Below are 54,380 nucleotides of genomic sequence, written 5' to 3' on the forward strand. Positions count from 1 at the left end.
GAAGGCCCAGCTCGCGCTGGCCGGCTCGGACATCAGCCGCGGCCAGCTGTACCTCGAGTTCGCCCGCACCCGGCTCGACGAGGCCCAGGCGGTCAAGGACCCGGCCGGCCTGAGCGCGGTCCTGGAGGACATGGACAACGAGACCCTCCAGGGCGTCCGGCTGCTGACCACCACGGCGGTGACCCGCAAGGACGCGGCGGCGCTCGACGCGATCGACACATTCGCCTCGACCCAGCACACCGCGGCCGAGAAGCTGCGCGCGTCGACCACCGGCGACGCCCGCACCCGGGCGACGAAGTCGGTGACCCTGCTGGAGGAGATCCAGCGCCGCTCGCAGGCGCTGCGCCCGCTGCTCAAGTGCGGCGCGAACGCCACGTCGGCCGCCGACAACATCGGCCCCGTCCCGAACGGCTCGGCCTGCAAGACCTCGGGCAACGGCCAGAAGAGCCAGCAGCCCGGCGCTCCCGCCCAGACCACCTCCGGCCAGACCGGTCCCGCGACCGGCGAGCGGCCCTCCCCCAGCACCGCCGGTTCCGCGACCGAGTCGGCGCCCGCCGCGTCGACCCCGAGCCCGGAGCCTTCCCCCAGCAAGTCGGAAAAATCAAGCCCCGGGCTTCTTGACTGGTTGTTCCACTAACTTGTCCGTTTGAACACTCCGCACGGACACGTCAGGGCCCGGTGTAATCCACCGGGCCCTGTTCGTATTCCGGACCGGTACCGTTGGTCCGTCGGATGAGACCGCCGGGGGACAGACACAGGGAGCAGAGGCATGCCTTTCCGACCTTCGGCGCTGCGACGCAAGCGGCCAGCGGGTCGCATCGTTGCGTCCGCGGCCGGCTGGGCGGCGGCCGAGGTGGAGGCGGCGCTGGAGGTGCCCGCCGACCCGGGCGCCGCGGCGTTCTTCGACGTCGACAACACGATGATGCAGGGCGCGTCGATCTACTACTTCGCCCGCGGCCTGGCCAAGCGCAAGTACTTCACCAGCACCGACCTACTACGGTTCGCCTATCAGCAGGCCCGCTTCCGCCTGCTGGCGTCCGAGCACGCCGGCACGGTCTCCAGCGCCAAGTCCACCGCCCTGGCGTTCATCGCCGGCTGGAAGGTCGAGGACATGGTGCGGCTCTGCGAGGAGATCTTCGACGAGCTGATGGCCGACCGCATCTGGTCCGGCACGCTCGCCCTCGCCCAGCTGCACCTCGACGCCGGCCAGCGGGTCTGGCTGGTGACCGCGGCCCCGGTCGAGCTGGGCCGGATCATCGCCGCCCGCCTGGGCCTCACCGGCGCGATCGGCACGGTGGCCGAGATCTCCGACGGCGTCTACACGGGCCGCCTGGTCGGCGACCTGATGCACGGCCCGGAGAAGGCCTCGGCGATCACCACGCTGGCCCTGACGGAGGGCCTGGACCTGAGCCGCTGCGCCGCGTACTCGGACTCGGTGAACGACACCCCCATGCTCTCGACGGTGGGCTACGCGGTGGCGGTCAACCCGGACCCGGCCCTGCGCCGCGAGGCCCGCAAGCGGGGGTGGGAGATCCGCGACTTCCGCACGGGCCGGAAGGCGGCGAGGATCGCGGTGCCGGCCGCGCTGGCTACGGGGATCGTGATCGGCGGTGTGGCCACGGCGACGGCGATGCGGAAGCGCCGCCGGCGTCCTCCGGCCCAGCCTGGTCCGACTCCGGAGAGCTGACCGGCCGCCTGCCGCCCGCCGCCGCCTGGGCGCTGCCGCCCGTCTTCCGCCGCTCGAGCGCCGCCGCTCCGCCCGCCTGCCGCCGGCGCCACCTGTCGCCCCCTACTGCCTGTCGCCGGCCGGCGCCCGCCGCCGTCCCCGGCCGCGGCCCGCCCACGGCACCCGGTCCGACCCACCAAGACGTTGGTCGATCTACCCTCAGTTCTGAAGATCAAGCTGAGGGCAGATCGACCAACGTCTGTGGAGGACGGCGCGGCGCCAGCCGCCGACGCGCGCAGCTTCGCAGCCAGACCGACAACACGATCTGCACCGAGCAACCGGCCGCCCGAACGAGCCAACACCGGGCACACGCACAGACGCCGGTCGATCTACCCTCACCGCCGAGATCAAACCGCGGGTAGATCGACCGACGTCCGTTGAGAGCCGGGTGGGGCTGGGGCATCCGACGGCGGCGGGGCAGGGCCGAGCGGGGCAAAGCAGGACGGGGCCGCGCGGGGCGGGGCAAAGCAGGACGGGGCCACGCGGGGCGGGGCAAAGCAGGACGCAGCCGGGTAGGCCAGGCGGGGCCGGGCCGGGCGGGGCCGGGCGGGGCCGGGCGGGGCCGGGCGGGGCCGGGCGGGGCCGGGCGGGGCGGGAGACGCCAGCCGCGGTCACGACGCTGCGGCCGCCGGCTGCGCGGAGCCGGCGCGGGTCAGGTGGAGAAGGCGTCCGGGCGGCGGTCCAGGAGCTTGTACAGCGTCTGCTGGATCGTCTCGCGGACCTGGTCGGACAGGTTGAAGATGACCATCGGGTCGTCGGCGGCGTCCACGTACTCGTCCGTGGGGATCGGCTCGCCGAACTCGATCAGCCACTTGCTCGGCAGCGGCACCAGGCCCAGCGGGCCGAGCCAGGGGAAGGTCGGGGTCACCGGGAAGTACGGGGCGCCGAGCAGGCGGGCCAGTGGGCGGATGTTGGCGATCATCGGGTAGATCTCCTCGGCGCCCACGATGGAGACCGGGACGATCGGGGTGCCCGTGCGCAGGGCCGCCGACACGAAGCCGCCGCGGCCGAAGCGTTGCAGCTTGTAGCGCTCGGCGAAGGGCTTGCCGATGCCCTTGAAGCCCTCCGGGAACACGCCCACGAGCTCGCCCTCCGACAGCAGGCGCTCGGCGTCGGGGTTGCAGGCCAGCGTCGCGCCCGACTTGCGGGCCAGCTCGGACACTACCGGCATGCGGAAGACCAGGTCGGCGCCCAGGAGGCGGAGGTGGCGGCGGGCCGGGGTCTCGTCGTGGACGGCCACCGAGACCATCAGCGCGTCGAGGGCCATCGTGCCGGAGTGGTTGGCCACGACGAGCGCGGCGCCCTCCTTCGGCAGGTGTTCGATGCCGAAGACCTCGGTGCGGAACCACTGCTTGTACAGCGGTCGCAGCATCGGCAGGAAGACGCCGTCGGTCAGGTGCCGGTCGAACCCGAACCCGTCGACCTCGTAGTCGCCGGTGAGCCGCTCACGCAGGAACGCGAGCGCGCCGGCGACCCGGTCGTCCCACTGGTCCGGGAGGGAAGGACCAGGGTCAGTCATTGCCAGCCTCCAACGCGGCACGGGCCGCACGGGTCCGGCGGAATCCGTCGAGCAGCGCCTGCTCGACGGAGCGAATCGTATCCGCGGGGAGGATCTCGCCCGCGCTGCGGCTGCGGACGAACTCCTCGAACGCCTCGGCGGTCGTGCGGGGGGTGAAGCGGAACGCCTTGATCAGGCGCGAGGTGTCGACGACCCGGCCGTGGACGAACAGGTCCAGCTGGTCCAGCGACACCCCGGCGCGGCCGAGGCCGGCCAGGGCGTTGAGCCCGGGCTCCAGCACCGGCATGGTGACGCGGCCCGCGCGCCGCACCGCCTGCGAGAGGGTCAGCGTGCCGGCCCCGGCCACGTTGAACGTGCCCGGATGCGACTCGACGACCGAGCGGTGCAGCACCTCGAACGCGTCGTCGACGTGCAGGAACTGCAGCCGGGGGTCGCGGCCGAAGACGGTCGGGACGACCGGCTGCGCGAAGTAGCGGGTCAGGCGCGTGTCGACCGACGAGCCGATGAACGGCGCGAACCGCAGCACCGTGGCCGGCACGTCCGGGCGACGCCGGCGGAAGCCGCGGACGTAGCCCTCGATGTCGAGCACGTCCTTGGCGAAGCCGCCGCGCGGGACCTCCCGCGGCTCGGTGTCCTCGGTGAAGATCGCGGGGTCGCGGAACGAGGCACCGTAGGCCGCCGTGGAGGAGCGCACCACCAGCTTGGTCAGCCGCGTCGCCTGCTGGCAGGCCGCGAGCAGCTGCATCGTGCCGATGACGTTGAGCTCCTTCATCGCCGCACGACCGCCCTGCTGGTCGGCCGCCGTGGCGACGGCGAGATGCGCGACCGCCTCCACGCGGGCGTCGACCATCACCCGCAGCACCCCGGGGGTGCGCAGGTCGACCTGATGGACCTCGACGCCGCCGAGCACGTCGGCCAGGTCACCGGACGGCGCCGCGCTGTCGATGCCGATCACCCGATAGATGCGGGGGTCGGCAGCGAGCCTGGCGGCCAGGTGCGCGCCGAGATAGCGGCCCACCCCGGTCACCAGAACGACCCGTGGTGCTGACGGCGTGGTCACGCGGCCCCGATCCAAAGGGAGATCCACGCGGGCCGCCCCTGGACTGGGCCGGGGCGGACCGGCGAGGCGCTACTACTTGCCGAGACGACGACGCTGGACGCGGGTCTTGCGCAGCAGCTTGCGGTGCTTCTTCTTTGCCATACGCTTGCGGCGCTTCTTGACCACCGAGCCCATGCGGGTTTCTCCTCGATACAGCGGAACGCGTGCCATCGCTGGCACGCAAAAGACATGGTTAGCGGCTCAAGGGTAGCCGCACCGCCGCTTGATCGGAAAACGACCCCGCTATGCCGTCTCACGAAACGCTTCGCGAAGGTATTGGTCGACCGCGTGCTCAGGCACCCGGAACGACCGACCGACGCGGACCGCGGTGAGGTCACCAGCGTGCACCAGGCGGTAGACAGTCATCTTGGACACCCGCATCAGGGTGGCCACCTCGGCCACGGTGAGGAACCTGACCTCGCCAAGCCGGCCTTCGGTGGTGTGTGGCGTACTCGACATCGCTACCTCCGACCAGCGTCTCGCCGTGCACCGCGGCACTCACAATCAGCGTGCTATCAGTACGGTAACGGTACTGCTGTGACTTGCGCCCTGGGTTCGTCGGAATCTTTCCTCGCCAACATCAACTGGCGGCATGGGCGCGGGCTACTCGGTCCGCAGCGCGACGACCGGGTCGAGGCGGCCCGCACGCTGGGCCGGGACGACGCCGAAGACGATCCCGACGGCGGCCGAGACGCCGAACGCGAGCGTGAGCGACCACCAGGTGATCGCCGCCGGCACCGGTGACAGAGCGGCCACGATCAGCGACGCCGTGATGCCGAGTGCCATCCCGGCAAAACCCCCCAAGGTGGTCAGCAGGACGGCCTCCAGCAGGAATTGCAGGCCGATGTCCCGCGGCCGGGCCCCGACCGCCTTGCGCAGCCCGATCTCCTTGGTCCGCTCGCGAACCGACACGAGCATGATGTTGGAGACCCCGACCCCGCCGACGAGCAGCGAGATTCCGGCGATCGCGGCCAGCACGCCGGTGAGCACGCCCAGGATGTCGCCCAGCACGCCCAGGATCTGTTCCTGCGTGACCGCGCTGAACTCGGTGCCGGGGTGCCGACGCGACAGCTCGGCGATGATCCGCGCGCCGAGGTCGTCGATCTCGTCGCGGTTCGGGGCCTTGATCGCGATGCCGTCGACGCGGTTGGTGCCGAGCAGCCGCTGGGCGGTCGTGATCGGCACGTGGACCTCGTTGTCGCGGTCGATGCCGAGGCTCTGGCCGAGCTGCTCGAACACGCCGATCACGCGGAACCGCACGCCGGCGATGGTGATCTGCTGGCCAACCGCGTCGCGGTCGGCGAACAGCGCGTGGGCCACGCTCCAGCCGAGCACGGCGACGCGCCGCTGGGTGTCGACGTCGGAGCGGCTGAGGTACGTGCCGCGGGCCAGGTGGCGCACGAACACCTGCGGCGTCGTCTCGATGACCCCGTTGATCGTGGCGAAGGTGTCGGCGGTCCCGGCGGCGACGGTCTCGCCGGACGCCACGGTGACGGCGACCCGGCTGCGGTCGCCGACGATCTTGGAGACGGCGTCGACGTCGGAGAGGTCCAGGCGGGACACGGACGGGGCCGAGCCGATGTTGACCTGCCCCGGCACGACGATGAGCAGGTTGGAGCCGAGGCCCTCCACCTGCTGCTCGATCTTCTGCTTGGTGCCGGTGCCGATCGCCACCAGTACCACCACCGCGGCGACCCCGATGATCACGCCGAGCATCGTCAGGACGCTCCGCAGGCGGTTCGCCCGAAGTGCGTCGATGGCGACCCGCCACGCCTCCGCCAGCCTCATGCGGCCTCCGATTCGCTCCGGCCACATGAGTTCACCCTGAGCCGATGGTGAGCGGTCCCTCCGCTGCGCTCCGGACCGCTCACGGGACGATCTCCCCGTCGCGCATCACGATCCGGCGGTCGGCGCGGGTGGCGACCTCGTTGTCGTGGGTGACGATCACCAGGGCCACGCCCTGCTCCTTGTTGAGGGCCTCCAGCAGGGCCAGTACCGCTTGGCCGTTCCTGGTGTCGAGGTTGCCGGTCGGCTCGTCGGCCAGCAGCACCTGCGGGTCGGTGACCAGGGCCCGGGCGATCGCCACCCGCTGCTGCTCGCCGCCGGACAGCTGGTTGGGCCGGTGGTCGAGGCGGTGGCCGAGCCCGACCCGCTCCAGCATCGCCCGGGCCTTCTTGCGCCGCTCGGCGGCCCGCGTCCCGCGGTAGACGAGCGGGAGGGCGACGTTCTCCACGGCACTGGTACGGGCGAGCAGGTGGAACGACTGGAAGACGAACCCGATCGTCTCGTTGCGCAGCCGGGCCAGCTCCTGCGGCCCGAGCCCGGCCACGTCCCGCCCGCCGATGAGCAGCCGGCCCGAGGTGGGCCGGTCGAGGCCGCCCAGCAGGTGCATGAGCGTCGACTTGCCGGAGCCCGACGGCCCGATGATCGCGACGTAGTCGCCGGCGTCGACGGTGAAGCTGACCCCGCGCAGCGCCGGCACGGTCACGCCGTCGAGCGCGTACTCCCGCGTGACGTCCTCGGCGACCAGCGCGGCGGTCATCGCGGCAGTTCCATGCCCTGCTTGACCTTGTCGGTGCCGCGGACAACCACCCGGTCGCCGTCGGAGAGCCCGCCGAGCACCTGGACCCGGTCCTGGCCCGACACGCCGACGGTGACCGGCGTCTGGACCGCCTTGCCGTCGCGGACCAGCCACACCACGTCCTTGCCGCCGACGTTGAACACCGCCGCCGCCGGGACCGTCACCGCGTCGCGGATCGAGCGCACCTGCAGGTGGGCGACCGCGTTCATGCCGGGCCGCGGGGTCGGGGCCACCCGGCCGTCGTCGTACTTCCCGGCGCCCAGCGTCAGCCGCGTGCGGTATGAGACGCCGCCCCGCGCCGAGGTGGTCGGCAGCACGTCGGCGGACTGCACGGTGGCCTCGTAGGTCGCGCCCGGGGCCGCGTCGAGCTCGACCCGCGCGGTCACCCCGGGCTGGACGAGCAGCACGTCGGTCTCGTCGATCTCGGCCAGCAGGCCGAGCTGCGAGACGTCGACGACCGTGAGGATCGCGGCACCGGCCGAGACCTGGCCGCCGACCGGGATCGCCGGGTCGATGCCCGGGCCGGCCTGCTGGGGCGCCCCGGTCGGCAGGGCACCGGAGGCGCCGGCGGCCGAGGCGCCGAGCAGCTCGGTGATCGACGGCGCCGAGCCGGCCGAGGTGCCGCCGAGCTGGACGATCCCGGCCACCGGGGCCTTCAGGGTGAGCGCGTCGACCGTCGAGCTGGCCAGGTCGTACGCGCTCTGCGCCTGCGCCCGCTGCGCCGCCGTGAGCGCGGACATCGCCTCGTTGACGCTCGCCAGCCCGCGCTGGACCGACGCGATCAGCGCCCGGGACGAGGCCGCCGCCTCCTGATACGTCTTCTCGGCGAGATCGATCTGGGTCAGCAGCACCTGCCGTACCGTCGGATCCCCCACCTTCTCGGCGGCCTTGCGGGCCTCATTGAACGCCTTCGCCGCGGCGTCATCGGTCTTCTTCTGTGTCGCCGAGAGGTTCTTGACGCCGCCGCCCCCTCCCCCGGCGCCCTTCAGCGCGTCGAGGGCCTCGCCGGCCGCCGCGAGCCGCTGCCGGGCCGCCGGCGAGTCGATCACCGCGAGCACCTGCCCGGCGGCCACGGTGTCGCCCGGCTTGACCGCGAGCGTGGCGAGCGTCCCGTCGGCGGCCGCCGTGAGCGTGGCGGCGGCGCGGGCGGTGATGGTCGCGGGGGCATCGACCACCTCGACGACGTCGGCCCGGCCCGCGCTGCCCAGCCCGATGTCGTCGTCCTCGCCGCCGCAGGAGGCGGCGGTCAGCGAGACGATGCTGAGCAGGCCGACGAAGACAGTGAGCTGGACGCGCGGGGGAACGCGATGCACGCTCGCAAGTCTAGATACGGCTCTTGATGTTCTTCACACAGTCGGCGGCGACGTTGTCCCAGCCGACGCCGAAGGCCGTCGATGCGGCCTCGTCGAGGGACACGCCCTGGCGCGCGGCGAGATCGAAGAACTGCAGCATGCGCTCCTCGCCGAACCGGTCGGCGAGCCGCTGCACCGACAGGTACGCGATGCCGTAGCGGCCGCTCACGTCGGCCGTCGACGTCCCTTCCGGCGGGTCGTCCATCGCGATCTCGTTGTTCTTCCAGTGGCCGCTGCGGACGAACGTGCGCACCTCGTTCATCGCGTCGAACGGCTTGCCGGTGCCCCGCACCCGCACGTACTCGGCGATGCCCTCCACGAGCCACCACGTGTGGTCGTAGGCGCGGTCGACGTGCGCGAGCGTCACGACGTGCGTGAACTCGTGGCGCAGCACGTCGAGGGTCTCCTTGGTGTCGACCCGGGCCGCGTTGAGCACGATCTCGGTGGCGTCGGCGGTGAGCGGCAGCGCGAAGCCGGCCACCCAGTTCTCCTGCTTCATGCCGTACCACGACGCCCACTCGTCCGGCCCGGCCAGGTAGACGACGTACCGCGACGGCGGCGGACCCCACTTGGCGTAGCGGTCGACCAGGGTGGCGGCCCGTTCCGCCGCGCTCAACGTCGACTGGAGGCGGCCGGCGTACTTCGGGGTCGTCGCCAGCACCACCCGGTCGCCGACGGCGGTGCGCAGCTCGCTGGCCTCCCACGGCCGCGGCCCGAGGTCCTGCGAGGTGCCGAAGTCGAGCAGCGTGACGGTCTTGCCGGCAACCTTCCACCGCGTGGCCGCCTGCAGGTTCATGCGCTCGCAGGTGGTGACGACGAAGCAGTACTGCACGAAGACCGTCGCCGTCGCGGTGCCGTCGGCCGCGGTGTCGACCTTGCCGACGAGCGACACATCCCAGACCTTGACCTGCAGCTGGCGCAGCGAGGCAAAGCGCTTCGAGAGGTGTTGACGCAGCTGCGGTACCGCCGGATCCACCGACGCGAGGAAACCGTCCTGGTCGCCGGCCAGCAGGCTCGTGCCCTGCTCCGACAGGGCCAGGCGGACCCGGCCCTCGAGCGTGGTCGGCGCGGGGCCCTTGGTGGCGCCAGGTGTGGCCTTCGGGCCGGTGCCGCCCGACCGGCCGGGCCCCCGCTCACCGCTGGTGACCGCGCCCTGGCCGACGAGCGTGGAAGCGCGGTCCTGCCGGGCGGTCTCGAACGCGATCGCGGCCGGCGGCGCGCCGAGCAGCACGGCCAGGGCGGCGATCAGCGCGATCCGGAGGACGCCGACCCGGGACGGCTGCGGCGGCCTCGGCGGCTGGGGCTGGGGCTGAAAGAAGAAGTCGGCGGGGCGCTGGTGCGGCAGCGGCGGGTGGCGCAGGTCTTGCGCGTATCCCGTCGCGTCCGGTCGCTCCCCTTCCATCACGCCGGACCGTACGCGACCCGGTCAAGTGATCGCGTCGCCCGTACGGACGAGAGGTGGCACTAGCCCTTCGACCGCAACGCCCTCGCGAAAAAGGCCAGGTTGGCCGGCCGCTCGGCGAGGCGCCGCATCATGTACGCATACCACTGCGTGCCGTAGGGGAGATAGACCCGGACGGTGTACCCCAGCTCGGCCAGCCGGCGCTGCTCGTCGGGGCGCACGCCGTACAGCATCTGGAACTCGAACTCGTCGGGCGTGCGGTCGAACCACTTGGCGCGGTCCTCGCCGATGGCCACCAGCCGGGGGTCGTGGGTGGCGATCATGGGGTAGCCGGTGCCGGACATCAGCACGTTGAGGCAGCGCACGTACGACTTGTCGACGTCGAGGCGGCGCTGGTAGGCGACCGACTCGGGCTCCTTGTAGGCGCCCTTGCACAGCCGCACCCGGGAGCCGCTGACCGCCAGCTCGCGGCAGTCGGCCTCGGTCCGCCGCAGGTACGACTGGACGACCGCGCCGGTGGTCGGGAAGTCGGCGCGCAGCCGGGCCAGCATCTCCAGCGTCGAGTCGGTGGTGGTGTGGTCCTCGGCGTCGAGGGTGACCGTGGTGCCCGCCTCGGTCGCCTTGGCGCAGATCGCGCGGGCGTGCTCGTAGGCGACCTTCTCGTCGAAGACCTGGCCGAGGGCCGACAGCTTCAGGCTGACCTCGGCCGCGGGGGTGAGCTCGGCGGCGTGCAGGGCGTCGAGCAGCTTGAGGTACTCGTCGCGGGTCGCTTCGGCCTGCTGGGGGTTGGTGGTGTCCTCACCCAGGAAGTCGATCGTGACCGCCAGCCCGTCGGCGACGAGGTCACGGGTGCATGCCAGGGCGTCGTCCACGTGGTCACCGGCGATGAAGCGACGCACGATGGACCGACTGACCGGGGCGGATTCAACGAGCCGCTCGACCCTGTTTGAGCGGGCGGCGGCGAGGATTGCCGATCTGAGCATGTGCCGAGCGTAAACAGATCACGCCGGCTCCGGTGACGCCTGGTCGCCAGTGTGGCATTTCTTGACTACCTTGGTCGGGTGGACTTCGACGCGTATGCGCGGACCGCCGTCGACATCGTCAACGCGCCGCTCGAAAGCATGCAAGATCTCTCCGCACTGTTCGGCGAGGACAGTTGGCAGACCGCCGAGGCGACCGAGCGCGACCTCGTCGCCCTGCGGCGCGCCCGCAAGCGGCTCCGGGAGGTGTTCGAGCACGGCTCCTCCGGCCGGGACGTCGCGGCCGTCGCCGAGCTCAACGCGCTCCTCGAGGCGTATCCGATGCAGCCGCGGATCTCCGGGCACGACACCCACGACTGGCACATGCACGTGACCGGCCGGGGCTCGTCGGTGAGCTCGGAGCTGCTGGCCGGCGCCGCGTGGGGCCTGGCCGTGTGGCTGTGCGAGCACGGCAGCGCCCGGTTCGGCGTGTGCGCCGACGAGCGCTGCGGCAACGTCTACCTGGACACGTCCTCGAACTGCTGCCGCCGGTTCTGCTCGGAGCGGTGCGCGACGCGTTCCCACGTCGCGGCCCACCGGGCCCGCAAGCGCGCCGCCGAGACGGGCGCCGCGCTGGCTCCGGCGCAGGTCGGCACGGGCGAGGCCGACCGGGCGGTCGTGTCCGCCTAAGAAGGCGAAACGGGCCACAGCGCTGCCCGGTTGGGCATATCTTGCGTGATGTGGTTCGCTTTACCGCCTCTGCGACCAGTCGGACAGGCGGGGTTGGGCGATGCGGGGACGCTTCGATCTTTGGCGCCCCCAGACACCGGGTAATGCCCCGGATCACAACGCCCTACGAAGGAGAAACAGCACCATGGCCCAGGGAACCGTGAAGTGGTTCAACGCTGAGAAGGGCTTCGGCTTCATCAGCGTGGACGGCGGAAACGACGTCTTCGTCCACTTCTCCGCGATTGTCTCGGAAGGCTACCGCAGCCTCGACGAGAACCAGCGCGTCGAATTCGAGATCAAGCAGGGCCCCAAGGGCCCCCAGGCCGAGTCCGTCCGCAAGATCTGACCCACCACGACTTGCCGCCCCCGGCGTCGCGTACGCGCCGGGGGCATTCGTCACGCCCCCGCGCGCCCCGACCGCGCGTCGATCTTGCAGTTGTGGTGCCCGGACACTCCGAGAATCGCCCGGTTTGTCAGGCACCACAACTGCAAGATCGACGCGCAGGGGGGCCGGGGTGGCGGCGGGCCGGCCGTTGCTCGCTCCCGGCGCGGCCCGTGTCGGCAGCGCCTGGGCGTGGCGCGACGCGTCACGCCACCGGGGACGGGGTGGCCAGGTGCTGGCGGGCGAACTGGAGCGACTCGGCCAGGTCGGCCTCGCGCTCGGCGCGGCTGCGCGCCTTCCGGGTGCCGACCTCGACCGCCACCGAGCCGGTGAAGCCGCGCGCGTCGAGGGACGCCAGCAGCTCGGCGCAGGGCTGGGTGCCGCGGCCGGGGACCAGGTGCTCGTCGCGGCCCTTGCCGGTGCCGTCGCCCAGGTGGACGTGGGCCAGGCTGCCGCGCATGGTGTCGGCGAGCTGGATGGCGTCGGTGCGCGATGCGGCGCAGTGGGACAGGTCGAGCGTGTAGGCGTCGAAGCCGATCAGCGTCGGATCCCAGCCCGGGGCATACGGGACGAACTCCCGGCCGACGCCCCGCAGCGGGAACATGTTCTCCACGGCGAAGCGGATCCCGGGGTACTCCCGACCGAGCCTCAGCAGGCCGGACTGGAACGTCCGGGCGTAGTCGCGCTGCCAGGCGAACGGCGGGTGGACCACGACGACGTCGGCGCCCAGCGTGTCGGCGAGCTGCGCGGCGCGGCGCAGGCGCTCCCAGGGATCGGGGCTCCACACCCGCTGGGTGACCATCAGACAAGGCGCGTGCACGGACCGCACCGGCACGCCGTAGTGCTTCGACAGCCCGAGAAGCGCCCCCGCGTCCTGGCTCACCGCGTCGGACCAGACCATGACCTCCACCCCGTCGTAGCCGACCGCGGCGGCCATCTCGAAGCCGGCGGCCGTGGGCTCGGGGAAGACGGAGGAGGTGGACAACAGGACCGGAACTTGACGACTCACAACACCAGGCTAGCCCGATCGGGGTAGCGTCTCTTGTCGATCAACTCGACTCCAGCACTTCCAGCCGGCGAAGAATCACTCCTTCGCGCAGCGCCCACGGGCAGATCTCGACCTCGTCGATGCCCAGGCTGCGCATGGTGACCTCGGCCACCACGGCGCCGGCCAGGATCTGGTGCGCGCGGCCGGGGCTGACGCCGTCGATCTCGGCCAGCGCCGCCGACGGGATCCGGCGGATGAACGACAGCACCTGGTGCAGGCCGACCCGGGTGAGCCGGCGCGGCGCGCGGGGTCCGGCGCTCGACGGCGCGGCCCCGGCAAGGCGGGCCAGCGTGCGGAAGGTCTTCGAGGTGGCGACCGGGCGGTCCCAGCCGTTGTCGGTCAGCTTGGTGACCGCCTTGGCGACTTCCGTCTCCACGTACTCGCACAGCGCCTCGACCGACGCCGCCGTCGGCGGGTCGCCGTGCAGCCGCTCGCGGGTCAGCCGGCCGACGCCGAGCGGCACCGACATCGCCACGTCGGGCTCCTCGTCGATGCCGGCGGCGAGCTCGAGCGAGCCGCCGCCGATGTCCATGACCAGCAGGCGGCCGGCCGACCAGCCGAACCAGCGGCGGACCGCCAGGAACGTCATGATGGCCTCGGCCTCACCGGAGAGCACCTGCAGGTCGACGCCGGTCTCCTCGCGCACGCGCTTGAGCACCCGCGCCGAGTTCTTCGCGTCGCGCACCGCCGACGTCGCGAACGCGAGCAGGTCGTCGGTCTCCAGCCCGGCGGCGGCGTCGCGCGCCTCGGCCACGGCCGCGATGAGGCTGTCGGCGCCGGCCTTGGTGAGCTCGCCGTTGTGGCCGATCCGCTCGGCGAGGCGCAGCTCGGCCTTCTGCGAGTGCGCCGGCCACGGATGCGCGCCGTGGTGGGCGTCGACGAGCAGCAGGTGGACCGTATTGGAGCCCACATCGAGCACACCGAGACGCATCGCCTCACCGTAGTCGCGTCGGGTTGCGGCTGTACGCGCAGGACGGCGTACGCTTTGTTGAATGGACATCCACGTCGAGGTCGAGGGTCTGGAAGACGCTGACGACCCGCGCAGCCTTGAGGTCGACCTCGACTTCCCGCGCGAGTGGCTGGAGTTCACCGACCCGGCCGACGCCGACCACCTCGTCCGAGCCGACCTGACCTGGCTGCTGTCCAACTGGACCTGTGTCTACGGCAACGGCTGCCACGGGATCGTCAAGGGCGCGCCCGAGCAGGGTTGCTGCGCCCACGGGGCGTTCTTCACCGACAACGACGACCAGAAGCGGGTGCGCGCCGCCGCCAAGAAGCTGACCCCGCAGCACTGGCAGCACTACCGCAAGGGCTTCAAGAACTACACCGAGATGGACACCATCGACGGTGAGAACCCGGCCCTGCGCACCGCCACCCGGCCGGGCGCCGGGTGCGTGTTCCAGAACGACACCGACTTCGCCGGCGGTGGCGGGTGCGCGCTGCACGGGCAGGCCCTGCGCGACGGGGTGCACCCGCTGGAGTACAAGCCCGACGTTTGCTGGCAGCTTCCGGTACGGCGGGATCAGGACTGGCGCAAGCGGGCCGACGGCACCAAGGTGCTGGTCTCCACGCTCGGCGAGTTCGACCGGCGCGGCTGGGGCGAGGGCGGCCACGACCTGCACTGGTGGTGCACGTCGTCGCCCGAGGCGCACGTCGGGGCGAAGCGGCTCTACCAGGAGTACGAGCCGGAGTTGACCGCGCTCATCGGCAAGGCGGCCTATGCGAAGCTCGCCGAGCTGTGCGCGGCGCGCGCCGAGCAGGGCATGATCGCGCCGCACCCGGCGACCGAGGCGGCCCGGCGGCTGCTCCCGATCCGCCCCGTCTGAGCCGGCTACTCGCTTTCGGCGCCGTCGGAGCCCTCGGTCGGCTGCCGCTGGCGGCGGGCCCGGGCGACCAGCGAGTAGCCCACGGCCACCAGCGACAGCCCGATCAAGATGCTCGGCAGCGACTCGGGCCAGGTCGCGGCGCCCATCGCGGTCCAGGCCGAGCTGGCGGCCAGGAGCAGGCCGACCAGCATCATGATCATTCCGGCCGGGCCGGTGTTGAAATCTCGCACCACAGCCGACGGTACGGGCAGGGTGGTGTCCGGTGTGCGACAACCGGCGAACCCGCGGCCCCGATAGGTTCGAGCCGTGAGTGAGGAAATCTTTCCGGGAGTACAGCTCGGCGAGGGTACCGTCGTGGAGCCGGGCGCCCGGATCGGCGTGCCGCCGCGGGGCAGGGAGCCGGGCGAGCTGCCCACCGTCATCGGCGCGAACAGCCGGATTCGCTCCGGCACGGTTATCTACGCCGGCACCGTGATCGGCGAGCGGTTCAACTCGGGCCACGGCGCGATGATCCGCGAGAACAACGTCATCGGTGACGGCTGCTCGGTCGGCACCAACGCCGTGCTGGAGCCGGGCAACCGGATCGGCGACGGGAGCCGGGTGCACTCGCACTGCTTCCTGGAGAACGTGACCCTCGGCCGGCGGGTCTTCCTCGGCCCCGGGGTCGTGTTCACCGACGATCCGCATCCGCCGTGCCCGCGGTACGACGAGTGCGTCGGCGGCGCGACGGTGGAGGACGACGCCTCGATCGGCGGGAACGCGACGATCCTCCCCGGTGTCCGGATCGGCGCCCGCGCGCTGGTCGGCGCCGGCTCGGTGGTCACCCGCGACGTCCCCGCCGACACGGTCGTCGCCGGCAGCCCCGCCCGGGAGAAGCGCAAGATCGACGAGCTGGTGTGCGCGCCGGGCCACTTCGCCAAGCCGTACGAGTGGCGCGCGGCACTCGACTCCTGATCCCCGGTCTTTCTCAAGTCCGTTGAGCGGGGGCCGAAGGTTGGGGCGTGACCAGCCTCCCCGCGATCAACTGTCTGGTCGACGTGGTGCTGATGGACGGCGAGACCTATCAGTCCCGCGTCGAGGACGTGACCGACCGCCGCCTGACCGTCGCCGCGCCGTACGGCATCCACGCGGCCGACATGCCCAAGATCGGCTCGTCGATGGAGCTGGCGTGGGTGGCGGGCGACCGGCGGGTGGCGGTGGACGTACGGTTGACGGCGCTGAGCCGCGAGCAGCCGCCGCGGTGGTCGCTGGAGACGGTCGGGTCGATCCGCTTGCAGACGCGCCGCAACTACGTCCGCGGCGGTGGCGGGGAGTCCGTCGAGGTGAGCTCGGGCGGAGCATCGTACGAGGGCAAGGTGATCGACCTCTCCGAGGGCGGCGTGCGGTGCCGGCTGACGGAGGACAAATTCGACCGCGATGACCGGGTCGAGGTGCGGATCGCACTGGAGAACGAGACGATCCCCTTGCGGGGGACGGTCCTGTTCGTGCGGCGCGACTACGAGAACGCCACGTTCGACGTCATCATCACGTACGAGACGACGGAGCTGGTGGGGCGCGCCATCCGCGGCTACGTCCTGCGCCGCGAGATGGAAGAGCGCCGCCGCACCCGCGAGTCGGTAGCGAACGCCGGCTGACGCACCGCGCCCAGCCCCGCCCCCGCTCCCCCCGGCGCCGCCCGGCGCCGCCCGGCGCCGCCCGGCCGCGTGCGGCGCCGCCCCAAAGCCTCCGCGATCTTGGAGTTGGGTCCCGACTATATGCCGCTAAGTCCGGCATTTCTGGGACCACAAGTCCAAGATCACGGGCGGGATCAGGCGCGGGGCGAGCGCGCGGGGCGACCTGGACGGCGCGCGGAAAGCGCGCGGAGACCTGGACGGCGTGCGCGTGGAGAGCGCGTGGCGCGCAACGAAAGCGCGCCGCGATCACAGACGGCGCGCAACGGGCGCGTGGCGCGCAACGAGGACGCACTGCGATCGCGGACGGCGCACAAACGGACGGGCGCGCGACGGCCGGCGCCGTAACAGGGCGCCGACCAGGGGCGTGCTGAGGAACTCCTACGGCTCGAACTTGTAGCCCAGGCCGCGGACCGTCACGATGAAGCGCGGCGCGGAGGGCTCGGGCTCGATCTTGGAGCGGAGGCGCTTCACGTGTACGTCCAGGGTCTTCGTGTCGCCGACGTAGTCGGCGCCCCAGACGCGGTCGATCAGCTGGCCGCGCGTCAGGACCCGGCCGGCGTTGCGCAGCAGGAGCTCCAGCAGCTCGAACTCCTTCAGCGGCAGCTGGACAACGTCGCCGGCCACCGTCACCACGTGGCGGTCGACGTCCATGCGGACCGGGCCGGCCGACAGGGTCGGCGGGGCCAGCTCGCCCACCGCGTCCACCTGGCGGCGGAGCACGGCGCGGATTCGGGCGACCAGCTCGCGCGGCGAGTAGGGCTTGGTGACGTAGTCGTCGGCGCCGATCTCCAGGCCGACCACCTTGTCGATCTCGCTGTCCCGCGCCGTGATCATGATGATCGGCACGTTGGACTTCTGCCGCATCTGCCGGCACACCTCGGTGCCCGACATCTCGGGGAGCATCAGGTCGAGCAGGACGATGTCCGCGCCGGTGCGGTCGAACTCGGTCAGGGCCTCGGTGCCGGTCGCGGCGATGGAGACCTCGAAGCCCTCGCGACGGAGCATGTACGACAACGGGTCGGAAATCGACTCTTCGTCCTCGACCACGAGTACGCGCGCCAACGTGCTGTCCTTTCGTAGCTGCCGGGGAGCCGCACTGCGCTGCGAACCGCGGAACTCAGATTGCTGTTGCATAACGATCATGGGGCCCCTCCGATCTCAACTGACGGCGGTAGCGCCAACGCAGCCTCAGACGGACGCGAAGGCAGCCGCAGGGTGAATGTCGAACCAACTCCGACGGTGCTCTCCACCGTGACCCGGCCGCCGTGATTGGTCGAGATGTGCTTGACGATCGCCAGGCCCAGGCCGGTGCCGCCGGTGGCTCGGGAGCGGGCGCGATCGGCGCGGTAGAAGCGCTCGAAGATGCGGTCGAGGTCACGCGGCTCGATGCCGATGCCCTGGTCGGCGACCGCGATCTCGACGTAGCCGTCGCCGCTGGCGGAGGTGGTGACCGTGACCTTGGTGGACTCCGGCGAGTACGCGATCGCGTTCTCCACCAGGTTGACCACGGCGGTGACGAGCTGGTTCTCGTTGCCGTAGACGGTCAGGCCGCGCATGCCCTGGAAGACGACCTCCATCTCCTTGGCGGAGGCGGGCGTCTTGGTGCGGTCGAGCACCTCGGCCGTGATCTTGTCGACGTCGACCGGCTCGGGCTCGGGCAGCGGCTCCGCGCCCTGCAGGCGGGAGAGCTCCAGCAGCTCGGAGACGAGGCGGCCGAGCCGGGACGACTCGTGCTTGATCCGCTCGGCGAACCGGATGGCGGCGGCGGGGTCCTTGTCGGTGGCGTCCAGCAGCGCCTCGGCGAGCAGCTGCAGCGCGCCGACGGGCGTCTTCAGCTCGTGGCTGACGTTGGCGACGAAGTCGCGGCGCACGCGGGCCACGCGGTGCGCCTCGGTCACGTCGGCGGCCTCGATCGCCACCCGGCCGTTGTCCAGGGGAACGGCCCGCACGTTGACCCCGAGCGGCTCGCCGTAGGTCAGGCGGGGCAGGTCGAGCTCGACGACCCGGGTGGCCCCGCTGCGCCGGACCTGGCCGGCGAGGGTCCGCACGATCGTGTGCGCCTCCTCGGGACCGCCCGCCCGCTGCCGCACGAGACCCATCTCCCGGGCGGCCGCGTTGGCCAGCACGGGATGATCGGTCCCGTCTAGGACCAGCACCCCGACCTGCAGTGCGTCAAGGATGTCGGTCATCGCCGGCCCCTCGGACCTCGCCTGCCGGAACTTCCACTCCACGGCTTGATGGTAGGAGGTCCCTTACCCGACCGACGGCTCGCAGGGGCACGAAACGGGCTCCCGTAGCCCAGTGTTCACCCTGGTGGGGGGCGATGTTCACGTCCAGCGCGGGCGCGGAACCATACCGTGAAGTTCGACACGATAGGAGCAGTATGCGCGACGAATACCGTGCGGATCTTGTGCAGGTCAACCGGCTACTGGTCTGGATGGCAGACGCCGTCCGCAGCGCCATGGCCCGGGCCACCAACGCCCTGCTGAAGGCGGACCAGACCGACGCCGAAGAGGTCATCGCCCGCGACGCCGAGGTCAACGCGCTGTACCGGCTCGTCGAGGACAAGGTCTACGACCTCTGCGCCCGCCAGGCTCCGGTCGCGTCGGACCTGCGGCTGGTGCTGACGGCCCTGCACCTGGCCGCCGACCTGGAGCGTATGGGCGACCTCGCGGAGCACGTGGCCAAGACGGCGCTGCGCCGGCACCCCGGTGTGGCCGTGCCGGAGCCCCTAGTCGAGACGTTCGAGCAGATGGGCGTCGTGGCCGACCGGATCGCCGGGAAGATCTCCCGGGCGATCTCCACCTCCGACGTCGTGGCCGCCGGCCAGCTCGACCGCGACGACGACGAGATGGACCGGCTGCACACCAGCCTGTTCACCACCATGTTCGGGCCCGCCTGGTCGGAGGGCACCGAGGCCGCCGTCGACTCGGCGCTGCTCGGCCGCTTCTACGAGCGCTACGCGGACCACGCGGTCAACGCCGGCCGGCACGTGGTGTTCCTGGTCACCGGCGAGGCGCTGGACAGCCGCCCCGAGTGACAACAGCGAAGGGGGAGGGCCGAGACCCTCCCCCTTCGAACAGGCGTCAGCGGCCCTGGTTCGCCACCGCGGCCGCGGCCTCGGCCGCCGCCTCCGGGTCCAGGTAGGTGCCGCCGGTCGTGATCGGCTTGAGCGACGCGTCCAGGTCGTAGCGCAGCGGGATGCCGGTCGGGATGTTGAGCTTGGCGATCGCCTCGTCCGAGATGCCGTCGAGGTGCTTCACGAGCGCACGAAGCGAGTTGCCGTGCGCCGCGACCAGGACGGTCTTGCCGTCCACCAGCTGCGGGACGATCTGGTCGTACCAGTACGGCAGCATCCGGGCGACGACGTCCTTCAGGCACTCGGTGCGCGGCCGCAACTCCGGCGGCAGGCTCGCATACCGCGGGTCGTCGATCTGCGACCACTCGTCGTCGTCGGCGAGGGGCGGCGGCGGCACGTCGTAGGACCGGCGCCAGAGCATGAACTGCTCCTCGCCGAACTCCTCGAGCGTCTGTTTCTTGTTCTTGCCCTGCAGGGCACCGTAGTGCCGCTCGTTGAGCCGCCAGCTGCGCTGGACCGGGATCCAGTGCCGGTCGGCGGCGTGCAGGGCGATCTCGCAGGTGCGGATGGCACGGCGCAGCACTGACGTGTGCACCACATCCGGCAGGAGACCGGACTCACGGATCAGCTCGCCGCCCCGACGGGCCTCGGCCTCCCCTTTGGCGCTGAGGTCCACGTCGACCCAGCCGGTGAACAGGTTCTTGGCGTTCCACTCGCTCTCACCGTGCCGCAAGAGCACCAGTGTCCCGACTTCGCTCATGGATCCATCCTCCCGCACATAACCTTTCGACACCGCAGGGGCCCGGATGTAAGGATGCGAAATCGTGCCGGTCATTACGGGGAAACAGCCGCTGCCCGCCCAGTTCTGGGCCGTGTGGACGGCCACGCTGATCAACCGGGCCGGCGGGTTCGTCATCATCTTTCTCGCGATCTACCTGACCTCCGAGCGCGGCTTCTCCGAGACGACGGCCGGCCTGGTCATCGGCCTCTACGGGCTGGGCGGCGCGATCGGCGTCACGGCGGGTGGCCACCTGACCGACCGCTGGGGCCGCCGGCCCACCGCCCTGCTCGCCCTCGGCTCGGCATCGGTCCTGATGATCGCGCTCGGCCTGGTGCGCGGCGAGGTCGCCATCATGGTCGCCGCGGGGCTGCTCGGCCTCGCCGCCGAGGCCGCCCGGCCCGCGCTCGGCGCGATGATCACCGACATCGTTCCCGACGCCGACCGCATGCGGGCCTTCAACGTCTACTTCTGGGCGATCAACCTCGGCTTCGCCGTTGCCGCGGTCCTGGCCGGCTTCGCCTCCTCGGCCGGCTATTTCTGGCTGTTCGCCGCCGACGCGGTCACCACGGCGTTCGCGGCCGTTCTGATCGCGGTCAGGACGCGCGAGACGCGGCCCGCGCACCTCGAGGCGAAGCACGAGGGCGGCTCCCTGGCGGCCGTCGCGAGGGACCGGGTGTTCCTCGGGTTCATCGCCTGCAACCTGATGATCGCGCTGGTCCTCCTCCAGCACATGTCGATGCTGCCGCTGGCCATGGTCGAGGAGCCGTTGCCTCCCAGCACCTTCGGCGTCGTCATCGCGCTGAACGGCATCCTGATCGTCGTGGGGCAACTCGGGCTGACCCGGCTGCTGGTCCGCCGCCGCCCGGCCTACATCCTGCCGGTGTCGGTCGTGGTCATCGGGCTCGGTTTCGGGCTCACCGCGTTCGCGCACACCCCGGTCTGGTACGGCGCGACGGTGCTCGTCTGGACTCTCGGCGAGATGCTCAACGCCCCGGCGAACTCCGCGCTGCTCGCCGGCCTCTCCCCCGTCGCCATGCGCGGTCGCTACCAGGGCGGTTACTCGTTGTCCTGGCAGCTGGCGTCGTTCCTGGCGCCGACGCTGGGCGGCGCCGTGCGTGACCACGCGGGCAACACCACGCTGTGGCTCGGCTGCCTCGGGCTCGGCCTGGCGGCGGGCGCCTGGAACCTGCTGGCCGCGCCCGCCCGCGAGCGCCGCGTCAGGGACCTGGCCGCCGAGGAGCGCGAAACCAGCCTCGCTACGATCTGACTGTAAGGCTTCCTAATAGATAGAGGCGGAGTGCGCATCTTCGGCGGTCTTCCCCGGATGTACTGGTACCTCTGGACCGGCATGTTGATCAACCGCGTCGGCGGCTTCGTCGCCCTGGTCCTCTCGCTGTACCTCACCGCCGACCGCGGCCTCACGCCCAGCGTCGCCGGCCTGGTCGTCGGCGGCTACGGCATCGGCGGCATCGCCGGCGTCCTGCTCGGCGGCGTGCTCGCCGACCTCTGGGGGCGCCGGCCGACGCTGCTCGTGGCGCACTTCGGCGCCGCCGTCCTGCTGGTAGGCCTCGCCCTCACCGACCGGATCGCCGCCATCGCCGTGCTCGCCGCGCTGCTCGGCCTCATGCACTCGATGCCCGGGCCGGCGTTCGTGGCGGCAATCGTCGACGTGACCCCGGCCGACGACCGCAGCCGCGCGTTCAACCTCCAGTTCTGGGCGTTCAACCTGGGCATGGCGGTCGCCTCGCTGGTCGCTGGCGCGCTCGCCGAGGTGAGCTTCACGCTGCTCTTCAGCGTCGACGCCGCCGGCACGCTGATCACGGCGCTGCTCATCCTGTGGAAGGTGCGCGAGACCCGGCCGGAGCACCACGCGCGCCATGAGACCGCCGCGACGCCGGGCGGGCTGCACACGGCGCTCACCGACCCGGCGTTCATGCTTTTCGTCGGCCTGTCGCTGCTGCTGGCCGTGGTGACGCTGCAGACGTCGACGATCCTGCCGCTGGCGATCAACGCCGACGGGCTGCGGCCGTCGGCGTACGGGTCGGTGGTCGCCTACGCCGGGCTGCTCATCGTCGTCGGGCAGCTGTTCGTCCCGAAGCTGATCGGGCGCTGGCGCAAGGGCACCGCGCTCGCGGTCGCCAACGTGCTCCTCGGGCTCGGCTTCGCCTACGTCGCGCTGGCCGACAACCTCTACGGCTACCTCATCGCCGCGAGCATCTGGACGGTCGGCTCGATGATCGCCGCGCCGCCGAACGCCGCGGTCATCGCCGAGCTGTCCCCCGAGGCGCTGCGCGGGCGGTACCAGAGCGTCTTCTATCTGGTCTTCCCCGCCGCGAGCTTCATCGCGCCGGCCGCCGGCGGCGCCAGCCTGGAACACCTCGGCAACTGGCACTGGGCGATCTGCGGCGCGCTCGGGCTGGCGGCGGCCGCCGGGCACCTGCTGATCCAGCCGGCCCGGGAGCGCCGGGTGGCGAAACAACGTGCGGCCGAACGGTTTGAGGTGCCGATCGCCGGGTAGTGGCTGCCCTCCACAGGACGGGCGGGGGACGACGTTGGACGGGCTGTCGGCAACGCTGGAGGCCAAGCAGGCGGGTACGGTCGTCATCCGCCTGGCGGGCGAGCTCGACCTGGCGACCCGCGAGCAGGTGGTGCTGGCCGTGCGGGCGGTGCTGCCCGCGTTCCAGCCCGGCGCGCTGGTGCTCGACCTGGCGGCGGTGACGGTGCTCGACTCGGCCGGCATCGGGGCGCTGGTGAGCTGCTGGAAGCTGGCGAACGGCGCCGGCTGCACGCTGACGCTGCGCAACCCGCGCCCGCTCGCCTACGCCCAGCTCGAGCTGACCGGCCTGCTGGACGTGTTCGCGCTGAGCGAGAACTGAGGCGAGAACTGAAACGCTCTAGATCGTCCCGTCGTACTTCGCCGCGCCGCTCACCGTCCCGTCCCCGCGCAGCCGGGACTTGGCCGGGCCATCGCCGTAGAGCGAGTACCGGAAGAAGTCGATCATCGTCTTGGACACCGCCTGCGCCGCCGGCGTGCTGCCGAACAGCGCGGCGCCGTGGTCGCCGCCCAGCAGGGTGAGGAAGCCCTTCGGCCACGAGCAACTGTCGTAGAGGCTCTTTCCGCTGCTGTACGGCACGGTGCCGTCCTTGTCGCCGTGGATGAACAGCACCGGAGTGGCGGCGCCGCTGAACTTGCCGCCCATTCCCCCGCCGGCGACGATGACCGCGCCCTTGACCCGGCTGTCGCGACCCGACCCGGACAGCATGCCGGCGGTCGTGTAGCCGCCGGCCGAGTGGCCGGCCGCGCCGACCCGCCCGGTCTCGATGTGGCCGGCCAGCGCGGCGCCGGCCTTGGTGTCCAGCTTGAGCACCTCGGTGATGACCGCCGACGCGTCGGCCGGCTGGTTGGTCATGTCGCCCTGGTTGAACGGGTCGGCCTTGTCGTTGGTGAACGGGTAGGCGGGCGCGGCCACGACGAAGCCGGCCGCGGCGATCTTCGCGCTGACCCCCTGGTACCCCTCGGGCGAACCATGCAGCCCGTGACTCCACAGCACCAGCGGGAACCGGCCCGCGGCAACCGGGGCATTGCTCTTCGGCGAACCGCCGACGCTCCCGGTCGACGGGTAGAAGACGAGCGTGCGCAGCGTGCGACCGGCCCGGGAGAAGGTGAACTGGCTGACCCCGACCCCGAACGTCTGGGTCGGCGCGGTCTTCGGCCCGGCGCTGGTCGGCTTGGCCGACGCCTGGCCCGCGACGCCCAGAGCCGCCACGCCGCTGTCGGCCGGGGAGGCTTCCTGTGCGGCGTCCGCCGTCGCGGCGACGTCGCCCGCGTCCGAGGTGGTCACCGACTGCTGGGACGACGGCTGGGACGACGGCTGCTCGCCGCATCCGGCGAGGGCAAGGGCGAGGAAGGCAGCGGCGACGGCGCGCGGCAGCGTTCGCATGCGAGGAAGTTACGGGTTTCCGGCCCGGTGCGTCTTTACGCCCGGCTTAAGTTTGCGGCGTCGCCGGAAAGCTCGAACCGGCGGCAGCGGGTGACGTGCACCCCCAGTCCACGACACCCGCTCTGCAGCAGCCTTTCGGCCGCGCGTGCCGCCGGTTTGCGGTGACGCGCCCCGCCCGGACACATCACCGCGAGTGGGCCGCGAAGGCCCAGAACACCCCCGTCGCTCCCCAACTTCAGGAATCGCCGGATCCGTCAACGACGTTACGCGCCGCGCTATTCAAGCGACAAGTAAACGCGCTGTCGGCTCGCTCACACACTCGAAATAATCGAAATCAATCGAAATGCTGGAAGCGCGGCCACAGGTCAGTCCACGTGCCCTTCCGGTCGCGGCAAACGTAGACGCGAGCTGTTTGCTCCTCGTTCTCGACGCCGTAACGATTGTCCAGCCGGGCCCGTTCCGCACAGGATCCGAACGCATTCAGCCGATTCGGGTCGCCCTGGTAGACGAACACGACGACGGTGGCCGACTCGGGAGGCGGGCCCAGGTGCCACAGCTCATTCTGTCCACTGTAGACATCGGGCAGGCCGAGGGGCTTGCCGTACCGGTCGAGCGCGCCCGCCTCGCCGTAGTTGCCCGTGAGCAGCACGGTGGCGGCGCGGTCCTCGGCCGGCAGCGCCGCATAGACGTCGGCGACCTGGCGGACATATCGCGGCCAGCCGATCTGGTCGGCGACCACCTGGTTCATCGCCGGGACCGGGGTGTGGCCGACGACGTCGACCGGCAGCACCGGCAGCGAGCTCACGATCGCGACGCCGCAGTTGACCACGGCGCCGACCGTGAACCACACCCGGCGGGGCCTGGTCGACAGCCAGCGCGCGACCGGCACCGCGCCGACGGCGAACAGCGCGGCGAGCAGGCCGACGCTGTAATACGGCTGGCCGGCCAGGACGAACAGCAGGACCAGCATCAGCGGATAGGCCACGGCGAACGCCCGCACCGGGCGCAGGGCGGGGTTGCGCAGCAGGGCGACGATCCCGCAGCACCACACGGGGACGAAAAGGGGACCGAGCCACACGAGCTGCAGCGGGAGGAGCGTGATGCGGGCGTCGTCGCCCTTGTTCTCCCGCAGTGCGGCGGCCATCGACACCTGCGGAAAGTCGTTGGCGATCTGGTACAGCACGTTCGGCAGCCCGACCACCAGCGCGATCGCCACGCCGCCCCACAGCCAGGGCGATGCCAGGACCCGGCGCGGCCCGACCAGCAGCAGGGCGGCGGCGACGGTCAGCAGGAGCAGCACGATCAGGTGCTTGTTGTAGAGGGCCAGCCCGACGACCAGGCCGGCCGGCAGCCAGTAGCGCGGCTGCTCGCGCAGCAACGCCCGCATCATGCAGAGGATCGCCAGCAGCCACATCACCACGTCGGGCCCGGTGGTCACCGTGACGTGCCCGCTGACGAGCGGAAACGTGGTGAACACGGCGAGCGCCGCAATGCTCTGCGCGAGGGCGCCGCCGCCCACCTCGCGGGCGATCAGCGCGAGGAGGCCGGCCATGAGCGCGGTCAGGATCAGGCCCGGCAGCCGGATCGCCCACACCGTGTCGCCGAACAGCTCGACGCAGGCGCGGATCATCAGCGGCGTGAACGGGGGCTGGTCGACGTAGCCCCACTTGGGGTGCGCGCCCAGCATGCGGAAGTAGAGCTCGTCGCGGTGGTAGTCGTATCGCGTGATGGTGACCAGCAGCAGTAACGCTGCCCCGGCGGCGATGGTGCCGACGGGCTTCCAGGCGAATCGGGGACGCTCGATCACGCTCCCCACGTTAGGAGGAGGGCGTACCACGCTCCACGAACGCCGTGAACGCCCGCAGGTTGTCCAGCGGCTCACCGCGCTTGACCCGCCACTCCCACTCGCGGCGGATCGCCGAGCCGAAGCCGATCTCCAGCATCGGGTCGAAGCTCTCGTCGGCGTAGGTGAGCACCGCGCCGAGCAGCCGGTCGAGCTCGTCCTCGGTCACGGCGTGCAGCGGGAGACGGCCCACGAGGTACACGTCGCCGACCGCGTCGATCGAGAACGCCACCCCGTACATGCGCGCGTTGCGCTGCAGCAGCCACTCCCACAGGGCCTCCCGGTTCTCGTCCGGGTGGCGCATGACGAACGCCTCGACGCGCAGCGTGTGCTCGCCGACGATCAGGTTGCAGTTCGTCTTCTGCTTGTGGGTGCCGGGCAGCGTGACCACGAACGAGTGCTCGCCGGTCACGTCGAACGGGATCTCCCGGTCGGCCGCGACCTTGCGGATCAGCTCGGCCACCTCGTCGCGCGTCATGCCGCCATGACCTCCCTGTGCACGTCGAGCGCGTCGCGGTAGGCGGCCAGCAGGCCGCTCGCGGTATGGCTCCAGGAGAACTCGGACGCGTGCCCGACCGCACCGGCCGCGAGCTCGGCCCGCCGGCGCGGCTCCCCGAGCAGCCGGCCGAGCACGGTCGCCCAGTCGCGCGGGTCGTGCGTGTCGACCAGCAGCCCGGAGACGCCGTCGCGCACCGCGGTCACGAGCCCGCCCACGGCGGCCGCGACCACCGGCGTGCCGCACGCCTGCGCCTCGATCGCGACCAGGCCGAACGACTCGTTGTAGCTGGGCACCGCGACCACGTCGACGGCCCGGTAGAGATCGGCGAGCGCGGTGCGGGGCTGCGGCTCGATGAACCGCACGATGTCGGCGATACCCAGGTCGCGGGCGAGGTCCATGAGGGCGGTGGGCCGGTCGAGGCCGGATCCGCTCGGCCCCCCGCAGACCGCCACCACCAGCTCCTGGCCGCGCCGGCGCAGCTCGGCGGCCGCGCGCAGCAGCACGTCGGGCGCCTTGAGCGGCTGGATCCGCCCGACGAACGCCACGACCTGGGCGTCGGCGGGCAGGCCGAAGCGCCGCCGGGCCGCCTCGCGGCGCTCCGGCGCGCTCGTGAACGTGTCCAGGTCCACCCCCGGCGGCACCACGCTGACCCGCCGCGGCTCGGCGTCGTAGAGCTCGATCAGCTCGCGCGCTTCGGCCGGCGTGTTGGCGACCAGCCCGTCGGCCGCCGCGACCACCTGCTCCTCGCCGATGACCCGGGCGCGCGGCTCGGGCTTGTCGCCCTCGGCCAGCAGCAGGTTCTTGACCTTGGCCAGGGTGTGCGCGGTGTGCACCAGCGGCACGCCCCAGCGGTCCTTGGCCAGCCAGCCGACCTGGCCGGACAGCCAGTAGTGCGAGTGCACCAGGTCGTACCAGCCCAGCGGGCGGGCGGCCTCGGCCCGCAGCACGCCGCCGGTGAAGGCGCAGAGCTGGGCCGGCAGGTCCTCCTTGGCCAGGCCCTCGAACGGGCCGGCGACCACGTGGCGGACCAGCACGCCGGGGGCCATCTCGACCACCGGCGGCAGGTCGCTGTTCGTCGCCCGGGTGAAGATCTCCACCTCGACGCCGGCCCGGGCCAGCCGCTCGGCGACCTCCACGATGTACACGTTCATGCCACCGGCGTCGCCGGTGCCCGGTTGATCGAGCGGCGACGTGTGGACGGACAGCGTTGCGACCCGCCTCGGAAGGGAACGACCGGACTGCGGGGTATGGCTGTGCAGCGATCCGACCCGCGCCACGTCGTGCTCCTTTTGTCTGTTGCCGGTGGGTTACATCTTCCCAACCGTCCATGTTCCCTCGCCGACGGCCGTCTACCCACCGTTGCGTTGGTCACTGCGGTGTGTTCGCGTTTGTGCGTGGGGCAGGATTGCCATATGTCCTCACGTATCGCCGTGGTCACGGGCGCGTCCAGCGGCATCGGCGCGGCCACCGTCCGCCGGCTCGACGCCGCCGGCTTCCAGGTCGTGGCGGTCGCCCGCCGCGCCGACCGCCTCGACTCCCTCGCCGACGAGCTGTCCTCGGTGACCCCCGTGGTCGCCGACGTGACGTCCGACGCCGACGCCGCCCGCCTGGCCGAGATCGTCGGCGGCCTCGGCGGCCCGGTGGAGCTGCTCGTGAACAACGCCGGCGGGGCGGTCGGCGCCGACCAGGTCGAGGACGCCGACCTCGCCGGCTGGCAGTGGATGTTCGACGTCAACGTGCTCGGCACCGTCCGCGTCACGAAGGCCCTGCTCCCGCTGCTGGAGAAGTCGGGCCGCGGCACGATCGTGGTGCTCAGCTCGACCGCCGGCCTGATCGTCTACGAGGGCGGCGGCGGGTACGCGGCGGCCAAGCACGCGCAGACCGCGGTGGCCGAGACGCTGCGGCTGGAGCTCAACGGCCGGCCGGTCCGGGTCGTCGAGATCGACCCCGGCATGGTCAAAACCGACGAGTTCGCGCTGAACCGGTTCGGCGGCGACGCCGACAAGGCCGCCGCGGTGTACGCCGGCGTCGAGTTCCCGCTGGTCGCCGACGACATCGCGGACTGCATCGTGTGGACCGCCACCCGGCCGCACCACGTGAACATCGACCGGCTGGTGGTCCGGCCGCTGGCCCAGGCCGCCCAGCACAAGGTGCACCGGGTCCTCTGACCATGCGGCCGGTCGGCTCGATCACGCGGGGAACGACGAACCCCAACCGGCTGCGTCGGGTCGACAACTGGATCGCCGCCACGCTCGGCGGCCTCCTACGCCGGGCCGACGACCCGCTCGTGATCGACCTCGGCTACGGCGCCACGCCGGTCACCGCGGTCGAGCTGCGGGCCCGGCTCGGCGTGCGGGTCGTCGGCCTGGAGATCGACCCGGCCCGGGTGGCGTCCGCGCAGCCGTTCGCGGACCCGCCCGGGCTGGAGTTCCGCCGCGGCGGCTTCGAGCTGGCCGGCCTGCGCCCGACCCTGGTGCGCGCGTTCAACGTCCTGCGGCAGTACCCCGAGTCCGAAGTGGACGCCGCGTGGACGGCGATGACCGCGACCGGCGCCGTGCTCGTCGAGGGCACCTGCGACGAGCTGGGCCGGCTCGCGTCCTGGGTGACGGTGACCGGCGCCGGACCGCAGACGCTCACCCTCGCCTCCCGGCTGTCCACCCTGGACACCCCGGCGACCCTGGCCGAGCGGCTGCCGAAGGCGCTCATCCACCACAACGTGCCCGGCGAGCGCATCCACGCCCTGCTGTCCACACTGGACGACGCCTGGCGGGCCGCCGCGCCGCTCACCGTGTTCGGCCCCCGGCAGCGCTGGCGGCAGGCGGTCGCGGCGACGAAGGCGGCCGGCTGGCCGGTCGTCGACCGCCCGGCCCGTTGGCGGCTGGGCGAGCTGACCGTCCGGTACTCGGCCGTCGCACCGTAGTCTGGTGCGGTGAAGTCGACCTGGCAGGAGTTCGTCGAGGGCATCAAGCTGCTCGGGCAGGGGTTCGGGCGGTACGGTCGCAATCCCGGCCTGCTGTTCCTCGGCATGATCCCGGCCGTCATCTCGTTCGCCCTGCTCGGCGTGGCCTGGTTCTTCCTGATCGTCTTCGTCGACGACCTCGCCGCCGCCGTGACCTGGTTCGCCGACGACTGGTCGGGCTTCTGGCGCTCCCTGATCCGCGTCGGCGCCGGCGCCGGCATCCTGGCCGCCGCAGCGCTGCTGTCCATCGTCAGCTACACGGCGCTGACGCTGCTCATCGGCGACCCGTTCTACGAGGTCATCTCGGAGCGCATCGAGGGCCAGCTGGGTGGCACGCCCGGTGCGCTGGACCTTCCGTGGTACCGCACGCTGTGGCCGAACCTGGTCGACTCCATCCGGCTGATCGCACTCGGCGTCGCGCTCGCGATCCCGCTGTTCCTGCTCGGCTTCGTGCCGATCGTCGGGCAGACGGTCGTGCCGGTGCTCAACGCGGTCATCGGCGGCTGGCTCATCGCGGTCGAGCTGACCGGCATCCCGTTCAACCGCCGCGGCCTGCGCCTGAAGGACCGCCGGAAGATCCTGCGGGCCAACCGGGCGCTCACGCTGGGCTTCGGGGTCCCGGTGTTCCTGGTGCTGCTCCTGCCGCTGGCCGCGATCGTGGTCGTGCCGGCCGCGGTGGCGGGCGGCACGCTGCTGACCCGGCGCGTGCTCGGCCTGCCGATCGAGGCCGCCGCGGTCAGACCCGCAGCCCCGGCAGCAAGGTGACGTCGCCGGTCGCGAGCAGCGCGTCGAACGGCACCCGCCCGTAGAGCGCGAGCACCAGGTCGCTGGCCGGCCCGCTCGCGGTGGCCCGCTCGTGCCGGTCGTCGGTGTCCAGAAGCGTGTCGGTGTCGAGCAGCGCGACGCCGGCCCCACGCAGCCGCACATACCAGACCTGCTCCACGTCCGTCGCGTGCAGGGCGATCATCCCGGCCCGGTCGACCGGCCCGCTGCGCCGCCCCGCCGGCAACCAGCTGTCGAGCACCTCGGTGACGCCGTCGCTGGCCAGCTTGGCCTCGATCGGCACGCTGAGCCCGCCGGCCATCTGCGCGTCCCACCGGTGGACGGCCGTCTCGTGGGCCATCCGGCGGTGCCAGAAGCCGGCCTTCTTGGCCTGGGGCGCCCAGTTCCAGGCGGGCCGCTCGGGATCGACGGCGTCGAGCGTGGCGACGAGCTCGGTGAAGGCGTCGGTCCAGGCCACCACCGGGTCGACGCCCTCCGGCAGCGGGGTCTGCGGCCGCTCCTCGGGCCGCTCGGTGACGCCTCGGCTGACGTGGCCGGTGACCCAGGAGTACACCAGGTGGAGATGCCAGGCGAGATCGCCGACGCTCCAGCCGGGGCAGCTGGGCACGGGGGCATCGATCGGCGTCCCGCTGCCGAGGGCGGCGCGGAAGGCATCCCCCTCAGCGCGCAGCGCCGCCAACCAGAAGTCCTTCGTGAGCTGAGGCTTGCTCATCGCCATCCCTCCCCCTGATGCACCAACCTTAGGGCACCGACCCGGCCCTCGCCCCGACGCGACGCAGACCCCACGCCGCGCCGGGGCGTCGCGTTTCAGACGGGGTAGACGTGCTCGCCGGGCTCGTACTGCTTGGGGTCACACGTGAGCACCGGCCACCCGGTCGCCCGCGACTCCCAGACCGCCTGACAGGCGGCCACCGAGCCGCGCCAGGTGCCGATCGCCGCGGCCGCCGTCTGGTCCAGGGGCAGCACCACCACGCCGGCCGAGAGCAACAACAGCTCCCAGTCGCCCGGTCGCGCACCGATCCGGTCGCTCGCCTCCACCATGGCGGCGGCGGGGAAACCGATCATCAGGTCGTCCCGGTCGGCCTTGAGCCAGACCTGGAAGACGGGGTCGTAGGAGTTGAACAACGCCGCCAGGGCACTTGCGTCGAGGATGAACATCAGCGCTGGTCCCGGCCCCGCCCCGCACCGTCCCTTCGTGCCCGTTGGATGAGTTCGTCGACGAAACGCTCGCCCTCCGGCGTGATGTCCGGGACCCGGTCCGCGCCCCAGCGCTCCCGGAGAAGCCGGGCGCCCAGTCCGGGCGTGTGGGGCGGGAGCGGGGGTTCTGGCCGATCCCACGCCCAGTTGGGCGGCGGACCGGCGGGAATCTGGGTTCGATCCGATCGGTGTGTGGTCACCTTTTCCTCCCCCGAGTGAGGATCAACGATCCGATGCACCGAATATAGGGCCACAAGGCCATTAGATCAACCGTACGAGGAAGTCAGTCGGCCAGGCGGACCCTGACGCGGCGGTTGGCCTTGCCCTTGCTCTCCACCTTCACCACCTGGACGCGGCCGATCTGGGACGTCGAGGCCACGTGGGTGCCGCCGTCCGCCTGCGAGTCCAGGCCCACGATGTCGACGATGCGGATCTCCTCCTCGTCCTCCGGGATCAGGTTGGCCTGGGTGCGGATGATGTCCGGCAGCGCCAGGGCCTCGTCGCGGGCCAGGACCTTGGTGACGACCTTGCGGTCCGCCACCACCTCGGCGTTGATCAGCTCCTCCAGGCGGGCCTTGAAGTCGGTGGGGACCTCGGGGAGGTTGAAGTCCATGCGCGCCTCGGCCGGCTCCATCGAGCCGCCCGTCACCAGGGCGCCGAAGTCGCGGAACACCACGCCGCACATCACGTGCAGGCCCGAGTGGGTGCGCATGAGCTTGGTGCGGCGGTCGTCCTCGACCGCGCCCATGACCTCGGTGCCGGGCGGCGGGAGGGGGTCGCCCTCGGCGGGCAGCAGGTACAGGTCGTCGCCCTTGCGGGTGCCCGTGATCCGGGTCTGCACGCCCTGCCACAGCAGGACGCCGTGGTCCGGCGGCTGGCCACCGCCGCCGGGGTAGAACGCCGAACGGTCCAGGACGATGCCCTCCTCGGGGTCCGAGGACAGCACGGTGCAGGTCCATTCGCGAAGGGTCGGGTCGGCGAGGTCGAGCCGGTGAGTACGTCCGTGATGCGTGACACCCATACCTGGCGACTTTAGACCCGGGTCGGACCGGCCCAGCGGGCGAGCAATTTCTCCATACAGGTAGGAGCGCCGGGCGGCGCCGGTGATGCGTTACAAGGTCACCCATTCGGTCAGGATCTGCGAGCCGTCCGGCGTGTGGAGGTACAACCGGAACATCCCGGTCGGCAAGGGACGGAACGCGAACCAGCCGACCTCGTCGACGTCCGTGGCCTGCTCGAAGCCGGCGCCGGTGCGCAGCTCGATGCGGCCGGGGCGGGGCGGCACGACCTGGCCGACCAGGGCGTCGGCCGTCACCTCGACCTCGATGGACAGCTCGCGCGCGGCGAACGTGAACGCCCGCAGGGCGGCCGGCTCGGCCCGGGTGCCGGCCGCGGCCGCCGGCTCGACGGAGAGGGACGCCAGCTCGGCGTCGACATTGCGCCAGGCGAAGGCCGCCCGGCCGGCGGCGCGGAAGGACTCCGGGACGCGCCCGGCGTCGCGGATCGCCGCGCCGAGCTCCTCCAGCAGCGAGTCGTCGCTCATCGCGCGACCTCCGTTGCGTCCAGCAGGGGGGCGAGGGCCGGGTCGCGGCGCAGCCGGTCGAGGCAGCGCTGCCGGTTCGGCCCGATGGCGCCGACGGCGATGCCGATGATGGCGCTGATCTCACTGTACGGCGTGGGCGGGTCGGCGAAGAGCAGCGCGAGCAGCTGCCGGCAGCGGTCCGGCAGGCCGGCGAAGGCGGCCCGCAGCGCGATGCCGCGTTCTTGCGCGACGAGCCAGTCGTCGAAGGGCGGGTCGTCGTCGGCGAGCCGCTCGTCGGGCTCGGCCGGGATGGTCCGCTGGCGGGCGCGCAGCGCGCGGAGGCACTCGTTGCGGGTCGTCGTCACGATCCAGCCGGGCAGCGCGGCCGGCTCGCGGATCGTCTCCAGCCGCTCGACCAGGCGCAGCCAGACGGACGCGCCGACGTCGTCGACGTCCATGCCGGTCAGCCCATACCGCCGGCAGATGCCGTAGACGAGCGGCGCATACCGCTCGACGAGCTGGTCCCAGGCGGCCTGGCTCCCGCCGCGGGCCTCCAGGACCAGGGCGACGAGCGTCGGATCGTCCCGCATGCCGTCCATCATCCCGGCGGCAGATAGCGGCGCACCATCGGGTCGCCGCCCGCGAGCAGCTTCTCGTACGCCTCGCGGGCGGTCACCGAGCCGGGCACCGTGCCCGCCGCGACCAGGCCGGCCACGGTGGCCGCCCCGCCGTCGGCGAAGCAGTCGAGCCAGGGCGCCTCCTGCCCGGTCAGGCCGACGGTCACCACGCCGGCGCAGGCGGCCGGGTAGCCGGTCTGCGGGCCGGCCGCGGTGACGATGACGACCCGCGGGCCGAGGACGTCGACCGCGCGCTGGAGGGCCAGGGGCGGCTGGCCGTCGTAGGGCGTGCAGGTCACCGCCACGTACAGCACGTCGGTTTCGAACCCCGCCATGGCCGTCGCCGCCGCCCAGGCGGTCGCCGCCGGCACCGACCGGACCTCGGCGCGGGGCGCCATGGCGCGGACCACGGCCTCCCCCGGGCCGACCACGCCGACCCGGACCCCCTCGCCGGCATCCGGGACTCCCGCCGGTGCGGCATGGTGCGGAACGGGCAGGACGTGCCGATTCTTGCCGACAAGCGGGGTCCAGCCCGCGTATTCGAACATGAACGCGTCCCGCAGCTCGGCGATCGTGCTCTCCAGCCACAGCGGGCACTCGGCCCCGGGCAGGCGCAGCAGTGCCAGCCGGAGCGTCTCGTGCCGCTCGACCTCGGCGAACCGGATCTTCCGCCCGCGCAGCCACTGGGTGACCGCCGGCAGATGGTCGAGGTCGACGATCAGGTCGGACTGTTCGAAGGGGTCCATGCCAGACAGAGGAGCCGCGCGGCGCCCTGATACGTCAGGCGTTGAGGAACGTCGAGATTCGTGACCTGAGGTCGGCCCGCTGGGTCCAGAGGATGCCCGGCCGGTCGTACACGTGCAGCTCGGCGTCGGGCAACGCCTCCGCGAGCTGCTCGGCCACCGCCGCCGGGTGCAGCTCGTCGCCCCGGCAGCCCAGCACCAGGCACTGCGCGGTCACGGACGACAGCGCCGCCCGGTCGTCGATCGCGGCCTGCTCCGGCAGCGACTGCAGGCCGGTGGCCAGGCCGTCGCGCATCAGCTGGTCGAGTCGCTGGCGCAGGAACGCCCAGACCGCGGGCGTGTTGCGCATCTGCGACGGGATCTCCTGCGAGATCACGTCGGCCACCGCTGCCGCGTCGCCGGCCTCGATCGACTCCAGCAGGGCGGTCAGCCGGTCCTGGGCCGCCGCCGGGCGGGGCGTGTCGAGCACGGCCGGCAGGAAGAACACGGCGCGGTCGAACCGGCCCGGGTTGTCGGCGAGCAGCCGGCACAGCGCGCCGGCGCCCATGCTCACCCCGAGCGCGCGGGTCGCGCCCGACAGGTCGGCGACGGCGCGCAGGTCGCGGGCGAGGTCCTCATACGTCCACTGGCCGCCCGGCGCGGCCGAGTGACCGTGGCCGCGGAAGTGGAAGAAGGCCTTGCGGCCGGTGACGGCGCTGCCCAGCGGGCGGGTCTCGGCGATGCCGCTGCCGAGGCCGTGGGCGAAGACGGTGACCGGGTCGCCCTCGCCGGTGACCAGCCACTCCAGCTCGACGCCGTGCGGGGTGGCGATCTGCTCGGTCGGCGGGGCCGGGAGGGTGGGCCGCCCGGTCTGCGGGCCCCGGGTGACGGGCGGGCGGAAGCGGTCGGGCCGCCCGTCGGGCGGGGGTGGCCAGCGGAAGTCCATGGGCCCTACCAGGAGCCGTGCCCGTCGACCGCGTCACGCAGCGTAGGTCGGATGTCCAGCAGGTAGACGGCGAAGATGCCGGCCGCGATCAGCGGGAAGATGCCGAGGAAGCCGAGCCCGATGGTCGGGGAGATGGCCGTGAAGAACTCGCCGCCACCGATCAGCGCCAGCCAGATCGCCTTCGACATCGTGCCGATCGCCGGGAACGCGTCCGCGCGCTGCACGATGCAGTGCAGGAACGCCGCCGCGCCGAGCACCAGGCAGAAGACCCACACGACGATCGCGATATACCACTCGACCTGTGCGTAGAACACCGGCACCGCACTCACCATCCCCTGAGCTTATGCCGAAGCCCCCCGGCCCGTGCGAGACGGTGCCGGAGGGCTCCGAGAAACTCCCGGTTACTTCTTGGCGGCGGCCGTCTTCTTGGCCGCGGTGGTGGTCTTCTTCGCCGGCGTCGTCGCCTTGACCTCGGTGGTCACGGTCTTCTCGGCCGGCTCCAGCTCGATCCTGGCCTCGGCGGTGCGGGCGTTGCCGACCACCTTCTCACCGCGGGCGACGAGCCCGGTGTACACGGCGGCGGCGCGGTGCTGGACGACCTGCGCGCCGGCCTGGGCGCTGGCCAGGAAGGCACCGGCGTTGCGGCGGGCGACGACCGCCAGGCGGTCGATGTCGGCCCGCAGGGTGGCGTCGGCGCCGGCCGGACGCAGGTCGCCGACCCGGTCGCGCAGCTGGGCCACCTGGCCGGGCAGCTTGCGCAGCTGCTCGTAGGCGTAGTCGCCGGCGCCGGCCGCGGCATACAGCGGAGTCGGGATCTTCTTCGTGGTGGTGGTCATGTGGCCTCCTTGTCGTCTTTGTCGTCTTTTTTCGCTTTGTCGACTTCGCCAGGGCCCTCGGCGGCGTTGCGCGCATTCTCCCGGCGGAACGTCTCGTAGATCTGCGTGAGCGATTGCTTCTGGGCGACCGTGAGGTCACCGTCCGCGGCGATCGCGGCCAGCACGTCGTGGCCCTCGCGCTCCAGCAGGCCGGCGCGCAGGTACATCAACGGGGTCGACACCCGCAGTGCACTCGCGAGCTGCGCCAGCACTTCGGCACTGGGTTTGCGCAGGCCACGCTCGATCTGGCTGAGATATGGGTTGCTGACTCCCGCCTGCTCGGCGAGCTGGCGGAGCGAGATGCGCGCGTTGCGGCGCAGGTCCCGGATGAACCCGCCCAGATCGCGCGGCTCTTCAGTCACGCTACCGACCGTAGCTCGCCCTGCTTGCTGTAGCAAGCAAAATGCTAACTCCCGCTAGCGTGAGTCCGCTCACCAGATCGACTTCACCACACCTACCGGCCGCCCGCCGCCGTTCACGGCAACTTCCACCTCGCCGTCAACCGAAACACCCAGCCGCCGCAGCGCGGAGACGAGCACCGGCACCCGGGCCCGCATCCCGCCGTCGTCGGCCTTTAGCGCGACCGCGCCCACGCCCGGCATGGCCGCGACCAGCACGCCCTCGGCGCCGCTCTTCACCAGCAGGCCCGGGACGATGCGCATGAGCCGCGTGTCGTCGCCGCCCTCGTCGCTGCCCGACACGAGCTCGGGATGCGCGCGCATCGCGTCGGCGACCGCCCGCTCGGGGGTGCCGGTCCCGGCCTCGACCAGGCGCTGGACGCCGGCCGCGAGGCCGCGCAGCGACAGCGCGAGCAGGGGTGCTCCGCAGCCGTCCACGCCGACCTCGGTGACCCGTTCCGCGGCAAGATCCTCCAGGGCCGCCTTGATCCCGAGTTGTACCGGATGTTCCGGCTCCAGGTAGGTCTCCAGCGGCCAGCCGTTGAGCGCCGCCGTCAGCAGCATCCCGGCGTGCTTGCCCGAGCAGTTCATGAACAGCCGCTCGCGGCCCCGCCCGGCGCGGATCAGCTCGTCGCGGGCGTCCTCCGACAGCGGATAGTCCGGGGGGCATCCGAGGGCGGACTCGGGGATTCCGGCCTCTTCGAGCACATGTCGTACCGCCTGAAGGTGCACCGGCTGGCCACGATGGCTGGCGGCGACCACGGCGAGCCGCAGCGGGTCGAGCCGCAGCCCGGCCCGGAGCATGCCGGCCGCCTGCAGCGGCTTGTTGGACGAGCGCGGGAAGATCGCGCCCATCACGTCACCGGCCCAGGCGGTGACCTCTCCGTCGGCGCCGAGCACGACGACCGAACCGCTGTGCCGGCTCTCGACGAACCCGCTGCGGACGACCTCGGCGAGCGGCTCGCCACCCAGGTACGCGTCAGCCATTGTGCTTGATCCCCAGCAGCTCACGTGCGTCGGCCGCGCTCATCGGGGGCCGCTGCGCCAGCCGGGCGAATCCGGAGGCGCGGGCGACGAGCTGGGCGTTGCTCTCGACGGGCTGCCCCTTCGCGTACGTGACGGTGTCCTCCATGCCGACCCGCAGGTGCCCGCCCGCGGCCAGCGACGCCAGCAGCACCGGCAGGGTGCTCCGTCCGATGCCGGTCGCCGAGAACGTGGTGCCGCTGGGAAGATCGGCGAGCGCCTGCAGCCCCGCGGCAAGGGCCGGCACGGTGCCCGGCATGCCACCGGGGACGCCCATGACGAAGTCCACGTGCACGTGCCCGCCGCTGGGCAGGCCATGCTTGCCGAGCAGCCGATGCAGGCTGGTCAGCTGCCCGAGGTCGAAGATCTCGTACTCGGGGACGATCCCCCTCTCCTGCATCCTCGTGTGCAGCTCGACGACGAACCCCCACCGGTTGAGGAACACGTCGTCGCCGAAGTTGACGGTGCCCATGGTGCAGCTCGCCATGTCCGGCTCGGCGTCGAGCACCCGGAGCCGGTCCTCCTCGGGGTCGGTCACGGCACCGCCGCTGGACAGCTGGACGATGAGGTTCGTCTCGGCCCTGAGGGCGGCGACGGCCTCCTTGAGGCGGCCGAGGTCGAGGGTGGGGTTGGTGTCGTCGTCGCGGAGGTGGACGTGGATCACGCTCGCCCCTACCGCTTCGCACTCTTTGCCGGTCGCGACCAGCTCGGCCAGGGTCACCGGCAGGGCTGGCACGTCTGATTTGCGGGATTCCGCACCGGTGGGAGCCACCGTGATCAACGTCGTTGTCATCACGGCCCGATCCTGCCACGCCGCGCGGCTGACCACCGCATTCTCGCTGGGCGGCCGCTCGGGGGCCCATGATCGACAGAGCCTCCTGGTCGCCGGAGGTCTCCACCGATCATGGGCCCGCCTGAGCCCGCGGCCGGCGGTCCGTGCCGGTCGCGGGTCAGGACGGGTCGATGGCGGCGGTTGAGGGCCCCACCTGGAGCACGGCGTCCGCGGCCACGTTCTGCTTCACCACGGCCAGGGCGATCATCCCCAGCTCGTAGTGGCGCACCGCCGTGCCGACGAAGCCGATCGCCCGGCCCGCCAGCTCGACCGGCGTGTGGCGGGCGGGCAGTTCGTCGGTGGTCACGCCGTCGAGGTGCAGGAGTGCCAGCTTGCGGGGCGGACGGCCCAGGTGATGGACCCGGGCGATCGTTTCCTGGCCGCGGTAGCAGCCCTTCTCCAGGTGGACCGCCGCGGCGGTCCAGCCCACCTCGGCCGGCAGGGTGCGGTGGTCGGTCTCGAAGCCGAAGCGCGGGCGGCGGGCGGCCACCCGCAGGGCCTCGAACGCCCAGATGCCCGCCGGCGGGAGGCCGGCCGCGGCCACCAGGTCGGGGACCGCGGCCCGTGGGACCAGCAGGTCGGCGCCGAAGGGCATCCGGCGGGCCCAGCCGTCCAGGTCGGGTAGGCGGGCCGCGGAGTAGCGGACCGTCGGGCGCGGTGGGACGGTGCCCGTGGCGAACTTGGCCTCGGGGACCGGGACCGAGTCGGGCGGGAGCAGCGGGCCGACACCCAGCGTGACCAGGGCCTCGTCCGTCTGGGGGCCGACGATCGACAGCAGCGCCCAGTCGTCGGTGACGTTCGCGGGCTCCACGCGCATCAGGAAGCGCATGCGGTTGAGGAAGTCGAGCAGGCCGTCGCCGGCGCCGGGCTCCAGGTCGAGCCAGGTCGTCCCGCCGTCGTCGGTGAGGACGGCGTGGTGCTCCACGTGGCCGTGCGGGGAGAGGACCAGCAGCTCGGAGCCGGTCATCGGCGGCAGGGACTCCAGGTGCTGGGTGGTCAGGCTGTGCAGCCAGCCCAGCCGGTCGGCGCCGGGGACGGCCAGCACGCTGCGGTGCGAGCGGTCGACCAGGCCCGCCTCGGTGTCCAGGATGCGTTGCTCGCGGTTGGGGTCGCCGTAGTGGGCGACCGCACCGGCATCGGGATCGGTCGGGTCGAGGGCGGCGACGGGGACGGCGCTCAGCATGATGCTCCTTCCGGCGCGCACTTGCCGCAGAGCCCGAAGAGGGCGACGTGCCCGATGTCGAGCCGGAACCCGCGCGTGTCGAGCAGCTCGCCGGACAGGCCGTCAAGCGTGCTCGTCGGCAGCTCCTCCACCGAGCCGCAGCCGCGGCAGACCAGGTGGGCGTGCGAGTGCTCGCCCACCGGGTGGTAGGTGGGTGCCCCGTGGGACAGGTGCGCGTGGGTGATCAGCTCGAGCTCTTCGAGGAGCTCCAGCGTGCGGTACACCGTGGTGATGTTGACCCCGGCGGCGCGCTCGGCGACGTCGGCGTGGATCTGATCGGGAGTCGCGTGGCGCAGGCGATACACCGCTTCCAGCACCAGCTGCCGCGGCGCGGTCAACCGCAAGCCACGCGACCTCAGGACCTCGGCCAGTTCCTCCACGGGATAAAGGCTAGCCCGCCACCCGCTCGAGTCGCGCCCACAGATGGGACTGCAGCTCCTGCCCCACCGCGGCGAGATCGAAGGTGTACAGCAACGCCCCGTCGATGATCCCGTAGAGCCGCTGGCCGCCACGGACCTCCTTGGCGGTGGCCGTCCGGCCGATGCCGTCGGTCGCCATCTGCCACTGGGTCGTGCTGCGGGTCACACCGGCATACAGCTCGACGATGCCCGTGGGCGAGCACGTGACGACCTCGAGCTCGTCGGTCGCCTTGCCGTCCTTCATCACCGGGCGCCAGAAGCCGGTCTCGCGCTGGGCGGGCCGGATCGGCGTCCCGTCGTACTCGATGATCCAGGCGCGCGACTCGTAGAACAGGAACGGCCGCCCGTCGTGGCTGAAGCGCATCTCGACGGCGAAGTGGAAGCCCTCGATCGTCGGGTAGTCGCCCTCGCCCCGCCCGCGCCACACGCCCACCAGCGGGAGCATGCCCAGCAGCGCCGGATGCAGGTCCGGCCCCGTCCGCAGGTCGTGCGTCTCCTCATACGGATACTCGCCCACCGGGGCCAGACCGGCCCACGGCGGCGGCTCGACCTCAGTCACCAACGCCCCCTCGACACCCGCACCGCGAGATAGATCAGCCCGCCGGCCAGCCCGCCCATGCCGGCGACCAGCAGGCTGACGAACCCGATCTCGGTAACCATCCCCCCGATCCTATGCTGCGAGGCATGACACGTTCTCTCGTCGTCAAGGCAACCGCCGGGGCGGACGCCCCGGAGCGCTGCTCGCAGGCGTTCACCGTGGCCGCGACCGCCGTCGCCGGCGGGGTGCCCACCTCGCTCTGGCTGACCGGCGAGTCGGCCTGGTTCGCGCTGCCCGGGCGGGCCGAGACCTTCGAGCTGGCGCACGCCGCGCCGCTCGCCGATCTGCTCGACTCGATCCTGGCGGGTGGCACGGTGACCCTGTGCACGCAGTGCGCCGCCCGCCGCGGCATCGGCCCGGAGGACGTGATCCCGGGCGTCCGGATCGCGGGCGCGGCCGTGTTCGTCGAGGAGGCCCTCCAGGACGACGCCCAGGCCCTCGTTTACTAAGGCGATCCGTAGGTGGCCCGCGGCGGCAGGCCGAGCTCTGCCCGCAGGCCGTTCTCCGTGTACCGCAGCGGGTGCGCCGGATCGACCTCGTTCGGCGTCCCCGGGTCGCCGTCGTGGTCGATCGGCAGGCCGACCGCCTGGCGCTCGAGGTTGGGCACCGGCGCGCCGTTGGCCACGTCCCGGCCGCTCGCCCCGTTGTACGGCCGGTGATTCGAAATACCGTGTGCGTGATCGTAGACGTGCGCCATTTCGTGGAAGAGGGTCACGATCGGCGGCGCCGAGCCCGGGAGCCCCTGCCAGCCGGGGTTGTAGCGGATCGCCTCCGGCCGGGCGTAGCCGTTCGCGTCCGTGGTCTCGCGGATGACCACGACGTCGAGCGCCGCGAGCATCTGCTGGCCGGTCGGCGAGGCGCGCAGCAGGTCCAGGTCGGCCGCCACGCGCTCCTCGAACTCGCGGTCGCCGTCGGGCACGACCAGCGTTCCGAGATCGCCGCGGATCGGCGTGGCGACGAGCCGCTCGACGCCGCCGACGGCGTCGTCGGCCTGGCCGAAGAGGCGGTCGTCGCCGTCCCCGCCGGTGACCGCGTCGGCGCCGTCCCCGGAGTACAGGACGTCGTCGCCCGGGCCGCCGTCGAGCGTGTCGGCGCCGCGCCCGCCGGACAGGACGTCGGCGCCCGCGCCGCCGTCGAGCCGGTCGTTGCCCGCCCCGCCCTCCAGGAAGTCGGCGCCCTCGCCGCCGCGCAGGACGTCGTCGCCGGACAGACCGTACACGGTGTCGTCGCCCGCCCCGCCGTCGACGAGGTCGCGGCCGGCGCCGCCGTCGGTGTAGTCCCGGCCGTCCTCGCCGAACACCGCGTCGTCACCCCGGTTGCCGGTGAGGTCGTCGTCGCCGGCGCCACCGCTGAGCAGGTCGTCGCCGAGCCCGCCGGCGACCGTGTCGTCCCCGGCCCCGGCGAACAGCAGGTCGTCGCCCGCGCCGCCGTCGACCTCCTCGGCGGCGTCGCTGCCCCAGAGCCGGTCGTCGCCGGGGCCGAGCACGGCATGCTCGGCGGTTGGCCCGCCGGGGCCGAGCGACACCCGGTCGTCGCCCCAGCCGGCGACGACCGTGTCACTGCCCGCGCCCGCCAGCAGGGTGTCGTCGCCGGTCGAGCCGGTGAGCCGGTCGTCGCCGTCGCCCCCGAGGACGGTGACCGCGCCGCCGCCGGTCACCCGGACGGTGTCGTTGCCACCCCCGGTGCGGACCACGACGCGGGCGCCGGCCGGCACGGTCATCGCGACGCCGCCGACCACGACCGCGTCGCCGCGGATCTCCACGACGTCGTCGCCGTCGCCGGTGTTGACCAGGTAGAGGCCGCCGGCCGCGAACCCGTCGGCGTCCCGGGCGGCGGGGACCAGCCAGTCGTCCATGCGGCCGGCGGCGATCGCCGCCCAGTCGCGACGGAGGTCGGCCCACTCCCGCCGGGCCGCCGACAAAGCGGTACCCAGTTGCAGCAGCCCCCGGTCGACGTCGGCCCGGATCGCGGTCGCCTCGGCGTCGGGCGCCTGCCGGGTGAAGGCGTCGTCGAGGGCGGCCTGGCCGCGGCGCAGCAGCGCGGCGATCCCGTCGAACGCGACCGCCGTCGCGGTGGCGGTCGCGGCTGCCCGCTCCAGGTCGGCGCCGAGCCGGGCGCGGTGCGACCGGTACGTGTCGGCCGTGTCGCCCGCCCAGGCGACCGGCGCCGCCGCCCGGTCGAGGAGGTCGCGGGCGCCCCGGAGGTCGGCGGCCACCGCCCACCAGACGCCGGCCGCGGCGGCGGGCGCGGACGGATCGGCCCGCAGGTCCCAGGCAGCCATCAGCGGCCGGGTCCGCGGGAGCCGCCCAGCCGCGAGTCGGCCGCCACGTCGGCCGCGCGGTAGGCGAACGCCGTGCGCAGCAGGGCGTCCGCGTCCACCTCCAGCGCCGCCGCCAGACTGCTCACCGCGTCATGGGCGTCGGCCAGCAGTCCGTCGGCCGTGTGGGCCACGCCCGCCGCGGCCGGGAGGTCACCCAGCGCGGACGACGGGACCGGCAGGTGGCGGAAGCCGGCCCGGTAGCGGGCGCCGGCACGGTCCGCCGCGGCCAGGCTCGCCGTGGCCAGGTCGACGAGCGTGCTGGGATCGACCCGGATCTCTTTCCCCATAGGCCGCAGGGTAGCTAGGCCACCCCGCGGCCCGCGGCCCGATCAGGCCGAATAGTCAAGACCGACCTTTGCCCGTACAACGTCCAAAACCCGAAGAATCTCCAGCGTCTCGGACAGCGGGATCAGCGGGCTCTCGGTCAGGCCCTCGCGGAGGCAGCGCTGCACCTCGGCCGCCTCGAAGTGGTAGCCCAGGCCCTCGAACGGCATCTCGACCCGCTCGGGCTCGTCGCCCCGCCAGAGCGTGTACTCCGGCGGGCAGAAGAAGTCGCGCGGGATCTCGAACCGGCCCGTTGTGCCCGTGATCGTGGCCCGGCGCGCGCTGTCGCCGAGCAGCGAGCAGGTCAGCGCGGCCACCGCTCCCGACTCGTAGCCGAACAGCATGCCGGTGTTCTCGTCGACACCGCCCGAGCTCATCCGCGCCCAGGCGTGGATCTCGCTCGGGGCGCCGAGGAACAGGTGCGCGAACGTCACGGGGTATATCCCGACGTCGTAGAGGCCCCCGCCGCCGAGCGCCCGGTTGCGCAGCCGGCCGGTCTCCTCGAACGGACCCTGGATGCCGAAGTCGGCGTGCACGCTCACCAGGTCGCCGATCGCGCCGTCGGCGATGAGCCCGGCGATGCGGCGGATGACCGGGAAGCAGCGCATCCACATGGCCTCCATGAGGAACACGCCGGCCGAGCGGGCGGTCTCCACGAGGCGCTCGGAGGAGGCGACGTCGAGCGTGAACGGCTTCTCGGTGAGCGTCGCCCGGCCGGCGCCGAGGGACAGCATCGTCGCCTCGTAATGCGCGGTGTGCGGGGTGGCCACGTAGATGGCGTCGACGCCGTCGTCCTCGACCAGGTCGCGCCACGAGCCGTGGGCCCGCGGGATGCCGTGTGCCTCGGCGAATCGCTGTGCGGATTCGGTACTGCGGGATCCCACCGCCACAACCTCGGCATCCGGCAGCAGGCGAAGGTCCTCGACGAACTTGGTGGCGATGACGCCGGTGGACAGGATGCCCCAGCGAATGCGGTCGGCCATGGCGAGAGCGTAGTCCTCCGTGGTTGGGTCCATGATCGACCGGGTATCGGGGGGCGGTGAAACCTCGTGATCGCCGCCCGGACGGGGTGTCGGACCGGACCGTCGAGGGCCTCGGCAAGCTCAGCGAGGCGCTGGAGACGGTGGAGCGCGCCCGCGGGCGCCTGTACGACCTGCACCAGCTCATCGGGCACGCCGACCTCATGCTCGACGAGGCCGTGGCGCTGCTGCGCGCCGCCGGGCACGACCCGCTCGCCGACCGCATCGACACGGAGCTGATCGGCCGCAACGTGATCCCGGGCCGCTGGACGTTTCAGCTCGTCGAGGAGTTCGACGACGGCTACTACGCGCTGTTCCGCGAGCTGGAGCGGGAGGCCCGCGACGAGCTCGTTCAGGGCCGCCGGCACGTCTTCGAGGCGGAGATGAAGGAGGCTCGGCGCACCCACGGCGCACCCGGCCACGAGGCGACCCCTTAGCGTTGCCTCATGGTGGAGTACCGGTTGCCGCCCGCGCTGGCGGAACGAGCCCGACGGTTCGCGGAAGAAGGTGGCGTACCGGCTGAGGTGCGCCTGGCCAGCACGGTGGTGCTGCTGCGCGAGCCGTTCGAGGCCTACCTGATCCGGCGGGTGCCGACGATGGCGTTCGCGGCGTCGATGTACGTCTTCCCCGGCGGTGGCGTCGATCCCCGGGACGCCGCCGTGCACCCCGGCTGGGCCGGCCCGGCGCCGGACGAGTGGGCGCGGCGGCTGCGGCTGGAGGAGTCGGTGGCCCGGTCCGTCGTCTGCGCGGCGGTGCGGGAGGTGTTCGAGGAGTCCGGCGTCCTGCTGGCCGGGCCGTCGCCGGAGACGGTCGTCGGCGACGTGAGCGGCCCGGAGTGGGAGGAGGCCCGGCTCGCGCTCATCGCGCGGGAGTTCGGCTTCGCCGACTTCCTCAGCCGCCGGGGGCTGGTGCTGCGCAGCGACCTGCTGGTGCCGTGGTCGCGGTGGATCACGCCGGAGTTCGAACCCCGGCGCTTCGACACCTACTTCTTTCTCGCCCTGCTGCCGGAGGGGCAGCTGACCCGCGACGTCGGCGGCGAGGCCGACGCCACGGTCTGGTGCGCGCCGGCCGACGCGGCGGACGGCCGGTTCACCATGCTGCCGCCGACCGTCCACACGCTCTCGGAGCTCGCGGCGGCCGGCAGCATCGCGGCGGCCCTGGCGGCGGCGCCGGCCCGGGATCCGGCCGACGCCATCCGCCCTTTTTAGCCGAAGCGGCCCGTGATGTAGTCCTCGGTCTTCTTCACCGAGGGGTTGGTGAAGATCTTCGCCGTGTCGTCGTACTCGATGAGCCGGCCCGGGTCGCCCGTCTTGTCGATCGAGAAGAACCCGGTCCGGTCCGAGACCCGGGCCGCCTGCTGCATGTTGTGCGTGACGATCACGATCGTGTACTGGTTCTTGAGCTCGGTGATCAGGTCCTCGATCGCCAGCGTGGAGATCGGGTCGAGGGCCGAGCAGGGCTCGTCCATGAGCACGACCTGCGGCTCGACCGCGATGGTGCGGGCGATGCACAGGCGCTGCTGCTGACCACCGGACAGGCCGGCGCCGGGGCGGCCGAGCCGGTCCTTGACCTCGTTCCACAGGTTGGCGCTGCGCAGCGCCTTCTCGGCGACCTCTTCGAGGACCGACTTCTTCTTCACGCCGTTGAGGCGCAGGCCGGCGACCACGTTCTCGAAGATGGACATCGTCGGGAACGGGTTGGGCCGCTGGAAGACCATGCCGATCATGCGGCGGACGGCCGTGACGTCGACGTCACGGTCGTAGATGTTCTGCCCGTCGATGAGGAGCTGACCCTCGATCCGCGCGTTGGGCAGGACCTCGTGCATGCGGTTGATGGACCGCAGGAACGTGGACTTGCCGCAGCCGGACGGTCCGATCAGCGCGGTGACCGACTTGGGCTCGATGGTCATCGAGACCCCGTCGATCGCCTTGAACGAGCCGTAGTACGACGTGACGCCGTGGGCTTCGATCCGCTTTGCCATTTGGGGGGCTCCAGTGTCTATCGAGCGAGCTTGTTCCGGCGAGCGAGCAGCTTCGCCGCGACGGTGAGGACCAGCACGAGCACGACCAGTGTGAGAGCCGCCGTCCAGGCCCGCCCGGGAGCGAACTCGGAGGCCACGCCGGCCTGCTGGAACACGTACAGCGACAGCGAGGACTGACCGCCGCTGAACACGTTGAAGTTGATCGCGCTGAGGCCACCGGCGACGAGCAGGACCGGGGCCGTCTCGCCGGCGGCGCGGGCCACGGCGAGCATGACACCGGTGACGATGCCGGGGCCGGCGGTCGGCAGCACGATGCTGGTGATCGTCTTCCACTTCGGCACGCCGAGCGCGAAGGCACCCTCCCGCAGCGCGGTGGGCACCAGCCGCAGCATCTCCTCGGTCGAGCGGACCACCGTCGGCAGCATGAGCACGCTGAGCGAGAGGGCCGCCGCGAAGCCGGAGTACTCCGGCCGGCCGTCGTTGTAGAGCGGCGTGATCGTGAAGACCCAGAACGACAGCACGAACAGACCGGAGACGATCGACGGGATGCCGGTCATGACGTCGACGAAGAAGCGGATCGCGTTGGCCAGGAAGCCGCGCCCGTACTCGACGATGTAGACCGCGCCCATGATGCCGAGCGGCACCGTGATCAGCGTGGCGATGCCCGCCTGCTCGATCGTGCCGACGATCGCGTGGTAGGCGCCGCCCTTCTCGTCGAACACGCCGATGTTGTTCATCGAGGTGTTGAAGAAGTTGGCGTCCAGGCGGGAGGTGCCCTTGCTGAGCAGCGTCCAGACCACCGAGATCAGGGGCAGCAGCGCGAGGATGAACGCACCGTAGATCAGGATGGTGGCCATCCGGTTGCGGGCGGACCGGCCGCCCTCGACGAAGGTTGCCGCGACGCCCATGAAGATCACGAACAGGAGCGCGGCGACGACGCCGGTGAGGATCATCCCGCCGTACGACGTCAGGTAGACCAGCACGAACGAGACGGCGATCGCCGCCGCGGCGGTCGCCCAGGGCGCCCACGACGGCAGCGACTTGACGCGCAGCTGGTGAGCGTCCTGGAAGCCCAGCCGGGTGGGTGTTTCGACGCTCATCATGCGCTCCCGACAAACTCACGGCGCCGGTACACGATGGCCCGGGCGGCCATGTTGACGACCAGCGTGATGGCGAACAGCGCCAGACCGGAGGCGATCAGCGCGCCGCGGCCGAACTCGTTGGCCTCGGCGAACCGGTTGGCGATGTTCGAGGCGATCGTGACGCCACCGGGGCCCAGCAGGTCGAAGTTGATGGCGAACACGCTGCCGAGGGTCAGCGCCAGGGCGATCGTCTCGCCGAGCGCGCGGCCCAGGCCGAGCATGACCGAGGCGATGATGCCCGCCTTGCCGTAGGGCAGGACGGACGTGCGGATCATCTCCCACTTGGTCGCGCCCAGGGCCAGCGCGGCCTCCTGGTTCTCCGGCGGGGTCTGCATGAAGACCTCGCGGGAGAGGGAGGTGACGATCGGCAGGATCATGATCCCGAGGACGATCGAGCCCAGCAGGACCGACTTCCCGTAGGGACCCTCGCTGCCGAAGATCGGCAGCCAGCCGAACGTGTCGTGCAGCCACTTCGAAAGGTTGCTCACCGGCTCGTAGAAGTAGTCGCGGCCCCAGAGGCCGAAGACGACGCTGGGGACGGCGGCGAGCAGGTCGATGATGAAGCCGAGGGTGGTGGCGACCCGGCGGTGCGCGTAGTGCGAGAGGCACAGCGCGATGCCGAGCGCTACCGGCACGGCCAGCAGCAGCGCCAGGAAGGCGGTGAGGATCGTCCCGAACACCGTCGCGGCGATACCGAACTTCGGATCGTCACCGTCGGTGAACCACTCCTTGTAGGTGAAGAAGTTCGCGTTGTCATCACTGATGGCCGGGATGGCCTTGACGATGAGGAAGACGGCGATGGCGGCGATGATGACCAGCACCATCGAGCCGGCAGCCGTCGCGGTGCCGCGGAAGATGACGTCCCCGCCGAATCGCTTGCGCGGCGGAAGACCACCACCTCCGCCGGGCGAACCGGCGGAGGTGGCAGGCAGAGTCTGCTGGCTCAACGAGGTTCCTGTCAGGCCAGGTTCTTGACCGAGGTCTCAACCTTGGCCCGGACCGACTCGGGCAGCGGGGCGTAGCCCAGCTTGTCGAGCACCTTCTGGCCGTCGGCGCTGGCGGTGTAGCCGAGGAAGCCCTTGACGAGCGCGAGCTTGTCGGCCGCGGTGCCCTTGCTGCAGACGATCTCGTAGGTCACCAGGATGATCGGGTAGGCCCCGGCCTCCTTGGTGGCGTAGTCGATCGACAGCTTCAGGTCGTCGCCGGTGCCGGTGATCTTGGCGCCGGCAACGGTCTTGCCAGCGGCCTCACCGGTCAGCGCGGTGTACTCGCCGGCGCCGTTGTAGACCTTCGCGGTCGCGAGGCTGTTGGTCTTGGCGAACGACCACTCGACGTAGCCGATCGAGCCGGCGCTCTTCTTCAGCGCGGCGGCAACGCCGTCCGACTTCTGCTCACCCTGGCCGCCCGGGGCCTTCCAGACCTTGTCCTTGCCGAAGGTCCAGTCGCTGGCCGCGGTCTTGGTCAGGTAGTCGGTGAAGTTCTCCGTGGTGCCCGACGAGTCCGCGCGGTGCACGGCCAGGATCGGGGTCGACGGCAGCGTCGCGCTGGGGTTGTCGGCCTTGATGGCCGCGTCGTCCCAGGTCTTGACCGAGCCGTTGAAGATCTTCGCGAGCGTCGCCGGCTTGAGCTGCAGGTCCTTGACGCCGTCGAGGTTGTAGGCGATCGCGATCGGGCCGGTGACCATCGGCAGGTTGAGGGCCGGGCTGCCACCGCAGCGCGCGGTCGACTTCGTGGTCTCGTCGCCGTCCTTGAGGGCGGAGTCCGAGCCGGCAAAGTCGGCGGTGCCGCCGGTGAACGCGGTGATGCCGGCGCCGGAACCGGTGCCCTGGTAGTCAATCTTGGCGCCGGAGCAGGCCTGCTGGTAAGCCTTGATCCACTCGTCCATCGCGTTCTTCTGGGCGGACGAGCCCTGAGAGGTCAGCGAGCCGGTCGCACAGGCAATGCTGCCACCACCGGCGGCGCCGGACGAGCCGGCGGCACCCGGGGTGCTGGGGGTCTCGTTGTCCGAGCCGCACGCGGCGAGCGCGAGCGTCGCGGTGATCGCGATGCCGGCGATGAGGCCGTGCCGCTTGAGGTTCACTGCGGTCCCTTCGTCGGGATGTTCCGTCTTCCGTGACCTGGGGAGGTATGTCGGAAGGCCGACGCAGGTCGTCGACTGCAAGCGACGCTAAGAGCGGCAGGTAACCTTCCCGCCCGGAGAGGGTGAACGCAGGGTGAACAGGTCCAGGGCGACAGGTGACGCCTGGTCGGAGGACAGTTGGCCATTGGGTGAACTGCCCAGCCGAGGTGCACTGTGTCCGTTTTGGGGCGTCAACGTCTAGAGCGTGCGCTGGAAGGAAACATCGTTCGACCAACGGACGAAACCCAGCCGTTGATAGAGCGCGACGGCGCGCGTGTTGCTCTCGTCGACGTACAACATCACCTGGGTGAGGCCGCGGGCGCGAAGGTACCAGAGACCGGCCAGCGTCAGCGCCTTGCCGAGCCCGCCGCCGTGCGCGTCGGGCGACACGCCGAGCACGTAGACCTCGCCGATCGGGTCGTGCGCCTCGTGCCCGTGCACCTTCGTCCAGTGGAAGCCCAGCAGACCGCCGTCCCGCTCCGACTCCGCCAGCAGGAAGCCCTCGGCGTCGAACCACGGCTCCCGCAGTCGCACGTGAAGGTCCTCGAGCGTCCACTTGCCCTGCTCGGGGTGGTCGGCGAAGGCGGCCGCGTTGAGCGCGAGCCAGGCCTCGTCGTCCACGCCGGGCCGGAACGCCCGCAGGCGGACGCCCTCGGGCATGCGCACCTCGTCGAGCGGGGCGAACAGCGAGCGGCGCAGCTGCAGCAGCACCCGGGTGCGGTCGAACCCGAGCCGGATGGCGAGCGCCGACGCCGACGGGTGGTCGCCGTGCGCCCACAGCCGCAGCCGCCCGTCGTTGCGCTCGTCGGCGACCCGCATGGCCTCGGTCACCAGCGCGCGGCCGATGCCGTGGCGGCGGTGCAGCGGGTGCACGACCAGCTCCGCCGCGGCGCCCTCGACGGCGTCGGTGGTGTCGATGTGCGCGTAGCCGACGACCCGGTCGCCCTCATACGCCAGCAGGTGGATCGCCGGCGCCTCGCCGCCGTGGCGCAGGTGCAGCACGACGTGCTCGGACAGCGGCAGCGCGCCGTCGGTGTCACCCGCCGCCTGCATGAGCCGCTCGACCTGAGCGATCTGATCGGGGTCCAGGTGTTCGAAGCGCTGCAGCACGACGTCAATGTAACCGGCGGAGGGCGATCAGACTCTTACCGGCTCCGACTCGTGGAGCGGGCGCGCCGGCGGGACGACGAACTTGTAGCCCACCTGGCGGACGGTGCCGATCATCGACTCGTACTCCGAGCCGAGCTTGGCCCGCAGCCGCCGGACGTGCACGTCGACGGTGCGGGTGCCGCCGAAGTAGTCGTAGCCCCAGACCTCGCGCAGCAGCTGGTCGCGGGTGAACACCCGGCCCGGGTGCTGGGCGAGGAACTTCAGCAGCTCGAACTCCTTGTAGGTGAGGTCGAGCGGGCGTCCCTTGAGCTTCGCCGCGTAGGTGTCGGGGTCGATCGAGAGCTCGCCGGCCTTGATCATGCCGCCGCTCGCCGCGGCCGCCGAGTTGAGCCGGCCGACGGCCAGGCGCAGCCGCGCCTCAATCTCGGCCGGGCCGGCGGTGGCGAGGATGACGTCGTCGAGGCCCCAGTCGGCGTGCAGCGCGACCAGGCCGGCCTCGGTGACGACGGCCAGCAGCGGCACACCGAGCCCAGTGGCGTGCAGCATCCGGCACGTGGCCCGCGCGTCGGCGAGCTCGGTGCGGGCGTCGACGACCACCGCGTCGGGGCTGGGCCCGCTCACCAGCGTGCGCACGTCGCGAGGCGCGGTGCGCACCGTGTGGGGAAGCAGGTCAAGGCCCGGTAGGACCACCTGCCCCGCGGGCGCCGCAGTCAGCAGCAGAATCTCCACGAGTCACCTCCGTCGCCGCGGCGCAGTGTCCCGGCAACACTGACGGGGTTGTGGGTGTATCCCGCACGAGAATATCTGAGTATTCACGTTTTGCTAGCTGCCCGACCGCGGATCGAGACAGTTGGGTGAGCCACACCCCGCCGTTTCCGTCGACATGATATGGGCCCACCCGTGCGGTCCCGGGGTCCCCCCTTCTGGCACGATCGGGGCGTGCCCGCTACCCCGCCCCCCACCGAGGACCACGGCGCCTGGCCCCCGGCCGCCGAGCCGTCGTCCCGCCGCCACCGGGAGGACGACGAGCCGGCGCCCGATGAGCCTGTCCCGTTGCCACCGGTCCGGCGATTCCTGTCGCTCGGCGTCGCCGGGTTCGCGGCCCTCGTCATGATCGGCCTGGTGGTCGGCGCGCAGACCCCCCACGAGTCGTATGCCGTGGTGATCTTCGGCGTGCAGGCGCTGTTCGTCGCTGTGTGGACGGTCGCCAGCCGGCCGCCGGCCCCGCGCGTGGTGGCGACCGTCGGCCTGGCCGTGGCGATCGGCACCGACTTCGCCGCCGTCTGGACCCGCCCGGCGTCGCTCGCGCCGCTGGCCTACGTCACCGCGGCCGGCTTCATCATCGGCGTCGTCGGGCAGCTCACCCGCCCGGCCGGCCGCCAGCGGGTGACCGAGTCGCTCGGGTCGTCACTCCTCGTCACCCTCGGGGTGGTGTCCCTGGCCAGCCTGGTGGTGCTCGGCCGCATCCCGCACGGCACCCAGGCGATCGTGGCCTGCGTCGCCGCGGCCGGGATCGCGCTGTTCATCGCCCGGATCGTCGACGCGATCGTGCCGCTGCCGCGCATCGCGCCCCAGGTGCCGCGGGGCGGCGCCGGTGTGGTGCTCGGCGCGATGGTGGGCACCGCCGCCGCCGGCGCCATCGGCAACTACCTCGAGGGGCTCGATCCCCTGCCGGCCGCGCTGGCCGGCCTGGCCACGGCGATCGTCGCGGTGATGGTCGACCTGTCGGTCGGCTATGCGGACGCGAGCCGGGTGATCGACGGCGACGAGCCGGCCTTCTGGCTCGCCCGGCACATCCAGGGTCCGATCGGCGCGTTCGCGTTCGCGGCGCCGGCGGCCTACGTCGCCAGCTCACTGCTGATCCTGTGACGGGTTGCCACGGTACGAAATCCTGGTGACTGGGTACGGTCGTTCTAGCCGGCCAAGAGCCGAAGGCCGCGGCCCAAATGGAAGAGTCCTACATCTTCGGAAGGGAGCGCCGTGGCGGCGAGTCGAGGGGCCAAGGCCGGCATCGTGCTGGTCGTCCTGGCCATCATCCTGTGCGGCGTGCTCTTCGTGGTGGACCGCATCGCGGCCTCGGCGGCGGAGGACCGCATCACCGAGGAGACGCGCAACCAGCTGGCCGCCAACGAGGTGACGTACCAGGGTGGCCCCAAGGTGGACGTGACCGGGTTCCCCTTCCTGACGCAGGTCGTCGCCGGCGAGTACAAGAAGATCACGATCTTCCTCGACCAGCCGAAGATCCAGAACGTCAAACTGAACGACCTCACCGTCGAGGCGCGGTCGGTGCGGGCCGACGCCCGCGACCTGATCAACGGCAGCGGTGACGTCACCGCCGGAGTCGTCGTCGGCACGGCGTCGATGAGCTGGGAGAACGTGCGGCCGCTGCTGGAGCTCGCCGGTCTGCCGTCCCAGATCGACCCGTCGCAGGTGGACCTGAAGGTCGTCAACAACAAGATCGAGATTCGGATTCCGCTGCAGTACCAGGGATTCACCATCACCCTGCTGGCGCGCGGCAGCATGGTCGTCGAGACCGGCAAGGTGCGGCTCAAGCTGGAGTCGGTGACGTCGGAGGAGGGCAACCTGCCGCCGGTGGTCAACAACTTCATCAAGGCCAACCAGGGCCGCCTGCAGGTCGCACTGCGCCTGCCGGGCCTCCCCTACAACCTCGTCATCAACAATGTCCAGAGCACGGACGCGGGACTTCAGGTCACCGCCTCGGCGGAAAACGTCAAGCTGACCGGACAGTGACCTGGCGGACGCTGGGCCGACCCGCCCGGCGATGCTAGGCTGCCAGACCATGAGCATGCTGCTCACTCGACGGCGCGCGGTCGACCTGTGCCGCGTGGCCACCTGTCTGTGTTGCCGCTCCTGATGGTGCGGCTGCTCAGCGTGCTCTCATAACGGCTCGAGGCAGCGGCGCCCCAGACCGATGGGTTTGGGCCGTGCATTTTCTCTTCTCGCCGGCAACGCAGACCCATCGCCGAAACCGTGATCCGTCCCCTCGGGTCGCGCGCGGCGTGGTGCACACCCCGACCCGTGTGTCGACTCGACCCACCCCAAAACGTCCCTGGGAGAGAGAACACTCATGAGTCGCGAGTCCGCCCTGGTCACGGCCGACTGGGCCGAGCAGAACGTCGGCACCGACAACGTCGTCTTCGTCGAGGTCGACGAGGACACCTCCGCCTACGACGGCGGCCACATCCCCGGCGCCGTCAAGATCAACTGGAAGACCGAGCTGCAGGACCAGGTCCGCCGGGACTTCGTCAACAAGGAGCAGTTCGAGGCGCTGCTGTCCAGCAAGGGCATCGGCAACGACGACACCGTCATCCTCTACGGCGGCAACAACAACTGGTTCGCGGCGTACGCGTACTGGTACTTCAAGCTCTACGGCCACGGCGACGTCAAGCTGCTCGACGGCGGCCGCAAGAAGTGGGAGCTCGACGCCCGTCCGCTGAACAAGGACGACGTCACCCGCCCGGCCACCACCTACGTCGCCGCCCACGACCAGGACCTGTCGATCCGCGCCTTCCGCGACGACGCCGTCAAGGCGATCGGCGTGGCCAACCTGGTCGACGTCCGCTCCCCCGACGAGTACGCGGGCCGCCTCCTCGCGCCGGCGCACCTCCCGCAGGAGCAGGCGCAGCGCCCCGGCCACATCCCGACCGCGGTGTCGGTGCCGTGGAGCAAGGCCGCGAACGAGGACGGCACGTTCAAGTCCGACGACGAGCTGCGCTCGATCTACGCCGCCGCCGGCCTCGACGACAGCAAGGCGACCATCGCGTACTGCCGGATCGGCGAGCGCTCCTCGCA

Annotated in this window: 61 protein-coding genes and 4 pseudogenes (1 of these 65 cut by a window edge); 21 read left to right on the forward strand and 44 right to left on the reverse strand. The window is 71.8% G+C overall.

The window, feature by feature from the left end; translation table 11 throughout:
• Together IEZ31_RS57285 and IEZ31_RS42305 are read left to right on the forward strand one after the other, a co-directional pair.
• Positions 1-637 (forward strand): annotated as a pseudogene (locus tag IEZ31_RS57285) (DUF5667 domain-containing protein); the annotation flags it as partial.
• Between the two features lie 132 nt (positions 638-769).
• Positions 770-1,687, forward strand: a complete 918-nt coding sequence (locus tag IEZ31_RS42305; protein WP_190255775.1) for an HAD family hydrolase — start codon at positions 770-772, stop codon at positions 1,685-1,687.
• Positions 1,688-2,378: 691 nt separating this feature from the next.
• Here IEZ31_RS42305 and IEZ31_RS42310 read toward each other — a convergent pair.
• From IEZ31_RS42310 to IEZ31_RS42350, 9 genes and pseudogenes are all read right to left on the reverse strand, one after another.
• Positions 2,379-3,245: a lysophospholipid acyltransferase family protein gene (locus IEZ31_RS42310; protein WP_190255776.1), complete on the reverse strand. Its 867-nt coding sequence runs from the start codon at positions 3,243-3,245 to the stop codon at positions 2,379-2,381.
• The gene (locus tag IEZ31_RS42315; protein ID WP_190255777.1) at positions 3,238-4,305 is read right to left on the reverse strand and encodes an NAD-dependent epimerase/dehydratase family protein; all 1,068 of its coding nucleotides are present in this window, start codon (positions 4,303-4,305) and stop codon (positions 3,238-3,240) included. Before IEZ31_RS42315 ends, IEZ31_RS42310 begins: the two co-directional genes overlap by 8 nt.
• Before the next feature lie 72 nt (positions 4,306-4,377).
• Positions 4,378-4,479, reverse strand: a complete 102-nt coding sequence (locus tag IEZ31_RS42320) for a 30S ribosomal protein bS22 (protein ID WP_007465623.1) — start codon at positions 4,477-4,479, stop codon at positions 4,378-4,380.
• A 108-nt stretch (positions 4,480-4,587) separates the two neighbouring features.
• Positions 4,588-4,803 carry a helix-turn-helix domain-containing protein gene (locus IEZ31_RS42325; RefSeq protein WP_190255778.1) on the reverse strand — a complete coding sequence of 72 codons (216 nt, stop codon included), beginning with the start codon at positions 4,801-4,803 and terminating at the stop codon, positions 4,588-4,590.
• Positions 4,804-4,947: 144 nt separating this feature from the next.
• The gene (locus tag IEZ31_RS42330; protein WP_190255779.1) at positions 4,948-6,132 is read right to left on the reverse strand and encodes an ABC transporter permease; all 1,185 of its coding nucleotides are present in this window, start codon (positions 6,130-6,132) and stop codon (positions 4,948-4,950) included.
• 85 nt (positions 6,133-6,217) lie between these two features.
• Positions 6,218-6,886, reverse strand: a pseudogene (locus IEZ31_RS42335) (ABC transporter ATP-binding protein); the annotation flags it as partial.
• Complete coding sequence (locus tag IEZ31_RS42340; RefSeq protein ID WP_190255781.1) at positions 6,883-8,238, reverse strand: efflux RND transporter periplasmic adaptor subunit; 1,356 nt, start codon at positions 8,236-8,238, stop codon at positions 6,883-6,885. The gene IEZ31_RS42340 and the pseudogene IEZ31_RS42335, both read right to left, overlap by 4 nt.
• A 10-nt stretch (positions 8,239-8,248) precedes the next feature.
• Positions 8,249-9,679: a basic secretory protein-like protein gene (locus IEZ31_RS42345; RefSeq protein WP_190255782.1), complete on the reverse strand. Its 1,431-nt coding sequence runs from the start codon at positions 9,677-9,679 to the stop codon at positions 8,249-8,251.
• A gap of 62 nt (positions 9,680-9,741) precedes the next feature.
• On the reverse strand, positions 9,742-10,662 hold the full coding sequence (locus IEZ31_RS42350) for a proline dehydrogenase family protein (RefSeq protein ID WP_190255783.1): 921 nt from the start codon (positions 10,660-10,662) through the stop codon (positions 9,742-9,744).
• Positions 10,663-10,740: 78 nt separating this feature from the next.
• Between IEZ31_RS42350 and IEZ31_RS42355 the strand changes: the two genes are divergently transcribed.
• Together IEZ31_RS42355 and IEZ31_RS42360 are read left to right on the forward strand one after the other, a co-directional pair.
• Positions 10,741-11,328 (forward strand): CGNR zinc finger domain-containing protein, encoded by a 588-nt coding sequence (locus IEZ31_RS42355; RefSeq protein ID WP_190255784.1) that lies wholly within the window; start codon positions 10,741-10,743, stop codon positions 11,326-11,328.
• A gap of 184 nt (positions 11,329-11,512) precedes the next feature.
• Entirely contained in the window at positions 11,513-11,713 is a 201-nt protein-coding gene (locus IEZ31_RS42360; RefSeq protein ID WP_190255785.1) for a cold-shock protein, read from the forward strand.
• A gap of 241 nt (positions 11,714-11,954) precedes the next feature.
• Here the strand turns inward: IEZ31_RS42360 and IEZ31_RS42365 are convergent, their stop codons facing one another.
• On the reverse strand, positions 11,955-12,758 hold the full coding sequence (locus IEZ31_RS42365) for a sugar phosphate isomerase/epimerase family protein (protein WP_190255786.1): 804 nt from the start codon (positions 12,756-12,758) through the stop codon (positions 11,955-11,957).
• A 40-nt stretch (positions 12,759-12,798) separates the two neighbouring features.
• The gene (locus IEZ31_RS42370; RefSeq protein WP_190255787.1) at positions 12,799-13,728 is read right to left on the reverse strand and encodes a Ppx/GppA phosphatase family protein; all 930 of its coding nucleotides are present in this window, start codon (positions 13,726-13,728) and stop codon (positions 12,799-12,801) included.
• A 61-nt stretch (positions 13,729-13,789) separates the two neighbouring features.
• Here IEZ31_RS42370 and IEZ31_RS42375 point away from each other — a divergent pair, with 61 nt between their 5' ends.
• The gene (locus tag IEZ31_RS42375; RefSeq protein WP_190255788.1) at positions 13,790-14,623 is read left to right on the forward strand and encodes a DUF3109 family protein; all 834 of its coding nucleotides are present in this window, start codon (positions 13,790-13,792) and stop codon (positions 14,621-14,623) included.
• Positions 14,624-14,628: 5 nt separating this feature from the next.
• On the opposite strand, the gene IEZ31_RS42380 is transcribed toward IEZ31_RS42375, so the two are convergent.
• Complete coding sequence (locus IEZ31_RS42380) at positions 14,629-14,853, reverse strand: hypothetical protein (protein ID WP_190255789.1); 225 nt, start codon at positions 14,851-14,853, stop codon at positions 14,629-14,631.
• Between the two features lie 76 nt (positions 14,854-14,929).
• Between IEZ31_RS42380 and IEZ31_RS42385 the strand changes: the two genes are divergently transcribed.
• Together IEZ31_RS42385 and IEZ31_RS42390 are read left to right on the forward strand one after the other, a co-directional pair.
• Positions 14,930-15,577: an acyltransferase gene (locus IEZ31_RS42385; protein WP_190255790.1), complete on the forward strand. Its 648-nt coding sequence runs from the start codon at positions 14,930-14,932 to the stop codon at positions 15,575-15,577.
• A gap of 47 nt (positions 15,578-15,624) precedes the next feature.
• Entirely contained in the window at positions 15,625-16,257 is a 633-nt protein-coding gene (locus IEZ31_RS42390) for a PilZ domain-containing protein (RefSeq protein ID WP_190255791.1), read from the forward strand.
• A gap of 417 nt (positions 16,258-16,674) precedes the next feature.
• Here the strand turns inward: IEZ31_RS42390 and IEZ31_RS42395 are convergent, their stop codons facing one another.
• Positions 16,675-17,358, reverse strand: coding sequence for a response regulator (locus tag IEZ31_RS42395; RefSeq protein WP_190255792.1), 684 nt, complete (start codon positions 17,356-17,358; stop codon positions 16,675-16,677).
• A gap of 77 nt (positions 17,359-17,435) precedes the next feature.
• Positions 17,436-18,473, reverse strand: a pseudogene (locus tag IEZ31_RS42400) (sensor histidine kinase); the annotation flags it as partial.
• 206 nt (positions 18,474-18,679) lie between these two features.
• Between IEZ31_RS42400 and phoU the strand changes: the two are divergent.
• Entirely contained in the window at positions 18,680-19,336 is a 657-nt protein-coding gene (phoU, locus tag IEZ31_RS42405; protein WP_190255793.1) for a phosphate signaling complex protein PhoU, read from the forward strand.
• A gap of 46 nt (positions 19,337-19,382) precedes the next feature.
• Here phoU and IEZ31_RS42410 read toward each other — a convergent pair whose 3' ends face one another.
• Positions 19,383-20,135, reverse strand: a complete 753-nt coding sequence (locus IEZ31_RS42410) for a phosphoglyceromutase (protein ID WP_190255794.1) — start codon at positions 20,133-20,135, stop codon at positions 19,383-19,385.
• A 64-nt stretch (positions 20,136-20,199) separates the two neighbouring features.
• On the opposite strand from IEZ31_RS42410, the gene IEZ31_RS42415 reads away from it, so the two are divergent.
• Genes IEZ31_RS42415 through IEZ31_RS42425 form a run of 3 tightly spaced genes read left to right on the forward strand, consistent with a single transcriptional unit; the run spans position 20,200 to position 23,032 of the window.
• Complete coding sequence (locus IEZ31_RS42415) at positions 20,200-21,423, forward strand: MDR family MFS transporter (RefSeq protein ID WP_190255795.1); 1,224 nt, start codon at positions 20,200-20,202, stop codon at positions 21,421-21,423.
• Positions 21,424-21,453: 30 nt separating this feature from the next.
• Positions 21,454-22,674 carry an MFS transporter gene (locus IEZ31_RS42420; protein ID WP_373294771.1) on the forward strand — a complete coding sequence of 407 codons (1,221 nt, stop codon included), beginning with the start codon at positions 21,454-21,456 and terminating at the stop codon, positions 22,672-22,674.
• A 34-nt stretch (positions 22,675-22,708) separates the two neighbouring features.
• Positions 22,709-23,032 carry an STAS domain-containing protein gene (locus tag IEZ31_RS42425; protein ID WP_190255796.1) on the forward strand — a complete coding sequence of 108 codons (324 nt, stop codon included), beginning with the start codon at positions 22,709-22,711 and terminating at the stop codon, positions 23,030-23,032.
• 18 nt (positions 23,033-23,050) lie between these two features.
• Here the strand turns inward: IEZ31_RS42425 and IEZ31_RS42430 are convergent, their stop codons facing one another.
• The 4 genes from IEZ31_RS42430 to mshA form a co-directional block, all read right to left on the reverse strand.
• Entirely contained in the window at positions 23,051-24,097 is a 1,047-nt protein-coding gene (locus tag IEZ31_RS42430) for an alpha/beta hydrolase family protein (protein WP_190255797.1), read from the reverse strand.
• A gap of 334 nt (positions 24,098-24,431) precedes the next feature.
• Positions 24,432-25,904, reverse strand: coding sequence for a glycosyltransferase family 39 protein (locus IEZ31_RS42435; RefSeq protein ID WP_229836587.1), 1,473 nt, complete (start codon positions 25,902-25,904; stop codon positions 24,432-24,434).
• A gap of 10 nt (positions 25,905-25,914) precedes the next feature.
• Positions 25,915-26,418, reverse strand: a complete 504-nt coding sequence (locus IEZ31_RS42440) for a type III secretion system chaperone family protein (protein ID WP_190255798.1) — start codon at positions 26,416-26,418, stop codon at positions 25,915-25,917.
• Positions 26,415-27,716: a D-inositol-3-phosphate glycosyltransferase gene (mshA, locus tag IEZ31_RS42445; protein WP_190255799.1), complete on the reverse strand. Its 1,302-nt coding sequence runs from the start codon at positions 27,714-27,716 to the stop codon at positions 26,415-26,417. The genes IEZ31_RS42440 and mshA overlap by 4 nt, the downstream gene beginning before the upstream one ends.
• 135 nt (positions 27,717-27,851) lie before the next feature.
• Here mshA and IEZ31_RS42450 point away from each other — a divergent pair, with 135 nt between their 5' ends.
• The 3 genes from IEZ31_RS42450 to IEZ31_RS42460 are packed head-to-tail and all read left to right on the forward strand — an operon-like array spanning position 27,852 to position 30,163.
• Positions 27,852-28,607 carry an SDR family oxidoreductase gene (locus tag IEZ31_RS42450; protein ID WP_190255800.1) on the forward strand — a complete coding sequence of 252 codons (756 nt, stop codon included), beginning with the start codon at positions 27,852-27,854 and terminating at the stop codon, positions 28,605-28,607.
• Positions 28,608-28,609: 2 nt separating this feature from the next.
• Entirely contained in the window at positions 28,610-29,359 is a 750-nt protein-coding gene (locus IEZ31_RS42455; RefSeq protein ID WP_190255801.1) for a class I SAM-dependent methyltransferase, read from the forward strand.
• A gap of 9 nt (positions 29,360-29,368) precedes the next feature.
• Positions 29,369-30,163, forward strand: a complete 795-nt coding sequence (locus IEZ31_RS42460) for an EI24 domain-containing protein (RefSeq protein ID WP_190255802.1) — start codon at positions 29,369-29,371, stop codon at positions 30,161-30,163.
• Here IEZ31_RS42460 and IEZ31_RS42465 read toward each other — a convergent pair.
• From IEZ31_RS42465 to mtfM, 16 genes and pseudogenes are all read right to left on the reverse strand, one after another.
• A complete protein-coding gene (locus IEZ31_RS42465) occupies positions 30,135-30,899 on the reverse strand; it encodes a maleylpyruvate isomerase family mycothiol-dependent enzyme (RefSeq protein ID WP_190255803.1) in 765 nt (254 codons plus the stop codon). The two genes, IEZ31_RS42460 and IEZ31_RS42465, sit on opposite strands and share 29 nt — an antisense overlap.
• 89 nt (positions 30,900-30,988) lie before the next feature.
• On the reverse strand, positions 30,989-31,339 hold the full coding sequence (locus tag IEZ31_RS42470) for a hypothetical protein (protein WP_190255804.1): 351 nt from the start codon (positions 31,337-31,339) through the stop codon (positions 30,989-30,991).
• 322 nt (positions 31,340-31,661) lie between these two features.
• Positions 31,662-32,399, reverse strand: coding sequence for an alanyl-tRNA editing protein (locus IEZ31_RS42475; RefSeq protein ID WP_190255805.1), 738 nt, complete (start codon positions 32,397-32,399; stop codon positions 31,662-31,664).
• A gap of 90 nt (positions 32,400-32,489) precedes the next feature.
• Entirely contained in the window at positions 32,490-32,921 is a 432-nt protein-coding gene (locus tag IEZ31_RS42480; protein ID WP_190255806.1) for a hypothetical protein, read from the reverse strand.
• Complete coding sequence (locus tag IEZ31_RS42485; protein WP_229836590.1) at positions 32,918-33,490, reverse strand: RNA polymerase sigma factor; 573 nt, start codon at positions 33,488-33,490, stop codon at positions 32,918-32,920. Before IEZ31_RS42485 ends, IEZ31_RS42480 begins: the two co-directional genes overlap by 4 nt.
• A gap of 8 nt (positions 33,491-33,498) precedes the next feature.
• The gene (locus IEZ31_RS42490) at positions 33,499-34,263 is read right to left on the reverse strand and encodes a S8/S53 family peptidase (protein WP_190255807.1); all 765 of its coding nucleotides are present in this window, start codon (positions 34,261-34,263) and stop codon (positions 33,499-33,501) included.
• A 34-nt stretch (positions 34,264-34,297) separates the two neighbouring features.
• Positions 34,298-35,185: an alpha/beta fold hydrolase gene (locus tag IEZ31_RS42495; RefSeq protein ID WP_190255808.1), complete on the reverse strand. Its 888-nt coding sequence runs from the start codon at positions 35,183-35,185 to the stop codon at positions 34,298-34,300.
• 5 nt (positions 35,186-35,190) lie between these two features.
• The gene (locus IEZ31_RS42500) at positions 35,191-35,517 is read right to left on the reverse strand and encodes a DUF2516 family protein (protein WP_190255809.1); all 327 of its coding nucleotides are present in this window, start codon (positions 35,515-35,517) and stop codon (positions 35,191-35,193) included.
• 69 nt (positions 35,518-35,586) lie between these two features.
• Entirely contained in the window at positions 35,587-36,021 is a 435-nt protein-coding gene (locus tag IEZ31_RS42505) for a hypothetical protein (protein WP_190255810.1), read from the reverse strand.
• A gap of 55 nt (positions 36,022-36,076) precedes the next feature.
• Positions 36,077-36,422: pseudogene (locus IEZ31_RS42510) on the reverse strand (helix-turn-helix domain-containing protein); the annotation flags it as partial.
• Between the two features lie 69 nt (positions 36,423-36,491).
• The gene (locus IEZ31_RS42515) at positions 36,492-37,445 is read right to left on the reverse strand and encodes an asparaginase (protein WP_190255812.1); all 954 of its coding nucleotides are present in this window, start codon (positions 37,443-37,445) and stop codon (positions 36,492-36,494) included.
• Entirely contained in the window at positions 37,438-38,274 is an 837-nt protein-coding gene (locus IEZ31_RS42520) for a beta-keto acid cleavage family enzyme (protein ID WP_190255813.1), read from the reverse strand. Before IEZ31_RS42520 ends, IEZ31_RS42515 begins: the two co-directional genes overlap by 8 nt.
• A gap of 157 nt (positions 38,275-38,431) precedes the next feature.
• Positions 38,432-39,496, reverse strand: a complete 1,065-nt coding sequence (ygfZ, locus tag IEZ31_RS42525) for a CAF17-like 4Fe-4S cluster assembly/insertion protein YgfZ (RefSeq protein WP_190255814.1) — start codon at positions 39,494-39,496, stop codon at positions 38,432-38,434.
• The gene (locus tag IEZ31_RS42530; protein WP_190255815.1) at positions 39,490-39,915 is read right to left on the reverse strand and encodes a Fur family transcriptional regulator; all 426 of its coding nucleotides are present in this window, start codon (positions 39,913-39,915) and stop codon (positions 39,490-39,492) included. Before IEZ31_RS42530 ends, ygfZ begins: the two co-directional genes overlap by 7 nt.
• Before the next feature lie 10 nt (positions 39,916-39,925).
• A complete protein-coding gene (locus IEZ31_RS42535; RefSeq protein WP_229836593.1) occupies positions 39,926-40,513 on the reverse strand; it encodes a heme-binding beta-barrel domain-containing protein in 588 nt (195 codons plus the stop codon).
• Positions 40,510-40,614, reverse strand: a complete 105-nt coding sequence (mtfM, locus tag IEZ31_RS58375; RefSeq protein ID WP_268241736.1) for a small membrane protein MtfM — start codon at positions 40,612-40,614, stop codon at positions 40,510-40,512. Before mtfM ends, IEZ31_RS42535 begins: the two co-directional genes overlap by 4 nt.
• Positions 40,615-40,626: 12 nt before the next feature.
• Between mtfM and IEZ31_RS42540 the strand changes: the two genes are divergently transcribed.
• Positions 40,627-41,001, forward strand: coding sequence for a DsrE family protein (locus IEZ31_RS42540; protein ID WP_229836596.1), 375 nt, complete (start codon positions 40,627-40,629; stop codon positions 40,999-41,001).
• Here IEZ31_RS42540 and IEZ31_RS42545 read toward each other — a convergent pair.
• Genes IEZ31_RS42545 through IEZ31_RS42555 form a run of 3 tightly spaced genes read right to left on the reverse strand, consistent with a single transcriptional unit; the run spans position 40,998 to position 44,179 of the window.
• Positions 40,998-42,833, reverse strand: coding sequence for a M91 family zinc metallopeptidase (locus tag IEZ31_RS42545; RefSeq protein ID WP_190255817.1), 1,836 nt, complete (start codon positions 42,831-42,833; stop codon positions 40,998-41,000). The genes IEZ31_RS42540 and IEZ31_RS42545 overlap by 4 nt on opposite strands.
• Positions 42,833-43,159: a hypothetical protein gene (locus tag IEZ31_RS42550; RefSeq protein WP_190255818.1), complete on the reverse strand. Its 327-nt coding sequence runs from the start codon at positions 43,157-43,159 to the stop codon at positions 42,833-42,835. The genes IEZ31_RS42545 and IEZ31_RS42550 overlap by 1 nt, the downstream gene beginning before the upstream one ends.
• A 42-nt stretch (positions 43,160-43,201) precedes the next feature.
• Positions 43,202-44,179 carry a Gfo/Idh/MocA family protein gene (locus tag IEZ31_RS42555; protein WP_190255819.1) on the reverse strand — a complete coding sequence of 326 codons (978 nt, stop codon included), beginning with the start codon at positions 44,177-44,179 and terminating at the stop codon, positions 43,202-43,204.
• Positions 44,180-44,235: 56 nt separating this feature from the next.
• On the opposite strand from IEZ31_RS42555, the gene IEZ31_RS42560 reads away from it, so the two are divergent.
• A complete protein-coding gene (locus tag IEZ31_RS42560; RefSeq protein WP_190255820.1) occupies positions 44,236-44,652 on the forward strand; it encodes a hypothetical protein in 417 nt (138 codons plus the stop codon).
• A 9-nt stretch (positions 44,653-44,661) separates the two neighbouring features.
• Entirely contained in the window at positions 44,662-45,423 is a 762-nt protein-coding gene (locus IEZ31_RS42565; protein WP_190255821.1) for an NUDIX hydrolase, read from the forward strand.
• Here the strand turns inward: IEZ31_RS42565 and pstB are convergent.
• The 6 genes from pstB to IEZ31_RS42595 form a co-directional block, all read right to left on the reverse strand.
• On the reverse strand, positions 45,420-46,196 hold the full coding sequence (pstB, locus tag IEZ31_RS42570; protein ID WP_190255822.1) for a phosphate ABC transporter ATP-binding protein PstB: 777 nt from the start codon (positions 46,194-46,196) through the stop codon (positions 45,420-45,422). The genes IEZ31_RS42565 and pstB overlap by 4 nt on opposite strands.
• Before the next feature lie 17 nt (positions 46,197-46,213).
• Positions 46,214-47,296: a phosphate ABC transporter permease PstA gene (pstA, locus tag IEZ31_RS42575; RefSeq protein WP_229836599.1), complete on the reverse strand. Its 1,083-nt coding sequence runs from the start codon at positions 47,294-47,296 to the stop codon at positions 46,214-46,216.
• The gene (gene pstC, locus IEZ31_RS42580) at positions 47,296-48,285 is read right to left on the reverse strand and encodes a phosphate ABC transporter permease subunit PstC (RefSeq protein ID WP_229836602.1); all 990 of its coding nucleotides are present in this window, start codon (positions 48,283-48,285) and stop codon (positions 47,296-47,298) included. Before pstC ends, pstA begins: the two co-directional genes overlap by 1 nt.
• Before the next feature lie 11 nt (positions 48,286-48,296).
• Positions 48,297-49,418, reverse strand: coding sequence for a phosphate ABC transporter substrate-binding protein PstS (pstS, locus tag IEZ31_RS42585; protein ID WP_190255824.1), 1,122 nt, complete (start codon positions 49,416-49,418; stop codon positions 48,297-48,299).
• Positions 49,419-49,655: 237 nt separating this feature from the next.
• A complete protein-coding gene (gene mshD, locus IEZ31_RS42590) occupies positions 49,656-50,576 on the reverse strand; it encodes a mycothiol synthase (RefSeq protein WP_190255847.1) in 921 nt (306 codons plus the stop codon).
• A gap of 18 nt (positions 50,577-50,594) precedes the next feature.
• Positions 50,595-51,296: a winged helix-turn-helix transcriptional regulator gene (locus IEZ31_RS42595; protein WP_190255825.1), complete on the reverse strand. Its 702-nt coding sequence runs from the start codon at positions 51,294-51,296 to the stop codon at positions 50,595-50,597.
• 210 nt (positions 51,297-51,506) lie between these two features.
• On the opposite strand from IEZ31_RS42595, the gene IEZ31_RS42600 reads away from it, so the two are divergent.
• The 4 genes from IEZ31_RS42600 to IEZ31_RS42610 form a co-directional block, all read left to right on the forward strand.
• A complete protein-coding gene (locus IEZ31_RS42600) occupies positions 51,507-52,436 on the forward strand; it encodes a hypothetical protein (protein WP_229836607.1) in 930 nt (309 codons plus the stop codon).
• A 111-nt stretch (positions 52,437-52,547) separates the two neighbouring features.
• The gene (locus IEZ31_RS42605) at positions 52,548-53,318 is read left to right on the forward strand and encodes an LmeA family phospholipid-binding protein (RefSeq protein WP_190255826.1); all 771 of its coding nucleotides are present in this window, start codon (positions 52,548-52,550) and stop codon (positions 53,316-53,318) included.
• Between the two features lie 55 nt (positions 53,319-53,373).
• Complete coding sequence (locus IEZ31_RS59570) at positions 53,374-53,442, forward strand: putative leader peptide (RefSeq protein WP_343869004.1); 69 nt, start codon at positions 53,374-53,376, stop codon at positions 53,440-53,442.
• A 213-nt stretch (positions 53,443-53,655) separates the two neighbouring features.
• On the forward strand, positions 53,656-54,380 hold the 5' portion of the coding sequence (locus IEZ31_RS42610; protein ID WP_190255827.1) for a sulfurtransferase. The gene runs 127 nt beyond the window's last position; 725 of the gene's 852 nt are visible here — the first part of the coding sequence; it begins with the start codon at positions 53,656-53,658; its stop codon lies off the right edge, out of view.

The organism is Dactylosporangium sucinum, from assembly GCF_014647515.1.
In the GTDB taxonomy this organism is placed as follows: domain Bacteria; phylum Actinomycetota; class Actinomycetes; order Mycobacteriales; family Micromonosporaceae; genus Dactylosporangium; species Dactylosporangium sucinum.

What these genes read in the sequence shown, in the direction of transcription:
- IEZ31_RS42305 (WP_190255775.1), top strand. Translation starts at nt 770, where the DNA reads ATGCCTTTCCGACCTTCGGCGCTGCGACGCAAGCGGCCAGCGGGTCGC.
- IEZ31_RS42310 (WP_190255776.1), bottom strand. Translation starts at nt 3,245, where the DNA reads ATGACTGACCCTGGTCCTTCCCTCCCGGACCAGTGGGACGACCGGGTC.
- IEZ31_RS42320 (WP_007465623.1), bottom strand. Translation starts at nt 4,479, where the DNA reads ATGGGCTCGGTGGTCAAGAAGCGCCGCAAGCGTATGGCAAAGAAGAAG.
- IEZ31_RS42325 (WP_190255778.1), bottom strand. Translation starts at nt 4,803, where the DNA reads ATGTCGAGTACGCCACACACCACCGAAGGCCGGCTTGGCGAGGTCAGG.
- IEZ31_RS42330 (WP_190255779.1), bottom strand. Translation starts at nt 6,132, where the DNA reads ATGAGGCTGGCGGAGGCGTGGCGGGTCGCCATCGACGCACTTCGGGCG.
- IEZ31_RS42345 (WP_190255782.1), bottom strand. Translation starts at nt 9,679, where the DNA reads ATGGAAGGGGAGCGACCGGACGCGACGGGATACGCGCAAGACCTGCGC.
- IEZ31_RS42350 (WP_190255783.1), bottom strand. Translation starts at nt 10,662, where the DNA reads ATGCTCAGATCGGCAATCCTCGCCGCCGCCCGCTCAAACAGGGTCGAG.
- IEZ31_RS42360 (WP_190255785.1), top strand. Translation starts at nt 11,513, where the DNA reads ATGGCCCAGGGAACCGTGAAGTGGTTCAACGCTGAGAAGGGCTTCGGC.
- IEZ31_RS42370 (WP_190255787.1), bottom strand. Translation starts at nt 13,728, where the DNA reads ATGCGTCTCGGTGTGCTCGATGTGGGCTCCAATACGGTCCACCTGCTG.
- IEZ31_RS42375 (WP_190255788.1), top strand. Translation starts at nt 13,790, where the DNA reads ATGGACATCCACGTCGAGGTCGAGGGTCTGGAAGACGCTGACGACCCG.
- phoU (WP_190255793.1), top strand. Translation starts at nt 18,680, where the DNA reads ATGCGCGACGAATACCGTGCGGATCTTGTGCAGGTCAACCGGCTACTG.
- IEZ31_RS42410 (WP_190255794.1), bottom strand. Translation starts at nt 20,135, where the DNA reads ATGAGCGAAGTCGGGACACTGGTGCTCTTGCGGCACGGTGAGAGCGAG.
- IEZ31_RS42430 (WP_190255797.1), bottom strand. Translation starts at nt 24,097, where the DNA reads ATGCGAACGCTGCCGCGCGCCGTCGCCGCTGCCTTCCTCGCCCTTGCC.
- IEZ31_RS42440 (WP_190255798.1), bottom strand. Translation starts at nt 26,418, where the DNA reads ATGACGCGCGACGAGGTGGCCGAGCTGATCCGCAAGGTCGCGGCCGAC.
- IEZ31_RS42450 (WP_190255800.1), top strand. Translation starts at nt 27,852, where the DNA reads ATGTCCTCACGTATCGCCGTGGTCACGGGCGCGTCCAGCGGCATCGGC.
- IEZ31_RS42455 (WP_190255801.1), top strand. Translation starts at nt 28,610, where the DNA reads ATGCGGCCGGTCGGCTCGATCACGCGGGGAACGACGAACCCCAACCGG.
- IEZ31_RS42465 (WP_190255803.1), bottom strand. Translation starts at nt 30,899, where the DNA reads ATGGCGATGAGCAAGCCTCAGCTCACGAAGGACTTCTGGTTGGCGGCG.
- IEZ31_RS42470 (WP_190255804.1), bottom strand. Translation starts at nt 31,339, where the DNA reads ATGTTCATCCTCGACGCAAGTGCCCTGGCGGCGTTGTTCAACTCCTAC.
- IEZ31_RS42475 (WP_190255805.1), bottom strand. Translation starts at nt 32,399, where the DNA reads ATGGGTGTCACGCATCACGGACGTACTCACCGGCTCGACCTCGCCGAC.
- IEZ31_RS42480 (WP_190255806.1), bottom strand. Translation starts at nt 32,921, where the DNA reads ATGAGCGACGACTCGCTGCTGGAGGAGCTCGGCGCGGCGATCCGCGAC.
- IEZ31_RS42485 (WP_229836590.1), bottom strand. Translation starts at nt 33,490, where the DNA reads ATGCGGGACGATCCGACGCTCGTCGCCCTGGTCCTGGAGGCCCGCGGC.
- IEZ31_RS42490 (WP_190255807.1), bottom strand. Translation starts at nt 34,263, where the DNA reads ATGGACCCCTTCGAACAGTCCGACCTGATCGTCGACCTCGACCATCTG.
- IEZ31_RS42495 (WP_190255808.1), bottom strand. Translation starts at nt 35,185, where the DNA reads ATGGACTTCCGCTGGCCACCCCCGCCCGACGGGCGGCCCGACCGCTTC.
- IEZ31_RS42500 (WP_190255809.1), bottom strand. Translation starts at nt 35,517, where the DNA reads ATGGTGAGTGCGGTGCCGGTGTTCTACGCACAGGTCGAGTGGTATATC.
- IEZ31_RS42505 (WP_190255810.1), bottom strand. Translation starts at nt 36,021, where the DNA reads ATGACCACCACCACGAAGAAGATCCCGACTCCGCTGTATGCCGCGGCC.
- IEZ31_RS42515 (WP_190255812.1), bottom strand. Translation starts at nt 37,445, where the DNA reads ATGGCTGACGCGTACCTGGGTGGCGAGCCGCTCGCCGAGGTCGTCCGC.
- IEZ31_RS42520 (WP_190255813.1), bottom strand. Translation starts at nt 38,274, where the DNA reads ATGACAACGACGTTGATCACGGTGGCTCCCACCGGTGCGGAATCCCGC.
- ygfZ (WP_190255814.1), bottom strand. Translation starts at nt 39,496, where the DNA reads ATGCTGAGCGCCGTCCCCGTCGCCGCCCTCGACCCGACCGATCCCGAT.
- mtfM (WP_268241736.1), bottom strand. Translation starts at nt 40,614, where the DNA reads ATGGTTACCGAGATCGGGTTCGTCAGCCTGCTGGTCGCCGGCATGGGC.
- IEZ31_RS42540 (WP_229836596.1), top strand. Translation starts at nt 40,627, where the DNA reads ATGCTGCGAGGCATGACACGTTCTCTCGTCGTCAAGGCAACCGCCGGG.
- IEZ31_RS42545 (WP_190255817.1), bottom strand. Translation starts at nt 42,833, where the DNA reads ATGGCTGCCTGGGACCTGCGGGCCGATCCGTCCGCGCCCGCCGCCGCG.
- IEZ31_RS42550 (WP_190255818.1), bottom strand. Translation starts at nt 43,159, where the DNA reads ATGGGGAAAGAGATCCGGGTCGATCCCAGCACGCTCGTCGACCTGGCC.
- IEZ31_RS42555 (WP_190255819.1), bottom strand. Translation starts at nt 44,179, where the DNA reads ATGGCCGACCGCATTCGCTGGGGCATCCTGTCCACCGGCGTCATCGCC.
- IEZ31_RS42565 (WP_190255821.1), top strand. Translation starts at nt 44,662, where the DNA reads ATGGTGGAGTACCGGTTGCCGCCCGCGCTGGCGGAACGAGCCCGACGG.
- pstB (WP_190255822.1), bottom strand. Translation starts at nt 46,196, where the DNA reads ATGGCAAAGCGGATCGAAGCCCACGGCGTCACGTCGTACTACGGCTCG.
- pstA (WP_229836599.1), bottom strand. Translation starts at nt 47,296, where the DNA reads ATGAGCGTCGAAACACCCACCCGGCTGGGCTTCCAGGACGCTCACCAG.